The 54731-nt window shown below is 68.1% G+C and carries 58 protein-coding genes (2 of these 58 cut by a window edge); 34 read left to right on the top strand and 24 right to left on the bottom strand.

The genetic code is table 11. The features are described 5' to 3' along the window. On the bottom strand, window positions 1–220 hold the 5' portion of the coding sequence (locus LK533_RS13380) for a CopD family protein (RefSeq protein ID WP_229363558.1). It extends 236 nt beyond the left edge of the window; the window shows 220 of its 456 coding nt (coding positions 1–220); the start codon lies at window positions 218–220; the stop codon falls past the left edge of the window. After that, window positions 217–1257 (bottom strand): uroporphyrinogen decarboxylase, encoded by a 1041-nt coding sequence (gene hemE, locus LK533_RS13375; protein ID WP_229363663.1) that lies wholly within the window; start codon window positions 1255–1257, stop codon window positions 217–219. The genes LK533_RS13380 and hemE overlap by 4 nt, the downstream gene beginning before the upstream one ends. Window positions 1258–1562: 305 nt before the next feature. Here hemE and LK533_RS13370 point away from each other — a divergent pair, with 305 nt between their 5' ends. The 11 genes from LK533_RS13370 to LK533_RS13320 all read left to right on the top strand — a co-directional run bounded on the left by LK533_RS13370 (window position 1563) and on the right by LK533_RS13320 (window position 8406). After that, window positions 1563–2378, top strand: coding sequence for a pyruvate, water dikinase regulatory protein (locus tag LK533_RS13370; RefSeq protein ID WP_229363557.1), 816 nt, complete (start codon window positions 1563–1565; stop codon window positions 2376–2378). Between the two features lie 50 nt (window positions 2379–2428). Then, window positions 2429–2983, top strand: a complete 555-nt coding sequence (locus LK533_RS13365; protein WP_229363662.1) for a Maf family protein — start codon at window positions 2429–2431, stop codon at window positions 2981–2983. Then, a complete protein-coding gene (locus LK533_RS13360; RefSeq protein ID WP_229363556.1) occupies window positions 2980–3792 on the top strand; it encodes a shikimate dehydrogenase family protein in 813 nt (270 codons plus the stop codon). The genes LK533_RS13365 and LK533_RS13360 overlap by 4 nt, the downstream gene beginning before the upstream one ends. After that, complete coding sequence (gene coaE, locus LK533_RS13355; protein WP_229363554.1) at window positions 3789–4382, top strand: dephospho-CoA kinase; 594 nt, start codon at window positions 3789–3791, stop codon at window positions 4380–4382. Before LK533_RS13360 ends, coaE begins: the two co-directional genes overlap by 4 nt. A gap of 7 nt (window positions 4383–4389) precedes the next feature. Beyond that, on the top strand, window positions 4390–5076 hold the full coding sequence (gene dnaQ, locus LK533_RS13350; RefSeq protein ID WP_229363553.1) for a DNA polymerase III subunit epsilon: 687 nt from the start codon (window positions 4390–4392) through the stop codon (window positions 5074–5076). A gap of 48 nt (window positions 5077–5124) precedes the next feature. Continuing rightward, window positions 5125–5721 carry a ribosome hibernation-promoting factor, HPF/YfiA family gene (gene hpf, locus LK533_RS13345; protein ID WP_229363552.1) on the top strand — a complete coding sequence of 199 codons (597 nt, stop codon included), beginning with the start codon at window positions 5125–5127 and terminating at the stop codon, window positions 5719–5721. A 25-nt stretch (window positions 5722–5746) separates the two neighbouring features. After that, window positions 5747–6211: a PTS sugar transporter subunit IIA gene (locus LK533_RS13340; protein ID WP_229363551.1), complete on the top strand. Its 465-nt coding sequence runs from the start codon at window positions 5747–5749 to the stop codon at window positions 6209–6211. Next, window positions 6201–6659 (top strand): PaaI family thioesterase, encoded by a 459-nt coding sequence (locus LK533_RS13335; protein WP_229363549.1) that lies wholly within the window; start codon window positions 6201–6203, stop codon window positions 6657–6659. The genes LK533_RS13340 and LK533_RS13335 overlap by 11 nt, the downstream gene beginning before the upstream one ends. After that, the gene (locus LK533_RS13330) at window positions 6656–6994 is read left to right on the top strand and encodes a DUF1491 family protein (protein WP_229363548.1); all 339 of its coding nucleotides are present in this window, start codon (window positions 6656–6658) and stop codon (window positions 6992–6994) included. The genes LK533_RS13335 and LK533_RS13330 overlap by 4 nt, the downstream gene beginning before the upstream one ends. Window positions 6995–7148: 154 nt before the next feature. Next, window positions 7149–7844 carry a cell wall hydrolase gene (locus tag LK533_RS13325; RefSeq protein ID WP_229363546.1) on the top strand — a complete coding sequence of 232 codons (696 nt, stop codon included), beginning with the start codon at window positions 7149–7151 and terminating at the stop codon, window positions 7842–7844. A 55-nt stretch (window positions 7845–7899) separates the two neighbouring features. After that, on the top strand, window positions 7900–8406 hold the full coding sequence (locus LK533_RS13320; protein WP_229363545.1) for an MmcB family DNA repair protein: 507 nt from the start codon (window positions 7900–7902) through the stop codon (window positions 8404–8406). A gap of 18 nt (window positions 8407–8424) precedes the next feature. Here the strand turns inward: LK533_RS13320 and LK533_RS13315 are convergent, their stop codons facing one another. Continuing rightward, entirely contained in the window at window positions 8425–9024 is a 600-nt protein-coding gene (locus tag LK533_RS13315) for an ankyrin repeat domain-containing protein (protein ID WP_229363543.1), read from the bottom strand. 55 nt (window positions 9025–9079) lie between these two features. Here LK533_RS13315 and LK533_RS13310 point away from each other — a divergent pair, with 55 nt between their 5' ends. The 3 genes from LK533_RS13310 (at window position 9080) to LK533_RS13300 (ending at window position 10820) form a co-directional block, all read left to right on the top strand. Next, window positions 9080–9700 (top strand): SCO family protein, encoded by a 621-nt coding sequence (locus tag LK533_RS13310; protein ID WP_229363541.1) that lies wholly within the window; start codon window positions 9080–9082, stop codon window positions 9698–9700. Further along, a complete protein-coding gene (locus LK533_RS13305) occupies window positions 9697–10131 on the top strand; it encodes a YcgN family cysteine cluster protein (RefSeq protein ID WP_229363540.1) in 435 nt (144 codons plus the stop codon). The genes LK533_RS13310 and LK533_RS13305 overlap by 4 nt, the downstream gene beginning before the upstream one ends. Window positions 10132–10196: 65 nt before the next feature. Next, window positions 10197–10820 (top strand): YgjP-like metallopeptidase domain-containing protein, encoded by a 624-nt coding sequence (locus LK533_RS13300; RefSeq protein ID WP_229363539.1) that lies wholly within the window; start codon window positions 10197–10199, stop codon window positions 10818–10820. On the opposite strand, the gene LK533_RS13295 is transcribed toward LK533_RS13300, so the two are convergent. The 4 genes from LK533_RS13295 to LK533_RS13280 form a co-directional block, all read right to left on the bottom strand. Next, a complete protein-coding gene (locus LK533_RS13295; protein WP_229363538.1) occupies window positions 10790–12934 on the bottom strand; it encodes a transglycosylase domain-containing protein in 2145 nt (714 codons plus the stop codon). The genes LK533_RS13300 and LK533_RS13295 overlap by 31 nt on opposite strands. Window positions 12935–12997: 63 nt before the next feature. After that, the gene (msrB, locus tag LK533_RS13290; RefSeq protein ID WP_229363537.1) at window positions 12998–13405 is read right to left on the bottom strand and encodes a peptide-methionine (R)-S-oxide reductase MsrB; all 408 of its coding nucleotides are present in this window, start codon (window positions 13403–13405) and stop codon (window positions 12998–13000) included. 120 nt (window positions 13406–13525) lie between these two features. Beyond that, window positions 13526–14071, bottom strand: a complete 546-nt coding sequence (locus tag LK533_RS13285) for a class I SAM-dependent methyltransferase (RefSeq protein ID WP_420705864.1) — start codon at window positions 14069–14071, stop codon at window positions 13526–13528. A 241-nt stretch (window positions 14072–14312) separates the two neighbouring features. Next, a complete protein-coding gene (locus LK533_RS13280; protein WP_229363535.1) occupies window positions 14313–16595 on the bottom strand; it encodes a CDC48 family AAA ATPase in 2283 nt (760 codons plus the stop codon). A 284-nt stretch (window positions 16596–16879) separates the two neighbouring features. Between LK533_RS13280 and LK533_RS13275 the strand changes: the two genes are divergently transcribed. Then, complete coding sequence (locus LK533_RS13275; RefSeq protein ID WP_229363534.1) at window positions 16880–17767, top strand: LysR substrate-binding domain-containing protein; 888 nt, start codon at window positions 16880–16882, stop codon at window positions 17765–17767. A 206-nt stretch (window positions 17768–17973) separates the two neighbouring features. Here LK533_RS13275 and LK533_RS13270 read toward each other — a convergent pair whose 3' ends face one another. Next, entirely contained in the window at window positions 17974–18432 is a 459-nt protein-coding gene (locus LK533_RS13270) for a peptidylprolyl isomerase (RefSeq protein WP_229363532.1), read from the bottom strand. A 118-nt stretch (window positions 18433–18550) separates the two neighbouring features. Between LK533_RS13270 and mgtE the strand changes: the two genes are divergently transcribed. Together mgtE and LK533_RS13260 are read left to right on the top strand one after the other, a co-directional pair. Next, on the top strand, window positions 18551–19951 hold the full coding sequence (mgtE, locus tag LK533_RS13265) for a magnesium transporter (RefSeq protein ID WP_229363531.1): 1401 nt from the start codon (window positions 18551–18553) through the stop codon (window positions 19949–19951). Between the two features lie 36 nt (window positions 19952–19987). After that, window positions 19988–20386: a DUF1489 family protein gene (locus LK533_RS13260; protein ID WP_229363530.1), complete on the top strand. Its 399-nt coding sequence runs from the start codon at window positions 19988–19990 to the stop codon at window positions 20384–20386. 3 nt (window positions 20387–20389) lie between these two features. On the opposite strand, the gene msrA is transcribed toward LK533_RS13260, so the two are convergent. The 4 genes from msrA to pabB all read right to left on the bottom strand — a co-directional run bounded on the left by msrA (window position 20390) and on the right by pabB (window position 24466). After that, complete coding sequence (gene msrA, locus LK533_RS13255) at window positions 20390–21037, bottom strand: peptide-methionine (S)-S-oxide reductase MsrA (protein ID WP_229363529.1); 648 nt, start codon at window positions 21035–21037, stop codon at window positions 20390–20392. 64 nt (window positions 21038–21101) lie between these two features. Then, entirely contained in the window at window positions 21102–21248 is a 147-nt protein-coding gene (locus LK533_RS13250; protein WP_229363528.1) for a hypothetical protein, read from the bottom strand. Between the two features lie 221 nt (window positions 21249–21469). After that, a complete protein-coding gene (locus LK533_RS13245) occupies window positions 21470–22669 on the bottom strand; it encodes a pyridoxal phosphate-dependent aminotransferase (RefSeq protein ID WP_229363527.1) in 1200 nt (399 codons plus the stop codon). A gap of 33 nt (window positions 22670–22702) precedes the next feature. Next, window positions 22703–24466, bottom strand: a complete 1764-nt coding sequence (gene pabB, locus LK533_RS13240; protein ID WP_229363526.1) for an aminodeoxychorismate synthase component I — start codon at window positions 24464–24466, stop codon at window positions 22703–22705. 64 nt (window positions 24467–24530) lie between these two features. On the opposite strand from pabB, the gene LK533_RS13235 reads away from it, so the two are divergent. The 6 genes from LK533_RS13235 (at window position 24531) to LK533_RS13210 (ending at window position 28336) form a co-directional block, all read left to right on the top strand. Further along, on the top strand, window positions 24531–25193 hold the full coding sequence (locus LK533_RS13235) for an MBL fold metallo-hydrolase (RefSeq protein WP_229363525.1): 663 nt from the start codon (window positions 24531–24533) through the stop codon (window positions 25191–25193). Window positions 25194–25387: 194 nt separating this feature from the next. Then, entirely contained in the window at window positions 25388–25567 is a 180-nt protein-coding gene (gene rpmF / locus LK533_RS13230) for a 50S ribosomal protein L32 (protein WP_229363523.1), read from the top strand. Between the two features lie 29 nt (window positions 25568–25596). Then, window positions 25597–26628 carry a phosphate acyltransferase PlsX gene (plsX, locus tag LK533_RS13225; protein ID WP_229363522.1) on the top strand — a complete coding sequence of 344 codons (1032 nt, stop codon included), beginning with the start codon at window positions 25597–25599 and terminating at the stop codon, window positions 26626–26628. Next, entirely contained in the window at window positions 26625–27596 is a 972-nt protein-coding gene (locus LK533_RS13220; RefSeq protein WP_229363521.1) for a beta-ketoacyl-ACP synthase III, read from the top strand. Before plsX ends, LK533_RS13220 begins: the two co-directional genes overlap by 4 nt. A gap of 99 nt (window positions 27597–27695) precedes the next feature. Continuing rightward, window positions 27696–27995 carry an integration host factor subunit alpha gene (locus LK533_RS13215; RefSeq protein ID WP_229363520.1) on the top strand — a complete coding sequence of 100 codons (300 nt, stop codon included), beginning with the start codon at window positions 27696–27698 and terminating at the stop codon, window positions 27993–27995. Between the two features lie 11 nt (window positions 27996–28006). Then, window positions 28007–28336 (top strand): MerR family transcriptional regulator, encoded by a 330-nt coding sequence (locus tag LK533_RS13210; protein ID WP_229363519.1) that lies wholly within the window; start codon window positions 28007–28009, stop codon window positions 28334–28336. Window positions 28337–28351: 15 nt separating this feature from the next. Here LK533_RS13210 and LK533_RS13205 read toward each other — a convergent pair whose 3' ends face one another. From LK533_RS13205 to LK533_RS13195, 3 genes are read right to left on the bottom strand one after another with little or no spacing between them, the layout of a single operon-like run. Continuing rightward, the gene (locus LK533_RS13205; protein WP_229363518.1) at window positions 28352–28882 is read right to left on the bottom strand and encodes a SixA phosphatase family protein; all 531 of its coding nucleotides are present in this window, start codon (window positions 28880–28882) and stop codon (window positions 28352–28354) included. Window positions 28883–28904: 22 nt separating this feature from the next. Next, window positions 28905–31601 (bottom strand): ATP-dependent DNA helicase, encoded by a 2697-nt coding sequence (locus LK533_RS13200; protein ID WP_229363516.1) that lies wholly within the window; start codon window positions 31599–31601, stop codon window positions 28905–28907. Between the two features lie 46 nt (window positions 31602–31647). After that, complete coding sequence (locus LK533_RS13195) at window positions 31648–32541, bottom strand: bestrophin family protein (RefSeq protein WP_229363515.1); 894 nt, start codon at window positions 32539–32541, stop codon at window positions 31648–31650. A 127-nt stretch (window positions 32542–32668) separates the two neighbouring features. On the opposite strand from LK533_RS13195, the gene LK533_RS13190 reads away from it, so the two are divergent. After that, window positions 32669–34240: a lysine--tRNA ligase gene (locus LK533_RS13190; protein WP_229363513.1), complete on the top strand. Its 1572-nt coding sequence runs from the start codon at window positions 32669–32671 to the stop codon at window positions 34238–34240. A gap of 27 nt (window positions 34241–34267) precedes the next feature. After that, window positions 34268–35509, top strand: coding sequence for a Na+/H+ antiporter NhaA (gene nhaA, locus LK533_RS13185; protein WP_229363512.1), 1242 nt, complete (start codon window positions 34268–34270; stop codon window positions 35507–35509). A gap of 105 nt (window positions 35510–35614) precedes the next feature. Here the strand turns inward: nhaA and LK533_RS13180 are convergent, their stop codons facing one another. The 5 genes from LK533_RS13180 to LK533_RS13160 form a co-directional block, all read right to left on the bottom strand. After that, on the bottom strand, window positions 35615–35890 hold the full coding sequence (locus tag LK533_RS13180; RefSeq protein ID WP_229363511.1) for an acylphosphatase: 276 nt from the start codon (window positions 35888–35890) through the stop codon (window positions 35615–35617). Window positions 35891–36126: 236 nt separating this feature from the next. Next, on the bottom strand, window positions 36127–37062 hold the full coding sequence (locus LK533_RS13175) for an electron transfer flavoprotein subunit alpha/FixB family protein (protein WP_229363510.1): 936 nt from the start codon (window positions 37060–37062) through the stop codon (window positions 36127–36129). Continuing rightward, complete coding sequence (locus tag LK533_RS13170) at window positions 37059–37808, bottom strand: electron transfer flavoprotein subunit beta/FixA family protein (protein WP_229363509.1); 750 nt, start codon at window positions 37806–37808, stop codon at window positions 37059–37061. The genes LK533_RS13175 and LK533_RS13170 overlap by 4 nt, the downstream gene beginning before the upstream one ends. A gap of 331 nt (window positions 37809–38139) precedes the next feature. Then, window positions 38140–39342 carry an ADP-forming succinate--CoA ligase subunit beta gene (sucC, locus tag LK533_RS13165; protein WP_229363507.1) on the bottom strand — a complete coding sequence of 401 codons (1203 nt, stop codon included), beginning with the start codon at window positions 39340–39342 and terminating at the stop codon, window positions 38140–38142. A 123-nt stretch (window positions 39343–39465) separates the two neighbouring features. Then, the gene (locus LK533_RS13160; protein ID WP_229363505.1) at window positions 39466–39774 is read right to left on the bottom strand and encodes a hypothetical protein; all 309 of its coding nucleotides are present in this window, start codon (window positions 39772–39774) and stop codon (window positions 39466–39468) included. A 25-nt stretch (window positions 39775–39799) separates the two neighbouring features. Here LK533_RS13160 and LK533_RS13155 point away from each other — a divergent pair, with 25 nt between their 5' ends. Both LK533_RS13155 and LK533_RS13150 read left to right on the top strand, forming a co-directional pair. Continuing rightward, window positions 39800–40333 carry a sterol desaturase family protein gene (locus LK533_RS13155; protein WP_229363661.1) on the top strand — a complete coding sequence of 178 codons (534 nt, stop codon included), beginning with the start codon at window positions 39800–39802 and terminating at the stop codon, window positions 40331–40333. Beyond that, on the top strand, window positions 40330–40728 hold the full coding sequence (locus LK533_RS13150; RefSeq protein WP_229363503.1) for a hypothetical protein: 399 nt from the start codon (window positions 40330–40332) through the stop codon (window positions 40726–40728). The genes LK533_RS13155 and LK533_RS13150 overlap by 4 nt, the downstream gene beginning before the upstream one ends. Before the next feature lie 125 nt (window positions 40729–40853). Here LK533_RS13150 and LK533_RS13145 read toward each other — a convergent pair whose 3' ends face one another. Beyond that, window positions 40854–41789, bottom strand: a complete 936-nt coding sequence (locus LK533_RS13145; RefSeq protein WP_229363501.1) for a ribose-phosphate pyrophosphokinase — start codon at window positions 41787–41789, stop codon at window positions 40854–40856. A 70-nt stretch (window positions 41790–41859) separates the two neighbouring features. Here LK533_RS13145 and LK533_RS13140 point away from each other — a divergent pair, with 70 nt between their 5' ends. Then, complete coding sequence (locus LK533_RS13140; protein WP_229363499.1) at window positions 41860–42390, top strand: YcxB family protein; 531 nt, start codon at window positions 41860–41862, stop codon at window positions 42388–42390. A gap of 73 nt (window positions 42391–42463) precedes the next feature. Next, window positions 42464–44818: a hypothetical protein gene (locus LK533_RS13135; RefSeq protein WP_229363497.1), complete on the top strand. Its 2355-nt coding sequence runs from the start codon at window positions 42464–42466 to the stop codon at window positions 44816–44818. Between the two features lie 145 nt (window positions 44819–44963). Here LK533_RS13135 and LK533_RS13130 read toward each other — a convergent pair whose 3' ends face one another. Next, the gene (locus LK533_RS13130; RefSeq protein ID WP_229363496.1) at window positions 44964–45479 is read right to left on the bottom strand and encodes an energy transducer TonB; all 516 of its coding nucleotides are present in this window, start codon (window positions 45477–45479) and stop codon (window positions 44964–44966) included. 204 nt (window positions 45480–45683) lie between these two features. On the opposite strand from LK533_RS13130, the gene LK533_RS13125 reads away from it, so the two are divergent. The 4 genes from LK533_RS13125 to LK533_RS13110 all read left to right on the top strand — a co-directional run bounded on the left by LK533_RS13125 (window position 45684) and on the right by LK533_RS13110 (window position 49621). Further along, complete coding sequence (locus tag LK533_RS13125; protein WP_229363495.1) at window positions 45684–47600, top strand: winged helix-turn-helix domain-containing protein; 1917 nt, start codon at window positions 45684–45686, stop codon at window positions 47598–47600. A gap of 114 nt (window positions 47601–47714) precedes the next feature. Beyond that, entirely contained in the window at window positions 47715–48347 is a 633-nt protein-coding gene (locus LK533_RS13120) for a hypothetical protein (RefSeq protein WP_229363494.1), read from the top strand. Between the two features lie 208 nt (window positions 48348–48555). Further along, window positions 48556–48864 carry a hypothetical protein gene (locus tag LK533_RS13115; RefSeq protein WP_229363492.1) on the top strand — a complete coding sequence of 103 codons (309 nt, stop codon included), beginning with the start codon at window positions 48556–48558 and terminating at the stop codon, window positions 48862–48864. Window positions 48865–48934: 70 nt separating this feature from the next. Then, a complete protein-coding gene (locus LK533_RS13110; RefSeq protein ID WP_229363491.1) occupies window positions 48935–49621 on the top strand; it encodes a hypothetical protein in 687 nt (228 codons plus the stop codon). Window positions 49622–49721: 100 nt separating this feature from the next. On the opposite strand, the gene LK533_RS13105 is transcribed toward LK533_RS13110, so the two are convergent. Beyond that, window positions 49722–52472 carry an EAL domain-containing protein gene (locus LK533_RS13105; RefSeq protein WP_229363490.1) on the bottom strand — a complete coding sequence of 917 codons (2751 nt, stop codon included), beginning with the start codon at window positions 52470–52472 and terminating at the stop codon, window positions 49722–49724. A gap of 125 nt (window positions 52473–52597) precedes the next feature. On the opposite strand from LK533_RS13105, the gene gltX reads away from it, so the two are divergent. Further along, entirely contained in the window at window positions 52598–53932 is a 1335-nt protein-coding gene (gene gltX / locus LK533_RS13100) for a glutamate--tRNA ligase (RefSeq protein ID WP_229363489.1), read from the top strand. 243 nt (window positions 53933–54175) lie between these two features. Here the strand turns inward: gltX and LK533_RS13095 are convergent, their stop codons facing one another. Continuing rightward, window positions 54176–54731, bottom strand: partial view of an ammonium transporter gene (locus LK533_RS13095; protein ID WP_229363488.1) — the final stretch only. 800 nt of this gene lie beyond the right edge of the window; the window shows 556 of its 1356 coding nt (coding positions 801–1356); the start codon falls outside the window, past its right edge — the gene reads right to left on this strand; the stop codon is at window positions 54176–54178.

The raw sequence follows: 54731 nt of genomic DNA, 5'->3' as shown, positions 1-54731 counted from the left end.
CGCCGAGCACCCACACCGCGATCATCGACGGCGTCAGGATCATCGCGCGCAGCTTCGCCTCGCGTGCGATCCAGCGCGGCCGCTCGGCGGGATCGTCCAGCCCTTCCTGATGATGGACCAGGTAGCGCGGCAGAATGAACAGCCCCGCCATCCAGAACACCATGAAGATGACATGCGCCGCCTTGACCCAAAGATAGGCGGACCCGAGGAAATTGGTCATGCTTGGCTCCTGCGGACGCGTGCCACCAGCTGTTCGACATGCGCGATCGGCGTGTCCTGCTGGATGCCATGGCCCAGGTTGAAGATGTGCGGCCGATCGGCGAACGCCGCAAGGATCCGGTCTACGGCGCGGTCCAGCGTCTCGCCGCCCGCGATCAGCGCCAGCGGATCGAGATTGCCCTGCACCGGCAGGTCACGCGGCAGGACCTTGTTGGCCCAGACCGGATCGACCGTTTCGTCCAGGCCGATCGCATCGACGCCCGTCGCGGCGGCATAGGCGACCAGCTTGCCGCCGGCGCCCTTGGGGAACCCGATGATCGGCGTGTCGGGGTGGCGCGCCCTGACCGCGTCGACGATCTGCCGGGTCGGCGCGATCACCCAGCGCTCGAACTGCTCGGGGGAGAGACTTCCCGCCCAGCTGTCGAACAGCTGCACCGCATCGACGCCCGCCTCGATCTGCGCCGACAGATAGTCGATCGTGAGCGTGACGATGCGGTCGAGGATCGCTTCCATCAGCGCCGGATCGGCATAGGCTAGCCGTCGCGCCTCCGCCTGCTCGCGGCTGCCCTGGCCTGCGATCATATAGGTGGCGACGGTCCAGGGAGCTCCTGCAAAGCCCAGGAAGGTCACCGCGGGGTCCAGCGCCGCCTTTACGTGCCGAACGGTGCCATAGACCGGTTCCAGCCGATTGGGAGCCGCAACCAGCGTTTCCAGCGTGTCGCGGTTGATCCTGGGCGCAAGCCGCGGCCCCTCGCCGGTTTCGAACCACAGGTCCTGTCCCAACGCATTGGGCACCACCAGGATGTCGGAAAACAGGATCGACCCGTCGAACCCGAAGCGGCGCAGCGGCTGGAGGGTCACTTCCGCGGCGGCTTCGCTGTCGTTCACCAGGTCGAGGAATCCGCCCTTTTCGGCACGCAGCGCGCGATACTCGGGCAGGTACCGCCCGGCCTGACGCATGAGCCAGAGCGGCGGGGTAGCCTGGCGGGTGCCGCGCAGGGTTTCGAGCAGCGGCTTGGGCGTCGGAGTCTGAGTCAGCGTCGTGCCTCTACAGAAAAGAAGATTCAAAGAATGAAGGAGGTGGTGGTTGTTGGCGTGGGGAAGCCGGGGTTTATGCTTCCGTCCCCAAATTGCCAACAGCTTGACGGGGACAGAGTCAGCGCGACCGTGCAGATTCGGATTCGGTTATCCACACTATCCACAGCCTGGGGGCGGAATCGCACGCTGTCGATGCAGCTGTGGACGGATCCGGGGAAATGTGGACGGATCGGCTGGCTTGGCCGGGGGTTCGGGTTGCGCTAGCGGTTGTCCCCATGTTGTCCACAGATTTGTCCCGCTGAGCCATGCGGCTGCACCTGCACCTCCTGTCGGACTCCACGGGAGAGACGCTGGAGAACATCGCCAAGGCGGCGCTGGCGCAGTTCGACGGGGTCGAGACGCTCCGCCACTTCTGGCCCATGGTGCGCAGCCAGACGCACCTCGAGCGGATCCTCCAGGAAATCGCCCATAATCCGGGCATCGTGCTGTTCACGCTGGTGAATGCGGAAGTCCGCAAGACGCTGGAGGCGCGCTGCCGGGCGATGGGGCTGCCGGCGGTGGCCCCGCTCGACGGGGTGAGCCACGCGCTCTCCAGCCTGCTCGGCCAGGAGGCGAAAGCGCGGCCGGGACGGCAGCACATGCTCGATGCCGCCTATTTCGCGCGGGTGGATGCGATTCAGTTCACCATTGCTCACGACGACGGGGTGCTGTGGGAAGAATGGGAAGAGGCGGACATCCTGCTCGCCGGGGTGTCGCGATCGTCCAAGACGCCCACGTCGATCTATCTCGCCAACCGCGGCTACAAGACTGCGAACATCCCGATCGTGGTGGAATCGCCGCCGCCGACCGCGCTCTATTCGCTGAAGCGGCCGATGATCGTCGGGCTCACCACCAGCGCCGACCGGCTGATCCAGATTCGCCGCAACCGGCTGCTGTCGCTCAACCAGGCGCCGGACACCGACTATGTCGAGCAGGACTCGGTCGCGCGCGAGATCGCGTTTGCGCGGCGGATGTTCGCGGACAATGGCTGGCCCGTGATCGACGTCACCCGCCGCTCGATCGAGGAAACGGCGGCGGCGATCATCACCCTCTATCAGGAACGAAAGGGCGACCGATCGTGAGCAACAGTCTGCGCCTGGTGCTCGCCTCGCAAAGCGCGTCGCGGCGAGCGATGCTCGCGGCGGCCGGGATCGCGCATGACGCGGTTGCCAACGGCCTCGACGAGGAAGCGGCCAAGGCGGCGCTTCTGGCCGAGGGGCTGGCGCCTCGCGACTTCGCCGATGCGCTCGCCGAGCTGAAGGCGGTCCGCGCGAACACGCGAGTATCGGGCGGGCTGGTGCTGGGCGCCGATTCCGTCGTCGTCGCACCCGACGGCAGCCTGCTCGACAAGCCGGCCGATCGCGTCGATGCCGCTGCGCAGCTGCGGCGCCTGTCCGGCGCGCGCCACGATCTCTACAGCGCGGCGGTGATCGTCGAGGGCGGCCGGCCGGTGTGGCGCCACATCGGCCATGCCCGCCTGCACGTCCGGCCGCTGTCCGACGCCTTTATCGAATCCTATCTGGCGGCCGAATGGCCGGCGATTTCCGGCTGCGTCGGTTGCTATCGGGTGGAGGCAATGGGTGCGCAGCTGTTCCACCGCGTCGAGGGGGATCACTGGACCATTCTCGGCCTGCCGCTGCTGCCGCTTGCCGGCTATCTGCGCGATCGAGGAGTGTTGTTGTCGTGACTCAGCCTTATGCCGAAGTGATCGGCGATCCGATCGCCCATTCCAAGTCGCCACGCATCCACCGCTTCTGGCTCGACGCGCTGGCGATGGAAGGCGACTATCGCGCGACCCATGTCACGGCCGAGGGGCTGGAGGCCTATTTCGCCGAGCGGCGCGCCGATCCCGCCTGGCGCGGGTGCAACATCACCCTGCCCCACAAGACGGCGGCGCTCGACCATGTCGAGGATCGCGGCGGCGTGCGCCAGTCGATTGGCGCGATCAACACCGTGTTCCGCGATGGTGACGGCAGCTTGGTCGGCACCAACACCGACGCCGGCGGATTTTACGCGCCGATCGCGGGGCTGGAGCTGGAAGGCGCGCCGATCTGCGTCGTCGGTGCGGGTGGTGCAGCCCGCGCGATCCTGTTCGCGCTGTCGAAGCTGGGCGTCGGCCGGGTGACGCTGCTCAATCGTAACCCGCTGAAGGGGGCGGCGCTGCTCGCCGCCTTTGGCCTGAAGGGCGACGCACTCCCCCTCTCCGCGCCCGTACCGGCCGCCAGGCTGCTGGTGAATGCGAGCTCGCTCGGCATGACCGGCCAGCCGCCGCTCGACCTCGACCTGGCGCCGCTGCCCGAGGACGCGGTGGTTTACGACGTCGTCTATGCGCCGCTCGAAACCCCGCTGCTCACCGCCGCGCACGCGCGCGGGCTGGAGACGGTCGACGGGCTGGAGATGCTGATCGGCCAGGCGGCGCTCGCGTTCGAGATCCTGTTCGACGCCCAGCCCCCGCGCGACCGGGACGAGGAACTGCGCGCGCTGCTGCTGGCATGATCCGGCTCGGCCTCACCGGGTCGATCGGCATGGGCAAGTCGACCGTGGCGACGATGTTCGCAGATGCGGGCGTGCCGGTTTTCGACGCCGATGCTGCCGTGCACCGGTTGCAGGGACCGGCCGGGCGGCTGGTCGGGGCAATCGAGGCGGCGTTTCCCGACACGACCGGCGTGGCCGGGGTCGATCGCACTGCCCTGGGCGAAGCCGTGCTGGGCGATCCGGCGGCGCTCGCCCGGCTGGAGGCGATCGTCCACCCGGCGGTGGCGGAGGAACGCGCCGCTTTTGTCCGCGATCATGGCTCCGCGTCGCTGCTGCTGTTCGATGTTCCCCTGCTCTATGAGACGGGGGGCGAGCGCTATGTCGACAAGGTGGCGGTGGTGAGCGCCGAGGCGGAGGTTCAGCGGCAGCGGGTGCTCGCCCGCCCCGGCATGACGCAGGCACGGCTCGACGTCATCCTGGCACGCCAGCTGCCCGACGCGGAGAAGCGTGCGCGCGCCGACTTCGTGATCCCGACCGATGTTCCGCTCGCCGAAACGCGGGCTGCGGTTCAGCGCGTCATCGCTTGCCTCACCGTCGGCGAGCGCGGATAGCGACGCCATGCGCGAAATCGTCTTTGATACCGAAACCACGGGCCTCAGCTTCTCCGGCGGCGACCGCATCGTCGAGATCGGCTGCGTGGAGCTGTTCAACCGGGTCGAGACCGGGCGGGTGTTCCACGCCTATTTCAATCCCGGCCGGCCGATGCCTGCAGAAGCGCAGGCGGTGCACGGGCTGTCCGACGCGTTTCTCGCCGACAAGCCCGCCTTTCATGCCGGGATCGAGGAACTGCTCGAGTTCCTCGGCGACTGCCCGCTGATTGCGCACAACGCGTCCTTCGACTTCGGCTTTCTTAACGGCGAGCTTGGGCTGTGCAAGCGCCCGGTGATCGCGATGGAGCGCATGGTCGACACGCTGCTGATCGCGCGCAGCCGCCACCCCGGCGCCAAGCACACGCTGGACGCCTTGTGCGTGCGCTTCGGCATCGATCGCAGCCGGCGTGTGCTGCACGGCGCGCTGCTCGACGCGCAGCTGCTGTCGCAGGTCTATGTCGAGCTGATGGGCGGTCGCCAGATCGGCCTGGGCCTCGCCTCGGTGGTGCCGCAGATGGAAGAAGCCATCGTGATCGCGGCACCGAAGGTGCGCCCGCCGCGGGTTTTCGCAGCCAGCGATGCGGAACTGGCGGCCCATGCAGCGTTTCTAGAGACAGTCAAACAGCCGCTGTGGCACGCCGGGGCGGCTGATTGACGGGCCTGGGCACTGTGCCTAGGCCGGTTCAATAGAGTGGAGAGAAGTATGGACATCCGGGTTTCAGGGCATCAGGTCGACACGGGCGACGCGCTGAAGCAGCAGGTCCAGGAGCGCCTCCAGGGCATCGCCGACAAATATTTTGCGCGTGCGATCTCGGCGTCCGCCACCTTTGGCAAGGGCCCGCACGACAATGGCTTCACCTGCGACATCGTCGCCCATGTCACCCAGGGCCTGGTGCTCAAGGGGCATAACTCGGGTCAGGACGCGCAGGGCGCGTTCGTCGGTGCTGCCGACAAGATCGAAAAGCAGCTGCGCCGCTACACCCGCCGCCTGAAGGATCGCAACGCCGTCGAGGCGGCCGCCCTGGCGCAGGTGGGCGCGTATGACGATTTCGACAACGCCGGCTACACCGTGTTCGGCGGCAACGAGGCGCTGGAAGAGATCGAGGCCGATGCACCGCTGATCATCGCGGAGACTCGAGTCGACGTGCCCGACGCCAGCGTGTCCGACGCGGTGATGATGCTCGACCTGCGCAACACCAATGCCCTGCTGTTCAAGAACAGCGGCACCGGCGCGTTCAACATGGTCTATCGCCGCCATGATGGCACGATCGGCTGGGTCGAACCCAACCGCGCCGCCTGAAGGTCGCGGGGATCCCAATCGCCTGATGATCGACTTCAGCGATCTGTTGACGCCGGATCGCGTGCTGGCCGATGTGCCGGCCGCGAACCGGAAGCTGTTGTTCCAGCAGCTGGGCACGGTCGCCGCGACCGTGCCCGGCGTGGACGCGCGTGCGGCGTGCGACCTGCTGCTGCAGCGCGAGCGGCTGGGATCCACCGGCTTCGGCAACGGCATCGCCACCCCCCATGCCCGCATCGACGGGCTCATGGAGGTGATCGGCGTCTTTGTCCGCATGCCCCGGCCGATCGACTTCGCAGCGATCGACGACCTGCCCGTTGATCTTGTCTTTGCGCTGTTCTCGCCGACCGAGGGCTCCGAACATTTGAAGGCCTTGGCCCGTGTTTCCCGGGCCCTGCGGGACGCGGACTTCCGCGCCAAGCTTCGCGGTGCGGGCTCCTCCGACGCGCTATATGCGCTGTTGACGGGGGTGGAGGCACGGGATGCTGCATGATCCTGCCGTGGTGGAGACTCACTTCCGCGGGCTCGAATCACTCTATGCGGCAGCGCCGATCAACCAGCTGTTCAAGTCGCGGCTGGAGATTCCGACAAGCGGGCTGGCGCGCATCCATTTCGACATCGAGGAAGCCCACTATCACGCTGCGGGCGCGGCGCATGGCACGAGCTATTTCAAGATGCTCGACGATGCCGCCTTCTACGCGGCGAACAGCCTGGTGACGGACCGCTTCCTGCTTACCACCGCGTTCAACCTGTTGCTTACCCGCCCCTTGCGGGCCGGTCCGGTGGTGGCCGAGGGGCGCTGGGTCAGTGGCCAGCGCCGGGTCTTTGTGGCCGATGCACGGCTGATCGGCCCGGACGGCGAAGAGGTGGCACGCGGGACCGGCACCTTCATGCGCTCGCGCATCCCGCTCGCCGACCTGCCCGGCTACCAGGACGCATGAGCGACCGCCTGCCGACGGGTCTGGCGGTTAACGCGCTGGTGCGACTCGTCGACCAGGCGGGGGGCAGCGCCATGGTGCTGGCGCGCGGCGATCGCGACTCCGGAAGCGTGCTGCTGGTGGCCGAACATCGCGGCGGCCCGCCACAGCTGTTCGAGCGCGGCTACGCCCCTGACGGCAGGCAAGCCGTCGTGCAGGTCGGCCCGAGCCAGGGCGATCCGCAGATGATTCTCGACTATTGGCAGCGCCGCCGGCGCAGCGATCCGGACCTGTGGGTGGTGGAGGTGAATGTCGCAGATGCACAACGCCTCGCCGCGGAGACGATCTACGCTGATTGACTCCAACTCCCGCCCCGTTGATGGGAGTTCCACTGTTTTGTGGCGTTGTGCCGCGCCGGGGTGCGATACCGGACGGTGACGCAGTCGGGGGGAAAGCCCGGGACGATCGGCTTGCCGAGCGGCCCGCGCACCAACCGCATAACTATGATGTTCAATGTCGTCCAAGAAGCGGACCGCCTGCACTGCGGCCCTCTACCTCTGTGTCGCGCTGCTGGGCGCGATCACCACTCCGGGTTTCGCGTTCGAAGCTGAACGCGCATCCGTCGAGTCCATCAACGTGGAGAGCGCGGCAAAGGTTCCCGCAGCCCCCGTTTCCCAGTTCGCTGCCGCCAATGCCGCCGCAGCCACCACCTCGACCCTGACCAAGCCCGCCGTCACCTTTGCTGCGGCGGCTCCGATCGTCCAGGCGGTCGGCACCGCGAGCGTGACCGCCACCTTCGGGTCGCTGGCCGCCGCCGTCGCCGCCCAGCCGTCGAGCGTGGGTGAAGACGAGCAGATCGACTGCCTCGCCACCGGCATCTATTATGAGGCAAAGGGCGAGCCGCTCTCGGGCCAGCTCGCCGTTGCCGAGGTCATTCTGAACCGCACCCAGTCGGGGCGCTTCCCCACCACTGCTTGCGGCGTCATCAAGCAGCCGGGCCAGTTCTCCTTCGTACGTGGCGGCGAACTGCCGCAGCCCAACGAAGGCAGCACCGCCTGGCGCACTGCGGTCGCGGTGGCGCATGTCGCCAAGCGCGCGCTTTGGGACAGCCCCGCCGATGGCGCGCTGTTCTTCCACGCCCGCCGTCTCTCGCCGCGCTGGGGCAAGGCCCGCGTCGCGTCGGTCGGCAACCACATCTTCTATCGCTGATTCCGCGTCGGCGCGGGGCTTCCCCGCGTTCGTGGATTGTTCTAACATGCGCGGCATGAGTTCCGTGCTTGTTCCAGACAGGTCGTCCGCGCTGCCGGTGCCCGACACTGGGCCGCTGGTCGCCGCGGATGTGGCCCGCGGTGTCACTCGCCTGCTGCTCCGCCACGATTGCACCGCCATGGCCGAAGTGCCGCTCGACGGCGGCCGCCGCGCCGACCTGATGGCGCTCGACGCCCGCGGCCGCATCGTCATCGTCGAGATCAAGGTGTCGCGCAGCGACCTGCTGGGCGATGGCAAGTGGACCGACTATCTCGGCCATTGCGACCGCTACTTCTGGGCGGTGCCGGCAGGCTTCGACACGTCGGTGCTGGAGGGTGAGGGCTTTCTGCCGGAGCGCTGCGGGATTCTGGTTGCCGATCGCTACGACGCGGCGGTGCTGCGGGAGGCGGCAACCGTCCCGCTTGCCGCCGCTACCCGCAAGCGTTGCACATTGGCTTTTGCCCGACGTGCCGCGCGCCGCCTGATCGGCGTCACCGATCCCGACGCGGTGCAGGGCTGGTAGCCGCTCCAGGCGTGGCGATTAGAGCCGCGGGCCGGCGATGACCGGCTTCTTGGCCTTGGGAGCCTCATCCATCAGCTTGAGCAACGCCGGGGTGCGCGTGTCGCGGCGCGCATAGTCGCGTGCGGACAGGCCGGCGAGAATGTCGGCCTGATCCGGGTTGGCGCCGCCGTCCAGCAAGGTGCGGACCAGGTCGGTCCGCCGCAGCTGCACCGCGCGGATCAACGGCGTCTCGCCCCGCGCATTGCCCAGGTTCAGGTTCGCCTTGTAGCGGATCAGCGAATCCAGCCCCTCGGTGAAGCCCTTCTCCACCGCCAGCATCGCCGGCGTGTTCCCGTTGGCGTCCTGGATGTTCGGATCGGCACCCTTGGCGAGCAGAAAGCGCAGATAGACCGCGTCGTTGCGGCTGGTGACGATATGCAGCGCGCCGTCGCCCGAAGAGCGATCCTTGCTGTTGATCAGCAGCTGCCCAGGCTGGTTGAGGAAGTCCGTGACCTTGTCGCCGTCGCCTTTGCGCACCGCCTCCAGGAACTCGTAGCTTTGGGTACGCTGCTGGGCAGTGGCGACGGTGGGGGAGATCACGAGAGTGATGGCGACAAAGGTGCTGAGGGCGCGAGACATGGGTCGAAAGTTACTCATCCGCTGGGGCTGCTTGCAAGCGCAAGGCTATCAGATCATGGCTGATTGCACCATGGATCGCTTTGCTCGCCTTGCCCCCCTGCCCGCCTTCGCGCTGGCGCTGCTGCTTGCCGCCTGCGGAGGCGGAACCGGCGGCACTGCCCAGCAGCCGCCGCTGGCCGGCGCACGGATCGGCGGTGCCTTTGCCCTCACCGATGGCAAGGGGCAGACGGTTCGCGACAGCGATTTCACCGGCCGCTATCGGATCGTCTATTTCGGCTACACTTTCTGCCCGGACGTGTGCCCGGTCGACCTGCAGAAGATCGCTGCCGGGCTGAAGGCGTTCGAAGGCGCACACCCGGCGCTGGGCGCCAGGGTGGTGCCGATCTTCATCACCGTCGATCCGGAGCGGGACACGCCGGAAGTCGTCGGCCGTTATGTCGCAGCGTTCCACCCGCGCATGGTCGGTCTTACCGGCAGTCCCGAAGCGATCGCCGAAGTCGCCCGCACCTATGCGGTCCCGTTCGCCAAGCGCCAGGATCCGGGGTCGACCGAATATCTGATGGATCACGGGACGCAGGCCTATTTAATGGACCCGGACGGCAAGCCGATCGCGTTGTTGCCGACCGATGGCGATCCGCAGGCGATCGCCCGCGAACTCGAACGGTGGGTGCGATGAGCGACCGATTCTGGGAAGACACGCCACTCGCCAAGCTCGATAGAGCGCAGTGGGAGGCGCTGTGCGACGGGTGCGGCAAATGCTGCATCCACAAGCTGGAGGACGAGGATACGGGCGAGCTGATCGCGACCAACGTCGCGTGTCGCCTGCTCGACCGCCGCTCCGGCCAGTGCAGCGACTATCGCCATCGTCACGCCTTTGTCTCCGAATGCGTACGGCTGACCGCCCGATCGGTCCCGCACATCGAATGGCTTCCATCGACCTGCGCCTATCGCCTGCGGGCCAATGACGAGCCGCTGCCGGATTGGCATTATCTCGTCTGCGGAGACCGGGAAGCGGTGCATGCCGCGGGACAGTCCACCCGCGGGTGGACGATTTCCGAGGATGATGCCGGCGATCTCGAGCACCACATGGTCGACCGCCCGCTGTGAGCGAGCCGGCGGGCGCGCCGATCGAAGTCGTCCGGCATGCCAGAGCCCGGCGTGCCCGCCTGTCCGTGGACCCCGCGACCGGCCGGGTGCGCCTCACCCTTCCCACGCGCGCCGCGTTGCGCCCTGCCCTCGCCTGGGCGGAAAGCAAGCGTGCGTGGATCGACGCGCAACAGGCGCGCCTGCCGCAGGCGCGTCCCTTTGCGCCGGGCGAGACCATTCCGGTTGGCGATGCCACCTTGCAGATCGTCTGGGATGCGGCGGCTGGTCGCAGCCCGTTACGCGAAGGCGATGCGCTTCGCTGCGGTGGGCCGCTGGAGCGGGTGCCCGCGCGGGTGGAACGCTGGTTGCGAGGCGAATCGCTGGCGGTGCTGTCGGCGGAAACGCAACGCACCGCCGCGCGCGCGGCCGTCACCGTCAGCCAGGTGGCGATCGGTGATCCGCGCGGCCGTTGGGGCAGTTGCACCGCCACGGGTGCGATCCGCTACAGCTGGCGGCTGATCCTGGCGCCCAGCTTCGTGCTCCGCGCGACGGTTGCGCATGAAGTCGCGCACCGCCTGCACATGGATCACAGCCCCGCCTTTCACGCGGCCGTAGCCCGGCTGCTGGAGGCGGATCCGGCACCCGCGCGCGCCTGGCTGCGCGCGCACGGTGCAGCGCTTCACTGGTACGGACGCGCTTCCGGATCATAGGCTGGCCGCTCTACCGGGCGGCGCGGCTCGCCCTGCATCGCGCGCCGCGGATCATAGGGCGTGCTCCGCCGCTGGAGCTCGGGCGACGGCGCGGTACGGCCGATGGCCTGGTCGAGCCAATCCTGGTCGAGAGTCTCGCGCGGCGCCTGCTCCGCCTGCGGAGCATCCGGCTGCGGGTACTGGCCCTGCTCGGGCTGCTGCTGGCCCTCGACGGGATAGCCGTGTTCGTCGACGAACACGCCATTGTCCGGTTCGCCATAATAGGATTCGGCGTCCGGTTCCTCCTGCCAGTCGGGCAGAGTCACCTGAGTTTCGAAGTTCTCGACCGGGCGATCCGCCACCGCCTTCTGCATGAAGCTTGCAAAGGCACGCGCCGGCGCAGTGCCGCCCTGAAGCCCGCCCACAGCCCGGGCATTGTCCCGGCCCATCCAGACGCCGGTCGTAAGCCCGCTGGAGAAGCCGAGGAACCAGCCGTCCTTGTTGGAAGAGGTAGTTCCAGTCTTGCCCGCAACCGGACGCCCGATCTGCGCGGCCCGGCCGGTGCCGGTCGCGACCGCGGTCTGGAGCAGGTCGGTCATTTGCGCCGCCACATAGGGCGCGACCAGCACGCGCGAGGTATCGACCTGGTGCTGGTAGATCACCGCACCTGCGGCGGTCACGCGCGTGATGCCATAGGGCGTCACGGCCACGCCCTTCTGCGAGACCGAGGCGAACGCACGGGTCATGTCGATCAGTCGCACGTCGGAGGTGCCGAGCACCATGGCCGGGCGCGTATCGACCGGCGTCGTGATGCCGAACCGGCGTGCCATGTCGGCGACCGTGCCATAACCCACCTCCTGACCAAGCTTGGCCGCGACGGTGTTGATCGAATAGGCAAAGGCCGAACGCAGGCTCATCGCCCCGCTGAACCGGCCAGAGCTGTTGCGCGGGCTCCAGCCGTTGATCGTCACCGGCTCGTCGACCACCTGGTCCTCGGGCTTATGCCCTGCCTCCAGCGCCGCGAGATAGACGAACAGCTTGAACGCGGATCCCGGCTGGCGCGTCGCCTGAGTGGCGCGGTTGTAGATCGAGGACACATAGTCCTTGCCGCCGACCATCGCGCGCACCGCACCGTCGCGGTCCAGGGATACAAGCGCCCCCTGCACCCCAGCGGGCGCATTGGCGCGGATCGCCTGGTCCGCCGCGCGCTGCATCGGCAGGTCCAGCGTAGTCCACACGTCCAGCGGCGCGTCGGTCTCGTCGATCAGCGTCTCCAGCTGCGGCAACGCCCAGTCGGTGAAGTAGCGCACGCTGTTCTGCTTGGGCTCGGGTTCCAGCTTCACCGCGTGCGGATCGGCGGATGCGGCTTCGCTCGCGCTGATCGCGCCGGTTTCCTGCATCAGCTCCAGCACCACGCCCGCGCGTCCCACCGCCGCTTCGGCATCGGCGGTCGGCGAGTAGCGCGACGGGGCCTTCACGAGCCCGGCCACGACCGCCGCTTCGGACAGGTCGAGCGTGGTGGCGGGATGGCCGAAGAAGCGGCGCGAAGCCGCGTCGATGCCATAGGCGCCGCCGCCGAAATAGACCTTGTTCAGGTAGAGCTCGAGGATCTGGTCCTTGGTGAACTTGCGTTCCAGCGCGAGCGCCAGCACGATTTCCCTGAGCTTGCGGCTGACGGTGTAGCTGTTCGACAGGAAGATCGTGCGTGCCACCTGCTGGGTGATGGTGGAGGCACCCTGCAAGCGCCGGCCATTGCCGTGATTGTCGACGGCGAACTTGAGGATGCGGGCAACCGCGACCGGATCGACGCCCAGGTGTGAGCGGAAGCGCCGGTCCTCGACCGCGACCATCGCATCCCGCATCACCGGTGGGATCTCGTCATAGGAGATCCACTCGCCATAGCTTGGGCCCAGCGAGACCAGGATCGTGCCGTCGGCGGCACGCACCCGGATCATCTGGCCGTTGGGCGAGGACTTCATCTCGGCGAAGCTCGGCAGATTTGCCCGTGCGTTCATCACCGCGACGGTCAGGCCGAGCATCGCAAGAAGCAGCAGGGCTAGCCCCGACCCGAGGGTCCAGAGGAGGATTCGGCGCCACCGGGGCGCGGGCGGGCGTTTACGGGTACGGGTGGCCATGGAAGCGCTGCCGGAGTACGCGCTGTGGGCGCCGCCCACAAGCGCCCAACCCCGTTATTGCGATCAGCCGTCCGTCCGTCCGCGTGGACGGAAATCCAGCGCGACCGAGTTCATGCAATAGCGCAGGCCCGTGGGCGGCGGGCCATCGGGGAAGACATGGCCCAGATGCCCGTCACAGCGCGCGCAGCGAGTCTCGACCCGGCGCATGCCATGGCTGGTATCGGCATGGTTGGTGACGCGATCCTCGGCAATCGGCTGCGTGAAGCTCGGCCAGCCCGATCCGGAATCATATTTGTCGATGCTGTCGAACAACTCGTTCGCGCAGCCCGCGCAACGATAGAGGCCATCGGCCTTGTTGTCGTTGTAGTGGCCGGCATAGGCCCGCTCGGTCCCAGCCTCCCGCAGCACGTGATAGGCCTCTGGCGACAGCCGCTTGCGCCACTCGGATTCGGAAAGGTTGAGATAATCCATGGGGCTAGATGTGTTGCGCCCCGGCCGCCGCGTCAACTAGCGGAATCGAACACGCGCCGTGTGGAGGTCCACACGGCGCGTTGGAAGCGAATGTTCAGCGTGTGGCGACGAGCCGGTGGCTCAGTCCTTCCAGGCCCAGTAGAGCTGTGCCGGCGGCACGTTCCACCATTCCATGTCGTGGTCGATGCGTTCGAAATTGGGCGCCAGGAAGTCGCGCACCTTCGGGCTGAACTGATAGACCAGGAACGCGCCGCCCGGGCGCAGCACCTCTGCGGTGGCATCGGCGATCTTCTCGCCCACACCTGCCGGCAGGGTGGAGAAGGGCAGGCCCGACAGCACGTAATCGGCGTTGGCATGGCCGTGATCGGCGACGATCTGGACCACGTCGGCGGCCGACGCGTGCACCGCCGAAAAGCGGGAGTCGAGAATCGTGCCGTTCAGATAGTCGATGAACTCGGGGTTGGTGTCGATCGCGATCAGCTGCGCGTCCGGCGCCATCCGCTCCAGGATCGGGCGGCAGAAGGTACCCACGCCGGGACCATATTCGACGAACACCTTGGTGTTGGCCCAGTCGACGGGCGCCAGCATCTTGCGGATCAGCTTGCCCGAAGAGGGGATCACGGACCCCACCATCACAGGATGCTTGACGAACCCGCGCAGGAACATGCCCGCCGGGGAAGGAACGCGCTTGCTGCTCCGTCGGCTGGCGGTGGTGGAACTGGTGTTCATGGAAATCCTTGGGCGGGGCGGCCGGGGCCGCGTCGAAGGTGTCGTCGCAAAACCGAAACGAAGATGCAAGCCGAACGGTTTCGTCCTGACGCAATGCGGGTTCACCCCGCGGCAAACGGCGCCCCTGCCAAAATCTCCGGCGCGCCGCCACCCCTTAGGATGACGACGCGCCCGTTCCTCAGTCTTTCTTGGCCCGCGGCTGCACCATGCCGGGCGCGATGAAGCCGATCGGCTGGATCGCGACGGCGTCCTGCTTCAGCCGCGCCGACATCTGGCGATACTCCTGCTCCATGTCGGCAGTGACGGACGCGCGCGATTCAGCGAGTGCCTGGCGGAAATGACTCATCCGCACGGCCGTGTTGGCGAGCGACTCGCGCAGGGCCATCAGGCCGGCGCGACGCACCACATCCTCCAGATCGGCGCCGGTGAAGCGCTCCGTCTCGGCCGCCACCGCATCCAGGTCTACGTCGTCGGCCAGCGGCATCTTCTCGGTCTGGATCGACAGGATACGCCGACGTCCGGCCTGATCCGGTACGCCGACATAGATCAGCTCGTCGAAGCGGCCCGGCCGCAGCAGCGCCGGGTCGACCAGGTTCGGCCGGTTGGTGGCACCGATCACCACCACCGACTGCAGCTCCTCCAGCCCGTCCATCTCGGCCAGGATGGTGTTCACCACGCGCTCGGTCACCTGCGGCTCGCCCATGCCGCCGCCACGCGCCGGAACCAGGCTGTCGAGCTCGTCGATGAAGATCACGCAGGGCGCGACCTGGCGGGCGCGGGCGAACAGCCGTGCTATCTGCTGCTCGCTTTCGCCATACCATTTCGACAGCAGGTCGCTCGACTTGGTGGCGATGAAGTTCGCCTCCGCCTCGCGCGCGACCGCCTTGGCGAGCAGCGTCTTGCCGGTGCCCGGCGGCCCATAGAGCAGGAACCCCTTGGCCGGACGGATGCCCAGCCGGCGGAAGGCGTCGGGTGACTTGAGCGGCAGCTCGACACCCTCCTTCAGCCGCATCTGCGCTTCGTCCAGCCCGCCGACATCGTCCCAGCGGACGGTCGGCGCCTGCACCATCACCTCGCGCATGGCCGACGGCTGGACGCGCTTCAACGCCTCCAGGAAATCCTCACGCCCGACCGACAGCGTATCCAGCACCTCGGCCGGGATCGTCTGTTCGGACAGGTTGAGCCGCGGCATGATTCGCCGCACCGCCTCGATCGCGGCCTCGCGGGTCAGTGCCGCCAGATCGGCGCCGACGAAGCCATAGGTGGTGCGCGCCAGCTCGCGCAGGTCGACGCCCTCGCCCAGCGGCATGCCGCGGGTGTGGATGCCCAGGATCTCGCGGCGCCCGCGCTCGTCCGGCACGCCGACCACGATCTCGCGATCGAAGCGGCCGGGCCGCCGCAGCGCCTCGTCAATCGCCTCCGGCCGGTTGGTGGCGGCGATCACCACGACGTTCGCGCGCGCCTCCAGCCCGTCCATCAGCGTCAGCAACTGAGCGACCAGCCGCTTCTCGGCCTCACCCGACACCTGTCCGCGCTTGGGCGCGATCGAATCGATCTCGTCGATGAAGACGATCGAGGGCGCGTTCTGGCTCGCTTCCTCGAACACCTCCCGCAGCCGCTTTTCGGATTCGCCATAGGCGGAGCCCATGATCTCGGGCCCGTTGATCAGGAAGAAGTCCGCGTCGCTTTCGTTTGCGACCGCACGCGCCAGCCGCGTCTTGCCGGTGCCGGGCGGGCCATGGAGCAGCACGCCCTTGGGCGGATCGACGCCCAGCCGCTGGAAGAGTTCGGGATAGCGCAAGGGGAGCTCGACCATCTCGCGCAGCTGGTCGATCGTGCCGGCCATGCCGCCGATGTCGTCATAGGTGACGTCGGCACGGCGCGCCTCGCGCGGCTCCTCATATTCGGGCCGCAACTCGATCTCGGTGTTCTCGTCGATGTGCACCACGCCCTTGGGCGTCGAGGAAACCACCGCCAGGCGGATCTCCTGCAGCGCATAGGCAGGCGCGTTGACGAAGCGCTGGATGGCGGGATCGGTCACCCGCTGGTGGCCCGCCGTGGCCACCACGTCGCCCTGGCAGAAGGGCCGGCCGAGGAACGTCCGCTTGAGGGCGTTGCTCGAGCCCTGGAGCCGCAGGTTCTGCTGGGCGGGTGCGAAGACGACGCGAGTCGCGGCCTTGGACTCGACGCGATTGACCTCGACGAAGTCACCGGCACCGACGCCGGCGTTGGCGCGCTGCAAGCCGTCCAGGCGGACCAGGTCCAGCCCCTCATCCTCGCTGTAGGGGCCGACCACGCGGGCGGGGGTGGTGCGCTTGCCGACGATCTCGACCACATCGCCCTCGGTGACGCCAAGCGATGCCATAAGCGTGCGGGGCAGATGGGCGATGCCGCGGCCGCTGTCCTCCGGCCGGGAATTCGCCACCTGTATCCGGCGCGCCTGCGATTGGTCGTCGGCCATCGGCATCCTTTCACCTTCTCGAAACGAGTGCGGGAGATAGGATCGGGGGTCGGCCGGGCAAGGCGCAAAAAAAAGGCCGGTCACAAGGACCGGCCGTGAAAGGTTTAGGAGAGGATGCCTGAAAGGCCTGGTCCGTATGCGGCGACGGCCATTTTTGTGCAAATGCGAAAGGAATTAGCGCGGTTGCAATTTGTGCAACCAAAGACCTAGTTTATCACGTGCGTGCGGGTGCTACCGCTATCTCGGCGCGTTCCATGGTGCGGTGCAACAACAGGTTGGAGCTGATGCGGCGTCTTCCTCCTCTTACGGCGATCGAAGCCTTTGTGCATGTCGCCCGACTCGGATCGATCAAGGCAGCGGCCGAGGAGCTGGCGCTGTCGAGCCCGGCGCTCAGCCGGCGCGTGCAGGCGCTGGAGCGGTTCATCGGCAAGCCGTTGTTCGAGCGGCGGCACCAGGCGCTGCGCCTCAACCATGACGGCGAGCGGCTGCTGGGGATGATCTCGCACGCGCTGGATACGCTTTCGGATGCGGTGGAGCGCATGTCGGCGGGATCGGACCTGCTGCGTCTGCGGCTGGGCGTGTTGCCCCTGTTTGCGACCCAGAAGCTGATGCCGCGGCTCGGTGACCTCAAGCGCCGCCATCCGGAACTGCACCTGGACGTGGACACCGCCGGGCACAGCCTGGCGCGGCTTGGGGACGGCATCGACGTCGGCATCGTGCTTGGCCACACCATCGACCCGGCGCTTTATTCCCGGCGGCTCGACCGCAACCGCGTCTATGCGATCGCCGCGCGCGCGCTGGTGGAGGAGATGCCGCTGACCGATCCCAAGCAGCTGGCGAAGCTCACCGCGCTGATTCACCGCGACATGCCGGATACCTTTACCGATTGGCGGCAGGCGGCGGGGCTGCCTTATCTGGAGCCGGCTGCGACCGACTTCTTCGATTCCGGCGCCCTGATGCTGGAGGCCGCCGCACAGCGGCTGGGCGTCGCCTTCATGCTGGAATCGCATTTCGAGGAGGCGAGGGACACGCGGCTCGTGCGGCTGTTCGATATGTCGGTAGAGAGCACCTACAGCCACTGGTTCGTCTGCCGGCCCCGCATGATGCAGCAGGAGCCCGCACGGCTGTTTCACGACTGGCTGGTCGAGGCGCTGGGCGCACAGGATATCTGACCAACGCCGACCCGGAGCACGCCGTTTGTGCTGAGTAGGGGCTGAGCGAAGTCGAAGACCCGTATCGAAGCAGCCGTGGCGGTCCTTCGATACGCCATTTCGACTTCGCTCAATGGCTACTCAGGACAAACGGGGGCAACGTCATGGTGACCGAGCCAGCCCCCAAAAACAAAGCCGGCCACCATGGGGTGACCGGCTCGCTATCATCAGGCCTCGCTGCGGGCCTTCAGGATCTTGCCCGGCTCGCGCGGCGGCTCGCCCTTGGGGAGCGCGTCGACGGCGTCCATGCCGTCGATCACTTCGCCCCACACGGTGTACTGGCCGTCCAGGAAGCGGGCGTCGTCGAAGCAGATGAAGAACTGGCTGTTGGCCGAGTTCGGATCCATCGTGCGCGCCATCGAGCAGGTGCCGCGGACGTGCGGCTCACGGCTGAATTCGGCCGGCAGGTTCGGCTCCTTGGAGCCGCTGGTGCCGGTGCCGGTCGGATCACCGCCCTGCGCCATGAAGCCCGCGATCACGCGGTGGAACACGACGTTGTCGTAAAAGCCGCTGTCAGCGAGCTTGGTGATCCGCTCGACATGCTTGGGGGCCAGGTCCGGACGCAGCCGGATACGCACCTCGCCCGTGTCGAGCGTCATCACGAGCGTGCTGGGAAGTTCGGACATAAACGCTCCGGATTTCAGGAGAAAAAGGAGCCAAGTCCGTAGAGCGGCGGCCTGGAGGTTGCAACCGCGGCCACCGCCGCTAGAGCGGGCGGGCAACGCCAACAAGGGGAGCCGAGCCATGAGCGAGACGGAGCTTCCCGCCCACGACATCGCCGACAGCGAACTGGACGCCGACGACCGGCTGAAGCCGGAGTTCGTGCGTGCGGTGCTCGATGCGGTCGAGGCCGATGATGTCGAAACGGTGCGCGCTCTGGTCGAGCCGCTGCACCCCGCCGACCTGGCCGACCTGTTCGAGCTGGTGCCGGGCGAGGCGCGCGCGCCGCTCGCCTCTGCCGTAGCCGATCGCCTGGACGGCGATGTTCTGGCGGAAATGAACGACTGGGTTCGCGACGCGCTGATTGACGCGCTCGAACCGCACCAGGTCGCCAATCTCGCCGCCGAGCTCGACACCGACGACGCCGTCGCGATCATCGAGGACCTGGACGAGACCGACCAGCGCGCCGTGCTGCGCGCGCTCGACCCGGACGATCGCGCTGCGATCGAGGAAGCGCTGAGCTACCCCGAGGAGTCCGCCGGCCGCCTGATGCAGCGCGAGCTGATTGCGGTGCCGGAGCATTGGACGGTCGGCGACGTGCTCGACTTCCTGCGCAGCAGCGAGTCGCTTGCGACCGACTTCTGGGAAATCTTCGTGGTCGATCCGGCGCATCGCCCGGTCGGCACCTGCCAGCTGTCCTGGATCCTGCGCTCGCCGCGTTCGGTGTCCGTCAGCGACGTGATGAAGCGTGAGCAGACGCTGATTCCGGTCGACATGGACCAGGAGGAAGTGGCGCTGCGCTTCCAGAAATATGCCCTGATCTCGGCCGCGGTCACCGACGGCAGCGGGCGGCTGGTGGGCGTGATCACCGTCGACGACATCGTCCACATCATCCAGGAAGAAGCCGGCGAGGACGCACTGCTGCTTTCCGGCGCGGGTGAGGGCGACATCAACCAGCCGGTGCTGGAAAGCTATCGCACCCGGGTTCGCTGGCTGGTGACCAATTTGTTCACCGCGCTGGTCGCCTCCACCATCATCGCGCTGTTCGAGGATACGATCGCGCGCATGGTGGCCCTTGCCACGCTGATGCCGATCGTGGCGGGGGTCGGCGGCAATGCCGGTACCCAGACCATGGCGGTAACGGTGCGCGCGCTGGCCACCAACCAGCTCACTCAGTCGAACACCTTCCGATCGGTCCTGCGCGAGATCCAGGTGGCGCTGATGAACGGCGCCACCATCGCCCTGCTGATCGGGGTCGGGGTAAGCCTGGTGTTCGGCAATCCGATGCTGGGCGGGGTAATCGGCGCGGCGATGATGACCAACATCCTGATCGCGGGTCTGGCCGGCGTGCTGGTGCCGCTGACGCTCGAGCGGTTCGGCGCCGACCCGGCGGTCGCCTCGTCGGTGTTCGTGACGATGACGACGGACTCGATGGGGTTCCTGGCGTTTCTGGGCTTGGCGACCGCGGCGGGCCTTACCGGCTGACTTGAGCCGGGACGGCCCAATCCCCAGATCAGCCCTGTGCCGCTCCATCTTACCAAGGTCGCCTTTGCGATCGAAAGCGTCGACCACCTCGCCGAACGGCTGCGCCTGCGCGCGGCCGAGGGTGGGGCGCTGACCACCCGCTATCTTCCCAAGCGCGCCGCCGAAATCGACGGCGGATCGCTGTTCTGGATCCTGAAGCACCAGCTGGTCGCGCGCTCGCCGATCCTGGGCTTTGGCGAGGCGGAGGGTGGCCGGGTGGCGATCCACCTCGCCGCCGAGCTGGTGCTGGTGCAGGCCCGGCCCAAGCGCGCGCACCAGGGCTGGCGCTATCTGGAGGCGGCCGATGCGCCGCCGGACCTGGGCGAAGGACTGGGCGACATCAACGCGCTGCCGCCCCGGCTCATCGGCGAGCTGTCCGCGCTCGCGCTGATCTGAGGTTCAGCGCGCCAGCGTCGGAAAGGCGGCGCGAAATGCCACCACCTTGGGCGCATCCCAGCGCACGATGTACGGATAGCGCGGGTTCCGCCGCGCAAAGTCCTGGTGATAGCCCTCGGCTGGATAGAATTGGCCGCGTTCCAGGGTGGTGACGATCGGTCCGTCGAAGCGCCTTGCCGCGTCCAGCTGCCGGATATACGCGGCGGCTGCGGTTCGTTGCGCGGGCGTCTGCGGAAAGATGGCCGAGCGATAGCTGGGCCCGCGGTCCGGCCCCTGGCGGTTGCGCTGGGTGGGATCGTGCGCGACCGAGAAATATACCCGCAGCAGCGTGCCATAGCTGACGACGCGCGGGTCATAGGTGATTCGGACGGCTTCGGCATGGCCGGTGCGCTCGGTCGCAACCGCGTCATAGCGGGCGGTCGCCTGCGTCCCGCCGGCATAGCCGTTGGTGACGTCCGTCACGCCCTTCACCCGTTCGAACACCGCCTCCAGGCCCCAGAAGCAGCCCCCGGCGAAGACGGCGGTGGCGCGGCTGCCGGCGGCGGGCACGTCCTGCTGGATGGCGGGGATCGCGACCGCATGCTCGGCCTCGGCAGGTGCCGCAAGGCTGCACGCGGTCAGCGGGAAGAGCAGGGCGAGGCTGTAGCGCATGCCCTTGATATGGGCGCGTTTTGGCGCCGCAACAGGGGGTGGCGAAGCGATGCTCCGCCGAAGGTCAGCTGGCGGCGCGCTCGACCGGCGCGTCCCAGACCGACGCCTGTGCCGGCTGAGTCACCTGCACGCCCACCAGGGCCACCGCGCCAAGCGCGAAACCGCCCAGGAAGAGGCGGAGGAAACCGGGGCGCGAATGGGTGTTGGTCATGGTCGTCGTTCCGTTGCTGCGCGGCAACGCCCCCGCCGAATGCAGGGACGACGCGACGCAATGTCGTTTCGATGGGACGGGAATAGGCCGGCGGGTCTGAACCACGGCTGGCCTGGCCGTTCATCGCCCGTTGCCAAGCCGCGGCCGTCTTAGCAAGACACGAAACTGAAACATTGCGGTGCAGCACCCCGCCGCGACGAGTGCGCGGCGGGGGGAAGGGGTCAGCGCAGCGCGGCGCAGGCCGTCTGGATGCGGGTGCAGGCTTCGCGCAGCACGTCTTCCGAGGTCGCGTAGCTGATGCGCATCGCGGGCGAGAGGCCAAAGGCAGCACCGTGCACGACCGCGACCTTGGCGTCCGACAGCAGATAGCCGGCGAAATCCTCGTCGGTGGCAATGACCTGGCCGTTGGGCGCGCTCTTGCCGATCAGCCCGGAAATCTCGGGATAGACATAGAAGGCGCCTTCGGGCGTCGGGCAGGTCACGCCTTCGATCTCGTTGAGCATGCCGACCACCAGGTCGCGGCGCTTCTGGAAGGCGGCCGCGCGCTCCTTCAGGAAGCTCTGGTCGCCGTTCAGCGCCGCCACCGCTGCTGCCTGGGCGATGGAGCAGGGGTTGGAGGTGGACTGCGACTGGAGCTTGGACATCGCCTTGATCAGCCACGCCGCACCGCCCGCAAAGCCGATCCGCCAGCCGGTCATCGCATAGGCCTTGGAACAGCCGTTCACGGTCAGCACGCGATCAAAGAGCGACGGGCAGACCTCGGCGATCGTCGCAAAGCGGAAATCGTCGTACAGGATGTGCTCGTACATATCGTCGGCGAACACCCAGACCTGCGGATGGCGTTCGAGCACCTGGCCCAGCGCGCGCAGTTCCTCGACCGTATAGGCGGCTCCCGTCGGGTTGGACGGGGAGTTCAGGATCACCCACTTCGTGCGCTGGGTGATCGCCGCCTCCAGCTGTTCGGGGCGCAGCTTGTAGCCCTGGTCGGCACCGGCCTGCACCACCACCGGCGTGCCGCCGGCGAACTGGACGACGTCGGGATAGCTCACCCAATAGGGCGCCGGCACGATCACTTCGTCGCCCGGGTTCACGGTCGCCACCATCGCGTTGAACAGCGTATGCTTGCCGCCGACGTTCACGCTGATCTGGTTGGGCGCATAGCTGAGGTTGTTGTCGCGCTGGAACTTGGCGACGATCGCCGCCTTCAGCTCGGCCGTGCCGTCGACGTTGGTGTATTTGGTTTTGCCCGCGCGGATGGCCTCGATCGCCGCGTCCTTGACGAAGTCGGGCGTGTCGAAGTCGGGCTCGCCGGCACCCAGGCCAATCACGTCGACGCCCTGCTGCTTGAGCTCCAGCACCTTGGAGGTGATGGCGAGCGTGGGCGAGGGGCTGATACGGTCGAGCGCGGCAGAGGTCTTCATCGGAATTCCCGCTGGAGAAAAGGCGCTGGCGCCTTAGCGGGGGGAGGGAGCCTCCGCAACCAAGCGCGCACGAATAAGGCCGCGAAGGGCGTTGCCGACGTAAAATCCTTGCGCGAGATCGGCCGGATGAAGGGGTGTTTCGACCGCCCGGCCTTCCTCCAGCAGCTGTGCCCGAAGCACCCCGGGAAGCAGTCCGCTCGAAAGCGGCGGCGTGTGGAGCAGGCCGCCTCGCCCGACGAACAGCGAGGTGAAGCTGCCCTCGGTCAGCTGACCATCGGCGGCCAGGAACGCGACCTCGAAGCACCCGGCCTCGCGCCGCGCGGCATCGTAGAAGCTGCGATCACTGGTCTTGTGGCGCAGGCGGAAGTCCGCAGGGTGGACGGGCAGCGGCACCACGGCGACCGACACCGGCTCTTCAGGCGGGGGCGGGAGTGGCCCGGCCTCGACCGCGATCGCGCCGCTTGCCGACAGCAGCAGCCGCACCCGCGACGGCCGCTCCAGGCGAAAGGTCGCCGCCTGCAACTCGTTGCGCGCTGCGTGGCGATCGAAGGCAAAGCCCAGGCTGCGCGCGCTCGCCTTCAGGCGTTCGAGATGGCGTTCCAGCAGCGGGATGCCCTGGCGCGGATCGAAGGCCATGGTTTCGATCAGGTCGAAGCGCGGCTGGCCCAGGCAGAGGAAGCGGCCCTTGTCGTGGCACTCGCGCCACTCGGCAGCCGCCGTCGAATCCGCGACCACGCCCGAACCCAGCCCCAGCGAGGCCGTCTGCGCGGCGGGCTTCAGGTGCAGCGTACGGATGGCGACATTGAACGACGCGTCGCCGTCCGCGTCGATGCGCCCGATCGCGCCGGTGTAGATGCCGCGCGGCGACCCCTCGACCGCCTCGATCACCTCCATCGCCCGCCGCTTTGGTGCGCCGGTAACGGACCCGCAGGGAAACAGCGCGGCCAGCGCCTGGCCGGGCGTGCAGTCCGGCGCCAGCGTGCCCTGCACGCCCGATACCATCTGGTGGACGGTCGGATAGCGCTCGACCACGAACCGCTCCGGAACGGCAACGCTGCCTGGCACCGCCACGCGCGCGATGTCGTTGCGCAACAGGTCGAGGATCATCAGGTTTTCGGCGCGCTGCTTGGGGTCGGCAGCGAGCGCCGCCGCTGCGGCGGCATCGCGCACCGGATCGGGGTCGCGACGCGCGGTGCCCTTCATCGGGCGGGCGGAGAGGGTCGTCCCGTCGAGGCGAAAGAACAGCTCGGGTGAAAAGGACAGCAGCCAGTCGGCACCGGTCCACACCAGTGCGCCATGCCCCGCCGCCGCCCGCGGCCGGATCGCCGCATATAGCGCGCGCGGGTCGCCCAGCATCGGCACCGTCGCGCGAAACGTGAGGTTGGCCTGGTAGATGTCGCCCGCCTCGATCCATTCCCGCACCCGCTCGAACGCGCGGGCATAGTCGGCAAAGCCGAGTTCGGGCTGCGGTGCGCCCACCCACGCCCCTGCGGGATCGGGCAGCAAGGCGTCCGCCTCGACCCCCTCAAAGCCGTCAAAGATGCCGAACCAGCCCAGCGGCAACGGTGCCTCGCGCGGAGCGCTAAGCCCCTCGGCGCCGCGCCCTGCTTCGTAGCTCAGAAAGCCGGCGACTGCCCGACCTTCTTCCCGCGCGCGATCGAGCGCCTCCAATAGCGTCGCGACCTCCCCAGGCGTGTCCGCCTGCACGGTTGCAACCGGTGCGCGGTACAGCCGGGCCGTGCCGCCGGGGCGGGCGTCGTCCAGCAGGACGAAGGGGGTGGCGTCGTGCAAGCGCATCGTCCGGCCGCTTGCAGCGGCGCGGCGCTTGCCGCAACCCCGCATGCGCGCCTATCCCGTTGCCATGACGCCTTCCCCGATCCGTGCGGCGATCGTGCCGGTCACGCCGCTCCAGCAGAATTGCACCCTGTTGTGGTGCACGAAGACGATGCGCGGCGCCTTTGTCGATCCGGGCGGCGACCTCGACCGGTTGCGTGCCGCGGCCGAGCAGAACGGAGTCACGATCGAGAAGATCCTGCTCACCCACGGGCACATCGACCATTGCGGCGAGGCCAAGCCGCTCGCCGACCAGCTGGGCGTGCCGATCGAGGGTCCGCACGAGGCCGACCGCTTCTGGATCGCGCGGCTGGACGAGGACGGCAAGCGCTGGGGCCTGCGCGGCGTGCCGTTCGAGCCCGACCGCTGGCTGGTCGAAGGCGACCAGGTTACCGTCGGCGAAGTCGCGTTCGACGTCTACGAGACGCCCGGCCACACCCCGGGCCACGTCGTCTTCCACCATCCGGCTACCCAGTTCGCGCTGGTCGGCGACGTGCTGTTTTCGGGCTCGGTCGGTCGCACCGACTTTCCGCTGTCGAACCATCAGGCGCTGATCGATTCGATCGTCACCAAACTGTGGCCGATGGGCGATGCGACGCACTTCGTGCCCGGCCATGGCCAGCCCGGCACCTTTGGCCAGGAGCGCCGTACCAACCCGTTCGTGGCCGATTCGGTGCTTGCCCAAGGCTGAGTCCGCGCAGCCGGCGGCAGCAATGCCCGCCAGAAGCTTGCAACCACGGCCAAAAACGCTATAGGCGCGGCTCGCTTCGTGACATGGCCCAAGCTGCCGGTCCGGCGAGCGGCCGGGTTCCGGCACTGCTTGCCCGGGCCACTCTTGGCTGTTTCACGGCCAATGATCCTTAGATTTCCGGTAAAGGTGCCGACATGGCAGTTCCCAAGAGAAAGACCTCGCCCTCCCGCCGGGGCATGCGGCGCGCGCACGACTCGCTCTCGGTCGAGTCGTTCCAGGAGTGCCCGAACTGCGGCGAGCTGAAGCGTCCGCACAACCTGTGCACGGGCTGCGGCCACTATAACGGCCGCGAGATCGTCTCGGTCGAAGGCTGAGCCTGACCGTACACGGAGGCGCTGGCGTGGTGGCCGAGGACTCGTGGATCGCCGTCGATGCGATGGGCGGTGACGAGGGCCTTGCGGTGATGCTTGCCGGCGTCGCCCAGGCGCGTCGCCGCAATCCTGACTTGCGATTCCTGCTGGTGGGCGACGAGACGGCGATTCGCGCCGGTCTCCAGTCGCACCCCAATCTTACCGCGGGTTCGGAAGTCGTCCATGCGCCGGAACTGGTCGGGTCTTCGGACAAGCCGAGCCAGGCGATCCGTCGCGCCCGCACCACGTCGATGGGAATCGCCATCGATCTGGTGAAAAAGGGGCGCGCGGCCGCTGCGGTGTCGTCGGGCAATACCGGCGCGCTGATGGCGATGTCGAAGCTGGCGCTGCGCACCATGCCGGGCATCGACCGTCCGGCGCTTGCCGCGCTGTTGCCGAGCCTGGGCGAAAACGACCTGGTGATGCTCGACCTCGGCGCCAATGCCGAGTGCGACGCGAGCAACCTCGTCCAGTTCGCGGTGATGGGCGCTGCCTATGCCCGCGCGGTGCTCGACCTGGAGAGCCCGCGCGTCGCGCTGCTCAACATCGGCACCGAGGACATGAAGGGCATCGACAGCGTGCGCGATGCCGCCGCTGCGATTCGTGCCTCCACCCACCTCCCGCTGACCTTCACCGGCTATATCGAGGGCGATCGGCTCTCGCGCGGGGAGGTGGACGTGGTGGTGTGCGACGGCTTTTCGGGCAACATCGCGCTCAAGACGGCGGAGGGCACGGCTCGCTTCGTGGCGGACCTGCTCAAGCGCGCGTTCCGCAGCTCGGTACGGTCCAAGGTCGGCTTCCTGATCTCGAAGCCGGCGACCGAGCTGCTGCGGCACCATCTCGACCCCAACAATCACAATGGCGCGATCTTCCTGGGCCTGAACGGCCTGGTGGTGAAGAGCCATGGCGGCGCCAATGCGGCCGGCGTATCCAACGCGATCGGCGTTGCCGCCAAGCTGATCCGCAACAACCTAACCCGTCGGATCGCCGAGGATCTCGCCGCGATCGAAGCGAAGGCTGCATGACTCGTCGCTCCGTGATCGCCGGCACCGGCTCCGCACTTCCCAAGCGTCGCGTCTCCAACGCTGAGCTGGCCGAGCGTGTCGACACGACCGACGAATGGATCGTCGAGCGCACGGGCATCCGTTTCCGCCACATCGCCGAGGAAGGCGAGACGACGTCGACGCTCGCTACAGACGCCGCACGTGAGGCGCTCGCTGCGGCTGGCATCGACGCCGAATCGATCGACCTGATCGTGCTGGCCACCGCAACGCCGGACCAGACCTTTCCGGCGACCGCGACCACCGTCCAGGCCGCTCTCGGGGTCCGCGACTGCGTGGCGTTCGACGTGGCGGCGGTGTGCTCGGGCTTCCTCTATGCGGTGCAGGTCGCCGACAGCATGATCCGGGCCGGCGCGCACACCCGCGCGCTGGTGATCGGTGCCGAGACCTTCAGCCGCATCCTCGATTGGGAAGACCGCGCAACCTGTGTGCTGTTCGGCGACGGCGCGGGCGCCGTAGTGCTCGAGGCGCGCGATTCGGACGCGGCGGACGCGCAGGGCATCCTCGCGACCAAGCTCCACGCCGACGGCCGCCACAACGGCCTGCTCTATGTCGACGGCGGACCCTCCACCACCGGCACGGTCGGCAAGCTGCGCATGAAGGGCCGCGAGGTGTTTCGCCATGCGGTCGTCAATCTCGCACAGGTGATGGAGGAGTCGCTGGGCATCGCCGGCTTGACCTCCGCGGATGTGGATTGGGTCGTGCCGCACCAGGCCAACGCCCGTATCCTCGAGGCGACCGCGCGCAAGCTGGGCCTCGCGCCCGAAAAGGTCGTCGTCACCGTAGACCAGCATGCCAATACATCGGCCGCGTCGGTGCCGCTTGCGCTCGACGCGGCGGTTCGCGACGGCCGCATCCAGCGCGGCGACCTGATCGTGCTGGAGGCGATGGGCGGCGGATTCACCTGGGGCGCGGCGGTGGTCCGCTTCTGATCGGCTCGGCGGCCGAGGCAAGCGGCCGCACGCGGACGGTTTGACCGGCGGTAACCTTGTGGTACGCGCCGTTGCGCATCCAGTGGGGAAGGGTTGGCCATGACGGCGGGCGGGACGTTGACACGCGCAGACCTCGCAGAGGCGCTGCACTCCGAAATCGGCCTGTCGCGCGCGGACTCCGCCAAGCTGGTGGAGGATATTCTCGCCCATATGTGCGACGCGCTTCACAAGGGCGAGAACGTCAAGATCTCCGGCTTCGGCAGCTTCGTGCTGCGCGACAAGGGGGAGCGCGTCGGCCGCAATCCCAAGACCGGGGTGGAGGTGCCGATCGCCCCGCGCCGGGTGCTCACTTTCCGCGCCAGCCAGATGATGCGCGACCGCATCGTCGCAGCCAGCTGAGCAGCGGCGCCGTGCCCGAGAAATCGGCAACGGCCTTTCGCACGATCGGCGAGGTCGCGGCCGAGCTTGGCCTGCCCCAGCACCGCCTTCGCTATTGGGAAAGCCGCTTTCCCGACCTGCGCCCGGTCACGCGCGCGGGACAGCGCCGCTATTACCGGCCCGAGGATGTGGCACTCGTCCGGCGCATCCACCAGCTTCTGAGCCAGCAGGGCTACACCGTACGCGGCGTACAGAACCTGCTGGCGACCGAGCGCGGAAAGCCTGTGGTTGCGGCGGCCGAGAACCCGTTGCTTCGTATCCGTGCGATGCTGGCCGACGCCCTGGCCGCCGACGGGCGCTGAGGTCGGCCGCGCAGGTCAGCCGAAGTCCGGACCCAGGCTCGGATCCACATCGCGGGGACGGATGAAGCGGGTGAGCGTCGCGGTGCGCTGCCGTGCCGCGCTCCAGCGCGCACCCACTTCCAGCACCGCGACCGTCGCGGTCGGGAACTTGGCCGCGATCTCCTCCCGCAGCGGACCTGCTTCGGCGAGCAGCAGCGCGACCTCTTCCAGTCCGGGATTGTGGCCGACCAGCAGCACGCGTTCCGCGTCGTCCGGCAGCGCACAGATCACGTCCAGCAGCGTCGCTTCCGACGCGAGATAGAGCCGGCGGTCCCATTGGGGTGCCAGTGTCACGCCCAGCCCCGCCGCGAAATGATCGAGTGTCTCGCGCACCCGCACCGCTGGGGAGGCGACCACCAGGTCGAAGGCGAGGTGTAGATCGCGAAGGTGCCGGCCCATGGTTTCGGCCGCACGCGCGCCCTTGGCATTGAGCGGCCGATCGAAGTCCCGCGCGACGGGATCGTCCCAGCCGGACTTGGCGTGGCGAAGCAGCGTCAGGGTTTTCATGGCATTTCCGTCGGGCGAGGCGTCAGGCGGTCGCCGCCTCATGCCCCAAGGGGCGGGCGAGGGAAAGTCGCGATGCGCGTTCCACCGCCTCATCCAGCGTCGTGCGCAGCACCGGCGTTCCCTCCGGAAAGGCGGTAAGCAGCCGCGAGGGCATGGCCGCCGACAGCAGCACGAACATGCCGCGGTCGTCTGCCCGCCGGATCAGCCGGCCGAACGCCTGGGCAAGCCGTGCGCGCACCAGCCGGTCGTCATAGGCGCTGCCGCCGCCCGCAAGCCGGCGTGCGGCATGGAGGACCGTCGGCTTGGGCCAGGGCACCCCCTCCATCGCGACCAGCCGCAGCGAATCGCCCGGCACATCGACCCCGTCGCGCAGCGCATCGGTGCCGAACAGCGAGGCGCGCGGATCGTCGCGAAAGATGTCGACCAGCGTGCCCGTGTCGATCGGATCGACATGCTGGGCGAGCAGCGGCAGCCCGTCGCGCGCCAGCCGGTCGGCGACGCGCGCATGCACCGCCCGCAACCGCCGGATCGCGGTGAACAGCCCCAGCGTGCCGCCGCCCGCCGCCGCGATCAGCCGGGCATAGGCATTGGCGAGCGCGGCAAGATCCCCGCGCTTCACGTCGGTGACGATCACCAACTCGGCCTGGCCCGCATAATCGAATGGGCTTGGCGCCTCGAACCGTGCAGGCGCGCGTTCCAGATGCGGAGCGCCGGCACGCGCCTCCGCCACCGACCAGTCGCCCCCGGCCTTGAGCGTGGCGGAAGTGACGAGCGCGCCATGCGCGGGTTTCAGCACCGTTTCCGCGAACGGCCGGCTCGGGTCGAGCCAATGGCGGTGCAGGCCGATGTCATATTCGCGGCCTTCGGCGCGATCGACGGCGAGCCAGTCGACGTAATCCGGGTCGCTGGGCCCTCCGATGCGCGCGATCAGCGCCAGCCACGCGCCCACCGTCTCCACGCGCCAGCCGAGCGAGGCGATCGCGCCCTCGATCCGGGCGCGCGCCGGGGCATCCATCCAGTCGGGTGCCTCGGCGAGCACCGCCTCCAGCCGCTTGCCGAGCGTGACGAGCGGGCGGAGCAGGGCTTCCAACGCCGCGCTGGCAGGCCCTGCCGCCTCCACCAGGGTCGGGTCGGGTTCGGCAAGCTCGGTTTCCAGGCCATAGCCGGCTTCCCCCGCATCGGGCGCCCGCGCGTAGACGAGCCCGCGGACGGCCGCGAGCAGCGTCTCGAGCGGCCCGAACGGCGCTCCCTCGTGGATACGCCCCAGCCAGCCGTCGGCAGGCAGCGCCTGGGCCGCGTTGACCGCAGCCGCGATGGCCTCCGCGCCACCCTCGTCATAGCTCGCCACGTCGGACAGCCGCGCGGCGAGCCCGCGGCGCCGGCCGCGCGCCTTGGCTTCCGGGCCGAGCACCCAGCGCCTGAGCTCGATCGATTCGGCACCCGTCAGCGCGGCTGAGAACATGGCGTCGGCTGCGTCGAACAGGTGATGCCCCTCGTCGAACACATAGCGGGTCGGGCGCGTGGTCGATTCGCGCCCCCTTGCTGCGTTGACCATCACCAGCGCGTGGTTCGCGATCACCAGGTCGGCGTCAGCCGAGGCGCGTGCCGCGCGCTCGATGAAGCACTTCCGATAGTGCGGGCAGCCCGCATAGATGCACTCGCCGCGCCGGTCGGTGAGCGCGGTCGAGCCGTTGCGCCGGAACAAGGTCGGAAGCCAGCCAGGCAGGTCGCCCCCGACCATGTCGCCATCGGCAGTATAGGCCGCCCAGCGCGCGACCAGCTGCGCCAGGATCGCCGCGCGCCCGGCGAACCCGCCTTGCAGCGCGTCCTCCAGGTTGAGCAGGCAGACGTAGTTCTCACGCCCCTTGCGCGTCACGATCCGCTGCTTGCGCTCTTCCGCGTCCGGGAACAGCCGCTCGCCCTCGCGCGCCAGCTGGCGTTGCAGTGCCTTGGTGTAGGTCGAAACCCATACCGCACCACCCGCGCGTTCCGACCACAGAGAGGCCGGGGCGAGGTAGCCAAGCGTCTTGCCGATGCCCGTACCCGCCTCCGCCAGCACCAGATTGGGCGAGTCGCGCACGACGCGGGGCGCAAAGGCATCGGCTGCGGCCGCGGCATAGTTGCGTTGGCCATGCCGCTGCTCGGCGCCGGCGCCAGTCAGCGCCTCCAGCCGGGCGACCACGTCGGCACCCTCCACGGTGATGGTGCGCGGGGCGGGGCGGGGCGCGCGTTCCTCCCATTCCGGCAGCTTCGCAAACAGCCAGCGCTCGGCGCGTTCCGGCCTCGCCAGGCGCTGGGTGAGGGCAGGCGCCCAGGTCCAGCGCAGCCGGAACAGCGATTGGGCGGCATGCCACGCGCCCTCGCGCTCGGGCCAGTCTCCGTCGGTGAGCGCAAGCAGCGCCGCGGCGGCATCGCGCAGGAAAGGGGCGACATCCGCATCGCTCTCCGGCGCATCCAGCCCGGTCACGGCGGCAAGCCCCTTGGGGGTCGGCACCATGAAGCGGGCAGGGCGCAGGAACGCGAACAGCTCCAGCAGGTCGAGCCCCGACAGCTCGGCATAGCCCAGCCGCTGTGCCACCAGCGGCGCATTGAGCATCAGCGTCGGCGTATCGGCGGCAAGCCGGATCGCCTCACCCCGGCTGATCCCGCGCACTTCCCCGTCAGGTGTGGCGACCCAGATGCCGCCGTGGCTTGCATGGAGCGCGGGGTAGGGGAGCATGGCTCCCTCTATAGCCGCCTCTCGTGTGAACGGAAGCGGAACGGGATCACCAAAGCACGCCGCGTTCCGGCTGCAGCGGCGCTGGCGCTTCGTCGCCGATCGCCTGCAGCAGATCGATTTCAATCGTGCGGCACATGGCCGTCATCGGAACGTCGTGGATCGTGTCGGCAAAGGGATCGACCAGATCGTCGCCGATCCGCAGCACCGACAGGAACATGAGGCCGGCCAGGCTCGACCCGATCGGCGTCGCCCACCCCAGCGTCTCGACCAGCCCGATCGGCAGCAGGATGCAGAACAGCCGCGCGAACATGGTGGGCAGGAAGCGATACTGGTTGGGAAGCGGCGTGTTCTTGATCCGCTCCATGCCGCCTTGCGAATTGGCGATGTCGACCAGGATGCGTTCCAGCTGGGTCTGCTGGATGGTGTCGATCCAGCCCTCGCGCATCGCCCGCGCGATGCGGCGGCCGGTCCCGTCGAGCAGCCCGTTGGCGACATTGCTGCGGCTGAGCGGGTCCTCGGCCTCCGCCGGCGACAGGAATCGCAGCACCTCAGGCGCCGGATCCTGGCGCCGCAGCTGGCAGCGCAGGCCATGCACATAGGCCAGGTGGCGCAGCACGATGCTGCGCTTGAGTTCGCGCGCCGGACCGATGTCGTCGATCGGCAGGAACGCCATCGCGCCCCGCGCCAGGCTGCGCGAGGCATTGATCATCGATCCCCAAAGGATGCGCCCTTCCCACCAGCGCTGATAGGCGGAGTTGACGCGAAAGCCGAGGAACAGCGCCAGCGCACTACCGAACAGGGTGAGCGGCAGCGCAGGCGCCTTGAACGGTGAGACGAAGTAGAAGACCGTGACGGCCACGTCCCACAGGAACAGTGAAAAGAGCGGCCACCAAATGTCCCGCAAGTGGTTACTGAGGCGGGGTCTTGCGCTTACGATCACCGGGAACGACACCTTTTTGCGAGCTTGGGCGTCAGGGAGACGCACGGACCGGCGGCTTTGTTGCAGTGCGGCAGCGTGTGCGCAATCCGGCTTGGCGAAGCCGTCGCTCAGGCGTTAGACGGCTGGGATGATCGATCCCGCACTTCGTACCGCCGCTCTCGCGTCCAAGGCCTGGCCCTATGAGGAGGCGCGCAAGCTCCTCAAGCGCTACCCCGAGGGCAAGCCCGGCGGCGCGCCGGTGATCTTCGAAACGGGCTATGGTCCGTCGGGCTTGCCGCACATCGGCACCTTCAACGAAGTGCTGCGCACCACCATGGTGCGCCAGGCCTTTGCCGAGCTGTCGGACACGCCCACCCGGCTGATCGCGTTCAGCGACGACATGGACGGCCTGCGCAAGGTGCCGGACAATGTGCCCAACCGCGACATGCTCGCCGAGCATCTCGGCAAGCCGCTGACCCAGGTGCCCGACCCGTTCGGCACCCACGAGAGCTTCGCGCACCACAACAACGCGCTGCTGCGCGAATTCCTCGATCGCTTCGGCTTCGACTATGAGTTCGCGTCCTCGACGGACTATTACACTTCGGGCCGCTTCGACGAGGCGCTGCGGGGCGTGCTGCGCCACTATCAGGGCATCCTGGACGTGATGCTGCCGACGCTGCGCAAGGAGCGTCAGGCGACCTATTCGCCGGTGCTGCCGGTCAGCCCCAAGTCTGGTGTCGTCCTCCAGGTCCCGGTCGAGGTGGTGGATGCCGAGGCCGGGCTGATCGCGTTCGAGGATGAGGGCGAGCGGATCGTCCAGTCGGCGCTGGGCGGCCTGTCCAAGCTGCAGTGGAAGGTCGACTGGGCGATGCGCTGGGTCGCACTGGGCGTGGACTATGAGATGGCGGGCAAGGACCTGATCGACTCGGTCGTCCAGTCCTCCAAGATCGCGCGCGTGCTCGGCGGGCGTCCGCCCGAAGGCTTCAACTACGAGATGTTCCTGGACGAGAAGGGGGAGAAGATCTCCAAGTCCAAGGGCAATGGCCTGAGCCTGGAACAATGGCTGACCTATGGCCCGGAGGAGAGCCTGGCCTTTTACGCCTATCGCGAGCCCAAGAAGGCCAAGCAGCTGCACCTGGGGGTGATCCCGCGGGCGATCGACGAATATTGGCAGTTCCGGGGCAACTACCCCAGCCAGCCGATCGAGCAGCAGCTCGGCAATCCGGTGCACCACATCCACGGCGGCCCGCCGCCGGAAGAAACGCTGCCGGTCACCTTCGGCCTCTTGCTGAACCTCGTCGGCGTGATGGGCGAAGCGACCAAGGAGCAGGTCTGGGGCTATCTGGCGAACTATGTCGCCGACGCCTCGCCCGCGGCCTATCCGGCGCTGGACCGGCTGATCGACCATGCGCTCGCCTTTACCCGCGACGTGGCCGAAAAGCCGGAGCGGCGCGCGCCGGAAGGCGTCGAGGTGGCGGCGCTCCAGCGGCTGGACAGTGAACTGGCCGCGATGCCGGCCGACGCCAGCGCCGAGACGATTCAGAACGCGGTCTATGAGATCGGCAAGACCGGCGGGTTCGAAGCCCTGCGCGACTGGTTCAAGGCGCTGTACGAGACGCTGCTCGGCACCAGCCAGGGGCCGCGCATGGGCAGCTTCATCGCGCTCTATGGCATCGACAACAGCCGCAAGCTGATCGCCGAGGCGCTCGCCCGCGCCTGACGGGGCGCGCGACCGACAGGAGCACTGATGCCGTCCACGCCCCGTTCCCCCCGTTCCGCACTGCGCGAGTTCCTGAAGAGCGAGGCGGGCGGCGGCGTGCTGCTGATCGCGGCGGCGGCGCTGGCGATGCTGGTGGCGAACCTGCCCGGATTGTCGGAGCGCTATTTCCACCTGCTGCACTGGGCCACGGGCCCGGTGCTCAGTCCCAAATATGGCCCGATGACGGTCCACCTGTGGATCAACGATGGGCTGATGGCGGTCTTCTTCCTGCTGGTCGGGCTGGAGATCAAGCGCGAGTTCGTGGACGGGCGACTCGCCAGCTGGAAGAATCGCCGGCTTCCCGTGGTCGCCGCCGCCGCTGGCATGGTTGCGCCGGCGCTGGTCTATCTGGCGGTGACGGGCGGGCGGGCCGAACTGCAGGCGGGCTGGGCGGTGCCGGCGGCGACCGACATCGCTTTTGCGATCGGCGTGCTGGCGCTGCTCGGATCGCGCGCCCCGGCGTCGCTCAAGCTGTTCCTGACCACGGTCGCGATCGTCGACGACATGGGCGCGGTCGCGATCATTGCGGTCGCCTATACCGACGGGATCACCACCCTCGCGCTGGCAGGCGCCGCGCTGGTATTGGCGGTCATGTGGGTGCTCGGTCAGTGCCGGGTGACGTCGCTTGTCCCGTACCTCCTGCTCGGCGTGGCGTTGTGGTACCTGGTGTTCCTGTCCGGCGTGCATGCGACCATCGCCGGCGTCCTCACCGCGCTGATGATCCCGATCAAGCCGACCCCTGCCGCCCCCGACGCGGACGATTCGCCGCTCCACCGCCTGGAGCATGCCCTGCACCCCTGGGTGGCCTATGCGATCGTGCCGCTGTTCGGCTTTGCCAATGCGGGCGTTTCGCTGGCCGGCAGCTCGGCCGGCGTGCTGCTCGACCCGCTGCCGCTTGGCATCGCGCTCGGCCTGCTCATCGGCAAGCAGCTGGGCATCTTCGGCAGCGTCTGGATCGCCGACCGCACCGGCTTTGCCAAGCGGCCGGGCGGGGCGAGCTGGGTGCAGATCTGGGGCCTGTCGCTGCTGGCGGGCATCGGCTTCACCATGAGCCTGTTCATCGGCGGCCTGGCCTTTCCGGACGACCCGCTGCTGGTCGACGAGGTAAAGATCGGCGTGCTCGCCGGATCGGTGCTGTCGGCGCTTGCCGGCTATGCGGTGCTGCGGCTGGCGCCCGGCAAGACACCCGCGCGGGCCGAGCGCGCGATGGATAAACCACGCAACGCCTAGTCCGAGACGCAGTACCCACCTCGCAGGGGCTGAAACCTCAACCGGCGAGAGTGCGACCGCCACGGCGCCCGCCAAGCAGCTTGCGCCCGTGCAGGGCAGCCCGGATCAGACGGTCGCGCGCCTGACGAAGTCGTCATGGACCTGGGCGGGTGTCTCGGTAACCGTGACATCGGCAACGCGTGCGCCCGACGGGCCGTGGCGCACGCGGGTGAGAAGTGCCTCGACCTGCTCGGCCGGGCCGGCGACCACCGCCTCGACGCTGCCATCCGCGCGATTGCGTACCCAGCCGGTGATGCCGAGCGACTGCGCCTGGTCGATCATCCACGCGCGGTAGGCGACGCCCTGCACCCGGCCGGTGATCGAGAGGTGGCGGTGGATCATGGGGGCGCTCCCGTTGCCCGACCCTTGTAGGGCAAGCGCACGTTGCGCTGAAGGGGTGTCGTTGCCCCATGCACCCGTCCCGGCGGACGCTGGGGCCAGTTGGGGTGTGGCGGATGGAGTGCGCTACTGCGACGGTACCGCAGCTGGGCCTCGGCCCTCGCCGGGGTACGGCAGTGTGGGGTGGGACAGGCGTCCCGCGCAAAAGAAAGGGGCGGGATTGCTCCCGCCCCTGTGGCTTACAGCTTTTCGGTCAACTCGGGGACGATCTGGAAGAGGTCGCCGACCAGGCCGACGTCGGCGACCTGGAAGATGGGGGCGTCCTCGTCCTTGTTGATGGCGATGATGATCTTGCTGTCCTTCATGCCCGCAAGGTGCTGGATGGCGCCGGAGATGCCGACCGCGACGTACACGTCCGGGGCGACGATCTTGCCGGTCTGGCCGACCTGATAGTCGTTGGGGGCGAAGCCTGCGTCGACGGCCGCGCGGCTGGCGCCGACCGCGGCGCCGAGCTTGTCGGCGAGCGGCTCGATGAGGGCGTGGAACTGCTCTTCCGAGCCGAGCGCACGGCCGCCGGAGACGATCACCGCGGCGCTGGTGAGCTCGGGACGGGCGGACTCCTGGGTCTCGGCACCGACGAAGCGCGACTTGCCCTGGTCGCCCGGCGCGGTGACCGGTTCGACCGAGGCGTTGCCGCCTTCGGTTGCTGCCTTGTCGAAGCCGGTGGCGCGGACGGTAATGACCTTCTTGGCATCGCTCGACTGCACGGTCGCGACCGCGTTGCCGGCATAGATCGGGCGAGTGAAGGTGTCGGCGCCCTCGACCGAGACGATGTCGCTCACCTGCATGACGTCGAGCAGCGCTGCGACGCGCGGGGCCACGTTCTTGCCGATCGAGGTGGCGTTGGCGAGGAAGGCGTCGTGGTCGGCCATCAGCGGCACCACCAGGGCTGCGACATTCTCGGCCAGCATGTTGGCGTACGTCGGATCGTTCGCCAGCAGCACCTTCGTGACGCCCGCAACCTTCGCGACCGCGTCGGCGGCCTGCACGGCGGCGTCGCCGTGTCCTGCGACCAGCGCGACCACGTCACCGAGCTTGGCGGCTGCGGTGAGGGTGGCCAGCGTCGCGTCCTTCACGCGGCCATCGAGCTGTTCGACCAGTACCAGCACGCTCATGCGATCACTCCCAGGCTCTTGATCTTGTCGACCAGCGCATTGACGTCATCCACCTTGATGCCGGCGGCGCGCTTGGCGGGTTCCTCCACCTTCAAGATGGTGATGCGGGGGGTGAGGTCGACGCCGTAATCGGCCGGCGTCTTCTGCGCCAAGGGCTTGGACTTCGCCTTCATGATGTTGGGCAGCGAGGCATAGCGCGGCTCGTTCAGGCGCAGGTCGGTGGTGACGATGGCGGGCAGCGGCAGCGCCACCGTCTCCAGGCCGCCGTCGACTTCGCGCGTCACGTTAGCGGTGTCGCCCTCGACCTCGACCTTGGACGCGAACGTGCCCTGGCCCCAGCCGAGCAGCGCGGCCAGCATCTGGCCGGTCTGGTTGTTGTCGTCGTCGATCGCCTGCTTGCCCAGGATCACGAGCTGCGGCTGCTCTTCCTCGACCACCTTGGCGAGGAGCTTGGCGACGCCCAGCGGCTCGGGACGCACGTCCGCGGTGATGAGTATGGCGCGGTCGGCACCCATCGCGAGTGCGGTGCGCAGCGTGTCCTGCGCCTTGGGCTCGCCGATCGAGACGACGACCACCTCGGTCGCGACACCCTTTTCCTTCAGCCGGATGGCTTCCTCGACGGCGATCTCGTCGAACGGGTTCATGCTCATCTTGACGTTGGCGAGGTCGACACCCGACCCGTCCGCCTTCACCCGCGGCTTCACATTATAGTCAAGCACCCGCTTGACCGGCACCAACAGCTTCATGTGTTTCTCTCCGTGAACGGAAATGCCGGGGACCCTATAGCAAGGGGCCCGCCGCGGCCATGGTTCGAGGCGGTGCCCCGGTCCTTGGCCGGGGCGGGCCCCGAGAGGTTTGGTTCAGTTCGAGTAGAACCGAGGAAACCCGTACCCCGGCGAAGGCCGGGGTCCAGTAGCGGTGGTCGAGGAGGCGTGGAGCCCCTTTTGCAGCCGCTTTCCCAACTGGGCCCCGGCCTTCGCCGGGGTACTAGGTCTGTCCCCGGGGCGGCCGGCTGTTTCCGCTTAGCTCAGCCTAAACTTCGGCGCCCCCGCCGCGTGGGCGGGGGCGCCTAGTGGATCAGGCTGCGACCTTCTTCACCTCTGCCACGATCTTCTTGGCGGCGTCGCCCAGGTCGTTGGCGGGGACGATGGCGAGGCCGGAGTTGGCGAGGATTTCCTTGCCCTTCTCGACGTTGGTGCCTTCCAGGCGGACGACGAGCGGAACCTGCAGGTTCACTTCCTTGGCCGCGGCAACGATGCCGTCTGCGATGATGTCGCAGCGCATGATGCCGCCGAAGATGTTGACCAGGATGCCCTTCACCGACGGATCGGACAGGATGATCTTGAACGCGGCCGTCACCTTCTCCTTGTTGGCGCCGCCGCCCACATCGAGGAAGTTGGCCGGGAACATGCCGTTGAGCTTGATGATGTCCATCGTGGCCATCGCCAGGCCGGCGCCGTTCACCATGCAGCCGATGTCACCGTCGAGCTTGATGTAGGCGAGGTCGTACTTCGACGCCTCGAGCTCCATCGGATCCTCTTCGGTCTCGTCGCGCAGCTCGGCGATGTCCTTGTGGCGGAACATCGCGTTCGAATCGAAGCCGACCTTGGCGTCGAGTACGAGGATGTTGCCCTGCTCGGTGAGTGCCAGCGGGTTGATCTCGATCTGCGAGGCGTCGGTCGTCTCGAACGCCTTGTAGAGGGCGGCTGCGACCTTGGCGGCCTGCTTGGCCTGGTCGCCGCTCAGCTCGAGCGCGGCTGCGACCGAACGGCCGTGGTGCGGCATGAAGCCGGTCGCCGGATCGACGTCAAAAGTGTGGATCTTCTCGGGGGTCGAGTGGGCGACCTCCTCGATGTCCATGCCGCCCTCGGTCGAGACGACAAAGGCAATGCGGCCGGTCGCGCGGTCGACCAGCAGCGCCAGGTAGAATTCCTTGGCGATGTCGGCACCGTCGGTGATGTACAGGCGGTTGACCTGCTTGCCGGCGTCGCCGGTCTGGATCGTCACCAGCGTGTTGCCGAGCATGTCGGTGGCGTGGGCGCGGACTTCGTCCAGGTTGAAGGCGAGGCGTACGCCGCCCTTTGCCTCAGGCGCCAGTTCCTTGAACTTGCCCTTGCCGCGGCCACCCGCGTGGATCTGCGACTTGACGACATAGAGTGGCCCGGGGAGGCGGCCTGCAGCCTCGACAGCCTCGTCCACGGTGAAGGCGGCATAGCCGGCGGCGATCGGCGCGCCGAACTTCGCGAGGAGTTCCTTGGCCTGATATTCGTGAATGTTCATGGAAAAGTTCCTGCCTCGCTTGGTTCGAGAAACGGAAAATACCGCCAGCCTTTCGCACAGCGCAGGCCGGAAATCCACCCCTGAACGCTGTTGATGCTAATGCGAAACGATCTCAATATAGTCTCAGCCCGTGAGCCCGGTCGCACAAAGCGCAGCCGAACTGCCGACCACGCCAACGATCTCCGGATCACCTAGGGTGCGAACCTCGCGCAGGAAGTCCGGCAGCGACCGAGCGTCGCGGCCATGCGGCAGATTGCCCAGCCGGCGCAGCTGGGCGAAGCTGAGGCGATCGACCATGCGCTCGGCCATGCAGGCGGAAAGCCCTGGCGGGAGCCCGGCCCGCTCAAGGCCGGTGCGCACCCGCGCCTCGGGGATGGCGCAGCCGGTGAGCACGGCGGCTGCCGGCAGCATCCATCCAAGTCTCGCACTCATCATGGTGCATCGCTATATCGCGGCCATGCACTGGGCAATCGGCATCGCGCTGTTCATCGGCACCGTGGCTGGCATGGAGCTGTTCGCCTATGCCGCGCACCGCTGGCTGATGCACGGGCCGGGCTGGTTCCTGCATGCGAGCCACCACCGCCCGCGCACCGGCGCGTTCGAGTGGAACGACCTTTATGCCGCGATCTTTGCGGTACCGTCGTTCGTGCTGATCCTGGGCGGGGTGCAGCTGGGCTGGTGGCCGGGCTGGGCGTGGATCGGCGCGGGGATCGCGGCCTATGGCGCGATCTACTTCGGCTTTCACGACGTGATCGTGCACAAGCGGGTGCCGCACCGCTATCTGCCGCGTTCGGCCTATATGAAGCGGATCATGCAGGCGCATCGGCTCCACCATGCGGTGGGCACCAAGGAGGGCACGGTGAGCTTCGGCTTCCTGTGGGCACCCAAGCCCGAGGCGCTGAAGGCGGAGCTGCGGCGGCGCGGCAATGCGGGGGCGCGCCAGCCGGGCGATCCGCGCGACGCGTCGCTGACCGAGGATACGCCCGCATGAGCATGGCCGACCGGCTCGGCCGCTTTGCGATGCTGGTGCTGAGCGGGCTTTCGACGCTGGCGCTGATCGGGGCGCTCGCCACCCTGTCGCGCGGCCCGACCCTGCCGCCGGGTTCAGTTGTGAGCCGTCCGATCCCGCCGGATGGCCTGCCCCCGGTCGATCCGCGGCAGGACAGCTTTGCCGGCGTGGAGCCGACGCCAATGGGCAAGGTGACGCCCGATGTCGCCCAGGCGATCGCACAGCGCGAGTCGGCGGCGGCCGACAGCCGCATCGCGGACTCGCTGGAGACGCTGGCCTATGCCGTGCTGGCGTTGGCGGGCTTTGCCGCGGCGGGGCTGCTGGTGCTGCTGCGCATCACCACGCTGATGGCGCGGATCGCCGAGCGGGAGGGGTGATGCGCGGCGAAGCTGGTGCTCCTGCGGAGGCAGGAGCCTAGAATCGCGAACGCCGGCCCGTGTAACCCTGGGCTCCTGCCTGCGCAGGAGCCCGCGGAGGAGGAGTGCTTCCCCTCCCCCCTCTCTTAATCGAACAGGCTGGAGACCGAGGCTTCCTCGGCGATGCGGCGGATCGCTTCGGCGAGCAGCGGCGCGATCGTCAGGTGGCGGATCTTGTCGGCGTCGGCGATGATTTCGTGGTTTCCGATCGAGTCGGTGATGACGAGTTCGGTCAGTTCCGAATTCTGGACGCGCGCGACCGCACCGCCCGACAGCACGCCATGGGTGCAATAGGCGACGACGCCCTCTGCCCCCGCCGCCTTCAGCGCCGCGGCGGCGTTGCACAAGGTGCCGGCCGAATCGACGATGTCGTCCACCAGCACGCAGAAGCGGCCGCGCACGTCGCCGATGATGTTCATCACCTCCGACTCGCCCGCGCGCTCACGCCGCTTGTCGACGATCGCGAGGGGGGCGTTGCCGAGCCGCTTGGCGAGCGCCCGCGCGCGCACCACGCCGCCGACATCGGGCGAGACGACCATCAGGTTGTGCTCGCCATAGCGGGTCGCGACGTCCGCCGACATGACCGGCGCACCGAACAGATTGTCCGTGGGGATGTCGAAGAAGCCCTGGATCTGGCCGGCGTGGAGATCGACCGACAGCACGCGGTCAGCGCCCGCGACCGTGATCAGGTTGGCGACCAGCTTGGCCGAAATCGGCGTGCGCGGACCCGGCTTCCGGTCTTGGCGGGCATAGCCGAAATAGGGCAGCACGGCGGTGATCCGTTTGGCCGACGCGCGCTTCAGCGCGTCGATCATGATCAGCAGTTCCATCAGGTTGTCGTTGGCCGGATAGGCGGTCGACTGGAGCACGAACACGTCCTCGCCGCGGACGTTCTCCAGCACCTCGACGAAGATCTCCTCGTCGGCGAAGCGACGGACGCTCGCGCGGGTGAGGGGGATCTCCAGATAGCCTGCGATCGCCTGCGCGAGAGGAAGATTGGAGTTGCCCGCGAGGAGTTTCATGACCGACTTTCGTTGCCCACCGATGCGGCGCTCCTTAGGCACGGTGACGGTTTGATGAAAGAGGAATGCGATGGCTGGGATTGCGGCATTCACACTTTCGGCGGACGATTACGTCTCAATGCAACGCACTGTCTTCGTCCGCCAGCTGCGTTCCCGACGTTTTGCCATTCGGCTCTCGCTGCTACAGGCAGCGGTGCTTACCGCAAGCCTCCTTTTCTTCGTGATGGCCGGCGAGCCGCTGCAGGAAGCGGCTTGGCTGGGCGTGTTGACGCTGCTCGCGGGAACGATAGGTCTGAGCATCGTGATCGGGGGCCATTTCCTCCTGTTGCCCCGCCGCGCACGCCGGTTGTTCACGCAACAACGCATGCTGCACCACCCTGTTGAGGTAACGTGGGACTCAGCCGGCATTTGCTGGCGTACGCCTCACGGCGTGACTACCTATCCCTGGAACCAGTATATCGCATGGCAGCGCACGCCGCGCCTGTTTCTGCTCTATGCGAGCGATCTCGTGCTCTATGCAGTGCCGACCCAAGCGCTGGACATGCAAGCAGAGGAAGACCTTGCGCAGGCTGCGGCGGCGGGCGGGTTGCCGCAGCGGTAGCGTGGGTGTGCCCTAAAATCGACACTGCGCGTCCGCAGGGCCTGCGCGGCAGAGCATCGGAGTGGCGGTACGCATGACTTTCCAGCGGATCGGGACGTTTCTGGCGGCGGTGGCGATGGCGCTGCCTGCGGCGGTGTGCGCGGAGAACCAGCAGTTCGACCTGTCGGGTCCGGCATTGCGCATGTCCGTCACGCGCGGTCCCGTCACGCTTCCGATCGCCAAGGTGCCGAGCATCGCCGCGGGCGACCGCGTCCGGATCGCCGCCGAGCTGCCCGAGAGCCAGGGCGTGCGCTACCTGCTGGTCGCCGCCTTCCTGCGCGGCGCCACCAACCCGCCGCCCAAGCGCTGGTTCTTCAAGGCGGAGAGCTGGGAGCGCAAGAAGGGCAGCCTGGACCTGGAGGTGCCCAAGGGCGCCGAGCAGCTGGTGCTGTTCGTGGTGCCGGAAACCGGCGGCGGCTTCGACGCGGTGGTGGACACGGTGCAGCGCCAGCCCGGAGCCTTCGTGCGCGCCTCGATCGAGCTTTCTCAGGCCTCGCGCGATCGGGCGCGGCTGGAGCTGTTCCTCGACGGGATCCAGGATGCCGAGCGCCATCGGCCGGGGGAGCTTACGCAGCGCACCGAGCAGCTGACCCGCAACCTGTCGATCAAGGTGCGCGAGGAATGCCTGCAGCAGCCGGTCGAGCAGCGCGCCGCCTGCATGGGGCAGAGCGAGAATACGCTGCTGCTGACCGATGGCACCCGCACCTCGCTGACCGAGACGCTGGTCGGGGCGCCAACCGACCTGGCGCTCCAGATCGCCGCGACGCCCGAGGGCGGATACGGCTATTACAGCCCGTACATCGGCGTGGTGCGCGACGTGGCGCGGCTGTTCGGCGCGTTCCAGACGACGCGCTTCACCTATATCCCGGCGCTGGCGCAGCTCGAGGGCGAGCGCGCGGGGCTGCTGCTCAACACCGCGCCCTCCTTTGCCAGCCCCAAGTCGGTGATGGTCGTCGGCCTGCCGCCGGTGCGTGCCGTCGATCCGCCGCTTCTGCGCAGCGGGGCCGACCAGTTGCTGTGCGCGCCGCCGGGCGAGCTGGTGCTGCCGGTGACCGGCGCCCCGCTGGTGTACGCGACCGACTATGCCCATGCGATGGCGCTGCGGATCAAGGGGCCGAACGGCGCCACCGTCGACCTGCCGGCGCGCGCCGACGTGCTGCGCGGCGGCTATGTCGTCGCGACCAACCTGCTGGCGGGGCAGCAAGGGCCCGTCGAGGCACAGCTGCACGGCAATTGGGGCTTTGCGCCGATGGACGGGCCGAGCTTTCGCCTGCAGCCGCCGCGCGGCGGCTGGCGCATCGCGGGTGACGGCGCGGGCGTCGTGGTCGGCCGCGACAATGCGCTGACGCTGGAGGGCGGGTCCGCCGCCTGCGTTTCCCGCGTGACCCTGCGCGATGCGGCGGGCGCGGTGCAGGAGGTCGCGTGGAAGGCTGCGGGCGACGGCAGCATCGCCGCCACCCTGCCGCTGGCCAAGGCGAAGCCCGGCAAGCTGACGCTGCTGGTCGAGCAGCAGGGCATGCCCCAGCCGGAGAGCATCGCGATCGCCGCGCTGGCCGAGGCGAGCCGGATCGACCGCCTGCGCTTCCACGCCGGCGATGCCGAGGCGACGCTCTATGGCGCGCGGCTGGAGAAGGTGACGCGCCTCACCATCGGCGATGCCGTGTTCGAGCCCGCGGACCTGGGCCGCGAGGGCAAGGCCGACCGGTTGGTGCTGCGCGCGGCCGCCCCGGTGGCGGCGCCGGCCGCGGGCCAGCCGTTCCAGGCAAAGGCCGTGCTCGCGGACGGGCGCACCCTGTCGATCGACGGCACGGTGGAGGCGCAGCGGCCGATGGCGGCGGTGGTGAGTCGCACCGTCGCGCGCGGCGGCGGCGAGGGGCTGGCGATCCGCATCGATGGCGACACGGTGATCCCCAACGACGCGCGGCTGACCTTTGCGCTGAAGGGGCAGGGCTCGACCCGCTTTTCCGGCAGCGAGCGGGTGGAGGTCGCGACCGAGGACGGCCGCGCGACCACGCTGCTGCCCGTGAAGCTCCAGGACGCAACGATCGCGATCGCGAGCATCGCCCCCGCCGAGGCGCTGGGCGGCTCCGCCTATGGCCCGCTGCGCTTCCGGGTGGTGCAGGGCGATGCGGCCGGCCCCTGGGCGCCGCTCGGCACCCTTGTCCGGCTGCCGCGAATTGCCGCCATCGCCTGCGCCGACGGTCAGGAGCGCTGCACGCTGACCGGCAGCGACCTGTTCCTGCTGGACGCCGTGGCGAGCGACCGCGGCTTCGCCCAGCCGGTGCGCGTGCCGGAAGGGTTTACGGGTACGAGTTTGGAAATCCCCAAGGGGCCGCTGTACCTGCGGCTTCGGGACGATCGCGAAGCGGTGGCAAGCGTCGGGAAGTAAGGACTGCGGCCGACGGCACCGGCGCTCGCGCTCCGGTCCAGCTCAGGGATCCCCGCGACGGCCGCCGACACCGCAAGGGCATCGGCGGTAGATCACATCCTGGCCGCAGCCGTGCCGCGGGCTGGGACGCCGTCTGGCGCGGCGATCACCCCACCGGCATCAGGCTCACGCCCAGCGCGATCGGCGTGCCGCCATCGCCGAACCAGGCGTTGCGGCGCGCGGCATCCTCAGGGATCCCGACGAGCTGCCGATCGTGACTCGCCTGGCTGGTCGCAAACAGCAGCACGGCCTGGTAGCGTTGATCGTGCTTCAGCCCCTGGGGGAGCGGGTGCAGGGTCGGGATCATCCGAACCGCACGCAGCGCGGCAGCGTCGAGCTCGGAAAATCCAGACGAATCGGCGATGGCGACGGACTTGGGTTTGCCCGTTTCGCTGCACAAGAAGCTCACCCGAACTACTCCTTCGCGGGGCAGCGCGCCGAGCATATAGTGCGGATATACCATATGGCGCTCGAGCAGCTTGGTGGTGCGCTGCGACCAGGTGGAGAGCGTCACGGGCTCGGCGACGATGACAATGCCTTGTTCCTGCTGCCGAGCGAGACCGGGTGCGGGCGTGACGACGGTAGCGGCAAGAGCCGCCGTACAAACGACGAACTTCAGCATGGCTGCATACTCCGGATGCACGGCTTTGCGCCGGTGCTCTGATTCCTACGTCCAGACGCGCTTGCGATCCCGGCAAGCTGCGGGAAACATGCTGAGCCAGCATGTTTCCAAAATTGTCGCCGCGGTTCGCGCCCACGCGTCCGGCGTGCTTTGTCGAGCGACAGGGTGTAGGTTTCCCGTGACCGAGGTACCCTGGGGCACGTGATGGCCAACACGGTAGAGCCTGTCCGCGTCCGGTTCGGCGAATTCCTGTTGGATCTGGCGGACGAGCGTCTGATCGGACCTGGCGGGCCAATCCGGATCGGCAACAAGGCATTCAGAGTCCTTCGGGCCTTGGCCGCCATGCGCGGGCGCCTGCTGACCAAGGAAGAGTTGTTCGAAACCGTCTGGGACGGCGCGCGCGTGTCCGAGTCGGCGCTTACCTCGGTGATCAAGGAACTCCGCCGCGCGCTGGGTGACGATTCCAAGGCGCCGCGCTTCATCGGGGCGGTGTATGGCCGGGGCTATCGCTTCCTGGCGCCGGTCAAAGACGAACCGGCGGGCGAGGAGCCGCCGCCGAGCGAGCGCCAACCCGCGGTGCAGGGCGACACGGAGGCTATTGAATGGGTCTTTTGGCGCAATTCCAGCTGGCGCTTCGCAGGGCTGGGAGCCGTGGCGGCGGCGGTGATCGCAAGTATCTGGTTCCTGCAGCGCCCGGACGCCAGCGGGACACGGGTCAGGATTGAGCCCTTGCGGGTGATCGGAAACAATCCGGTAGCGCGGCTACTAAGCCAGAACCTGGCCAGCGAGCTGTCCCGCCTCGGCGTGGCGAACAACTCGACGATCGTAATCAGCGATGCGCGCGATCCTGCGACTGCGCCTGCGGACTATATTTTTGCCGGGGAGGTCCAGAACGACGGTCGCGCGTGGCACGTCGCCGTCCGCCTGATCGACGGCGCCCGGCAGATCCTGTGGTCGCGGGATTTCTCCGCCCCCGCCCAGGAGCTGGCGAGTCTTCGACAGCAGATGGCCGTTCGCACCGGGGAAGTGCTGGTGTGTGCCTTTGGCGCCCGATCGCGGAGACCCGCGGGCACCGACTTGGCAACGCTTCGGCCGTTTTTGGCCGCGTGCGAGACGTACAACAGCGATTGGTCCGCTGCGCGGCCGGTGCTTGCCCGGCTCGTCGAGGGGGCGCCCCGTTTCGCTCAGGCGCGCGGCATGTATGCCAACGTTCTGGCTCGGCTGGCTCCTTCGGGGGCAGGCCCCGAGCAGCGCGACCGCCTGAAGCGCGAAGCGGTTGCCCAGGCGCGTCAGGCGCTCAGGGACGACCCTCATATCGGCAGCGCCTATGGTGCGCTCGCGGCCGTGATCCCGTTCACCGCCGCGCAACTCCCCGACAAGGACGCGATCCTGCGGCGCGGGATTGCCGCGGATCCGGTCTCGGCCGAGTTGCGAGCGCCCCGCTGCATGGTCCTGCGAAGCCTTGGCTTCGGAGCCGACGGCCAGTCCGAATGCGAGCGTGCCCTGGCGCTCGATACGCTTTCGCCGGGGACGGTCGCAACGCTGGCCGAAACCTACGCGTTCAACGGCCGTGTTCCGGACGCGCTCAACCTGCTGGACGACGCGCGCCGGTCCTGGCCGGGCGAGCCGGCCACCAGCTATGTGCGCTTCGAGACGATCGCGCGCTGGGGCGATGCGCGCCAGGCGCTGGCGGTGCTGGACAGTTCGGGAGGTGATTCCGGTTACCGGCCGCCCTTTTCGATACTGTGGCGGGCGTTCCTGAACGCGCGGATCGATCCGGGCCAAACACAAGGAGCGGTGCAAACGATCCTGGCACACGCGTCCGGCGCGCCGCTTGAGGCGCAGGTCACCGCTATCCGCCAGCTGGTCCAGCTCCGGCGGCTCGACGAGGCCTATCGCATCGCTGCGGCTCTACCTGCGGATGCCGGGTTCAGCCGGGCGTGGTTCGAAGGGTTTATGGAGCCGTTCCGTGCGGATGCCCGTTTTCCCCGCTTCTTGCGGCAGCAGGGGTTGACGCAGGCCAGGGTGCGGCTTCGCGGGCGTCCTGACTTCTGCGCCGAACCTGGGCTAAGTCGGCCCTGTCCGGTCACGCCCGGCGGCTGGATGCACTATGGCCGCTGACTCCGGCGGGAAGCGATTGGCGGCGTTCTTCGTTCAGTGTCTCTTCAAGGCCGGCGGGCAACGGCTATTGCAGTCGGTACACCGCCGGCTTGACCGCGTTGGAGAAGGATGCGCATGGCAACGTCACACCCCTTCGGACCCCTCAGCGCCACGCTACGGCCGGAGTCTGCCCTCACGGTGGCGGTGCTTGGCGCCGCCGCGCTATTCGCGAGCACGCAGGCGGTCGCCCGCGACTACACCACGCGCGATGTCGGCGGTTGGACGGTGGCGGCGAGCCGGGATGGCGAGGGCTGCTTCGTGACGCGGGAGTTCGACCGCACCGGGCACACGACGCTGTTGCTGGGGCTGGAGGTCGATGGCACCAACCATTTGACGGTGCTCAACGCCAATTGGTCGATCGAGCCCAAGGAGCGGCTGGAACTCACCTTCCGCTTGGCCAAGGGCAGCTTTCCGAAGCATTTTGCGGTCGGGCTTGCCTCGGCGGGCAAGCAGGGGTTCGTGACGAACTTCGGTGCGAAATTCCCGAATCTGTTTGCGGCATCGCCCAGCCTGGACATCTTTCGCGGTGACGTGCCCGTGGAGCGACTCAACCTGACGGGAAGCGGCGCAGCGGTTGCCGAACTGCGCCGGTGCGTCGAGGCGCAGCGGGAGAAGCCGGCGGGGAAGGCTGCCGCGGAAGAGCGATCGTCCGGCTCAATCCCGCTCGATCCCTTCGCCGGCGGCTCGGGGCGCAAGCTCAGGTGGTAAGGTAATCCCCGGAGCGCATCTGCCAGATGAACATATGTTCAGGTAGATGAACAGTCGTTCAGGTAGATGAACAACTGTTCAGGAAAGTGTTGGAGATGTGCAACAGCGTCGCTTCATCGAAGAAGATGCACATCCGAACACATACGGATTGTTGAACGCCCAGCGCTCAGCTTTGTTGTTGCTACGGATCAACGACGAAAGAAATGCGATGTCCTCTGTTGCCTCAAAGTTCGTGCCCGCGATGCTCATCCTGGTGGGTGGCGTCGGGCTCAGTGGGTGCGCGACCAAATCCTATGTGCGCGAGCAGATTGCGCCCGTGAGCCAGCGGGTCGATACGCTTGAGGCGCGGCTCCAGGAGACCGACGGCACCGCCAAGGCGGCGCTGGCCGAGGCGCAGGCGGCATCGGGCCAGCTGCAGGCCAGCGGCCAGCGTCTCGACCAGCTCAACGGCCGTGTCGACGGCGTCGAGCAGCGGTTGCAGGCGCAGGAGTCGCGCCCCAAGCGCCCCCGCAACTGATCGCCTGCACCTGTGTATCATCATCCGGTCGTCCCCTTGGGGACGGCCGGATTTCGAGTATCTTCAATCCATGACCTTTGTTCTTCGGGCGCTGGCGGGGATCGCGCTGGTCGCTCCGGCTGCGGCAAGTGCGCGCCCACCCGAGCCCCCTCGCGTGGAAGCGCCGGCCGAGGCCGAAACCGGCACCATCATTTCCGAGGCAGCGACCCGTGTCGCCGATTGGATCGCCGCGTCGGGCGACAATCACGCGCTTCCTTACGCGATCGTCGACAAGCAGAATGCGACGCTGCTGCTGTTCGACGCCAAGGGCAAGCCGCTGGACCAGGTCCCGGTGCTGATCGGCATCGCGGCCGGAGACGAGGCGACCGCCGGTGTCGGCAGCAAGAAGCTGGCCGAGATTGGCCCGGCTGAAAAGACGACGCCCGCCGGACGCTTTCTCGCCAAGTTCGGGATCCCGTTCCGGAAGGAGCGGATCCTGTGGGTGGACTATGCCACTTCGGTGGCGATGCACACGATCCCGGCGGACGCGGCCAAGAAGGATCGGCGGCGCGAGCGGATGCTGTCGGCGACGCCCGACGACAACCGTATCACCTTTGGCTGCATCAACGTGCCCAAGGCCTTTTACGGCAAGTTCCTGCGCCCGCAGTTCAGCAGAAAGGGTGGCTATGTCTATGTGCTGCCCGATACCAAGCCGCTGGAAGAGGTGTTCCCGCGCCTGCGGGTTCATGCGCTGACCCAGGGCGCCTCGGCTTCCTAGACCGTCGAGGCAGGTGAATCACTTGCCGGCTCGGAAACTGCGACGAACAAGGAAGTCTGGAGCGGATCCGGCAGCAAGCGGACCCGCCGCAGTTCCGGTGCTACTCGGGGACCGGCTCCGGCAGGGGCATTGGCCGGCCCCATAGAAATCCCTGCGCCTCGTCACAGCCCTCGTCGCGCAACAGGCGAAGCTGGGCGTCGGTCTCCAACCCTTCCGCCAGCACCGGTACGTCCAGGCTGTGGCCGAGCGCGAGCACGGCGCGGATGATGGCGCGCGCCTGGTGGTTGGTATCCGAGTTCAGCAGAAAGGACCGGTCGATCTTGATCTTGTCGAACGGGAAGGAGTTGAGGGTGTCGAGCGAGGAATAGCCGGTGCCGAAATCGTCGATCGCGATCGACACGCCCAGCTCCTTGATCTGCCGCAGGACGTGCAGCGCGCGCGCCTTGTCCGCGATGAAGGCGGTTTCCGTCACCTCCAGTTCGAGGCGATGGGCGGGCAGGCCGCTTTCCAGCAGCGCGGAGGTGACGACCTGCACCAGATCGACGTGCATGAGCTGCACCGGCGACAGGTTGACCGCCACCCGCAGCGGCTGGGGCCAGCGCGCCGCCTCGGCACAGGCCCGACGCAGCACCCATTCGCCCAGCCGGATGATCTCGCCGCTTTCCTCGGCGATCGGGATGAAATGGGCGGGGGAGATCCAGCCGTCCCGCGGATGCTGCCAGCGCAGCAGCGCCTCGAACCCCACCGCCTCCTCGGTCGGTACCGTTTTCTGGATCTGGTAGACGAGGCTCAGTTCGTCGCGGGCGATCGCTTCGCGCAGATCGTTGGCGATGGTGCGGCGGACGCGTGCCGCCTCGTCCATCCCGGGTTCGTAATAGCAGATGTGGCGGCCGACCGTCGTCTTGGCGCGGTACATGGCAAGATCGGCATTGTTGACGACCTGTTCGCGAGTGCGGCCATCCGCCGGGAACAGTGCGATGCCGAGGCTGGCACCCAGATGGACGGTCAGGTCGTCGATCACGGCCGGGATGGTGAGGCAGGTCTCCAGCCGGCTGACGAAATCGGTCACATCGGCCTGATCGGCAAAGGGCTTGAACGCGGCGAACTCGTCGCCGCCGAACCGGGCGACCACTTCGCTGTCTTCCAGCATGTCGGTGAGGCGTTCGGCCAGCAGGCGCAGCACCGCGTCGCCCGCAGCATGGCCGTGGAGATCGTTCACTTCCTTGAACCGGTCCAGGTCGATGCCGATCACCGCGACATGGGTATCGGTGCGGCCGGCGGCGGCCAGCGCCACGTCGAGCCGCTCGGTGTAGTTCGCGCGGTTCGGCAGACCGGTCAGCGCGTCGTGCAGCGCCATGTGTTCGATCCGCTGCTGCGCCTGGCGGCGTTCGGTGATGTCGTCAAAGGTGGTGACCCAGCCGCCCTCTGCGGTCGGACGATGCGTGACCGACAGCGTGATCTCGGGGGAGAAGGGAACGATCACCGTCCCTCCGTCCCCACCCGTGATGATCGCGCGGTGGCGGTCGACGGCTTCCCGCACGATCTCTGGCGTGCAGGCGTCGCCGAGGTGCTTTCCAAGGGCAATGCGGAATACGTCCGAGAACAGGGTGCCGGGCGGACATTCGGCATGGGTGACGCCAAAGATCGTGCCGACACGGTCGTTGGACAGGATCAGCCGCTCGTCGGGACCGAACAGGCACAGGCCCTGGTGCATGTTCGAAAGTGCCGCATCGAGGTTGCTCTGGTGCTCCTTGAACAGCGTCATGTCGCGCGTGATCTTGGCGAAGCCATGAAACGCGCCCGTCTCGTCATAGACGGACTCGATCGTCACATGCGCCCAGAAGCGGCTGCCGTCCTTGCGATAGCGCCAGCCCTCGGCCTTGAACTTGCCTTCGCGCCGGGCGGTCTCGATCCCGCGCTCGGGCACGCCGGCAGCGCGATCCTCGGGCGAGTAGAAGGTCGCGAGCTCCAGCCCCATCGCCTCGTCACGGGTATAACCCTTGAGCCGCTGGGCGCCCGCGTTCCACGAGGCGACATGGCCGTCGCTGCTCAACATGTAGATGGCGCAGTCGGTGATCCCCTCCACAAGGATCTTGAACTCGCGCTCACTGGCGTCGACTGCAGCGCGCAGCCGTGTGTGCGACAGCACCGCCATGATCGACAGGGCCAGGAGGCCCAAGGCGACAATCGCGACGGCCAAGCCCATTTGCGGCGACGACAGCAGCAGGTCTTCGGGCAGCTCGCCCGGGTGGGGAAGCAGCGTCAGGCCGGCCATGCCGGTGAAATGCAGCACCAGAACGCCGAGCACGATCAGGGCCGCTGCCGCCATGCCGCTTGCACGGCCACGACCATCGATCGCCAGCGAAAGGGCGACCGGCGCCGGCAGGATCGCCAGGAGGACGGAAGCCGCCACCATCCCCGCAGACCAGCGGAAATCGGCGCCCATCTGGAGCGCATGCATGCCGAGATAGTGCATCGCCGCCACGCCGGCGCCGGTGATCATGCCCCCCAGGATGCGTGCCCAGAGGCTGCGGACGTGGAGCGCGATCGCGAAGCCCAGCGTCGTAGCGCCGATGGCAACCGCCAGCGACAGGATCGAGGGCACGATGGCGTAGCCGATGACCACCCCCGGGTCGTACCCCATCATGGCCGTGAAGTGCGTCGCCCAGACGGCAAAGCCGCTCACCGCTCCGGAAGCTACCAGCCAGCGGGTGCGAGCCCCATCCCCCGCGTCGCGTGCCTGGCGGAGGAACAGAACGGTGGCAGCGGCGGCGACGACGCAGATCAGCGCCGCGAGCGCTACCAGCCGGACATCATGGTCGTGCCAAATGCATTGGTAGACGTCGAACAAGCCGGATCCCCTTTGATAGGGTCCCGTAAGGGAAAGTACGTAAATATTCTCGCAATAGCAGCGTGAGGGGTTCGACGCAGGCGGGGGAATTCCACCGGCCCGGCAAAGGCTCTAGAGGGCAGGGCATGACCGTCACCACCCGCTTCGCGCCGAGCCCTACCGGGCGGCTCCACCTCGGCAATCTGCGCGCGGCGCTGATCAACTGGCTCCATGCCAAAGCGAATGGCGGGCGGCTGCTGCTGCGCATCGACGATACCGATGCGGCGCGATCCGAGGAGCGGTTCGTCGACGCAATCCGCGCCGACCTCGCCTGGCTAGGGATCGACGTGGCCGGCGAAGAACGCCAGTCGGCGCGGTTCGGCCGCTATGAAGCGTGCTTTGCCGATCTGGTCGCAGGTGGACGGATTTATGCCGCCTATGAGACTCCTGAGGAGCTGGACCTGCGGCGCAAGGTGCTGCTGGGGCGCGGGCTGCCGCCGGTGTACGACCGCGCGGCGCTGGCGCTGACCGAGGCGGACCGGGCCCGACTGGAGGCAGAGGGGCGGCGGCCGCACTGGCGCTTCCGGCTCGACCATGACGCGCCGATCGGCTGGCACGACCTGGTGCGCGGCGAGCAGCGGTTCGAGGCGGCACGGCTGAGCGATCCGGTGGTGCGGCGTGCGGACGGTAGCTGGCTGTACCTGCTGCCGTCGGTGATCGACGACATCGACATGGGCGTGACGACGGTGATCCGCGGCGAGGACCATGTCTCCAACACCGCGACGCAGATCCAGATGTTCGAGAGCCTGGGTGCAGCGCTGCCGGAGTTCGCGCACGTCGCGCTGCTGACGGGTGCCGAGGGCAAGCTGTCGAAGCGGCTGGGCGCCACCGGCGTCGACGAGTTCCGCGCGATGGGGATCGAGCCCGAGGCGGTGGTGGCGATGCTCGCGCGGCTAGGCACCAGCGATCCCGTCGAGCCGCTGGTCGACCGCGCGACGCTGATCGCGGGTTTCGACTTCGCGCGCTTCGGACGCGCCCCGGCGCGCTTCGACGAGGGGGAGTTGCAGGCGCTGAACGCGCGCATCGTCCACCAGCTCGATTGGGAGCGGGTGCGGGCGGACCTGCCCGTGGGACTGGATCGGAACGGCTGGGAAGCGATCCGGGCAAATCTGTCGACCGTGGCCGAGGCGGCCGACTGGTGGCAGGTGGTGACTGGGCCGGTCGCGGCCCCTGCGCTGCCGGACGAGGATCGCGCCTTTGTCGCGCAAGCGGCCGAGGTCGCGGAGGCGATCGACTGGCCCGACCGGGCATGGGCGGCGCTGACGGGTGCGCTCAAGCAGGCGAGCGGGCGCAAGGGCAAGGCGCTGTTCCTACCGCTGCGGCTGGCGCTCACGGGGCGCGAGCATGGGCCGGACATGGCGACGCTTTTGCCGCTGATCGGCCGCGAGCAGGCGGTCGCGCGGCTACGCGACGCGGGGTGAGCCGACGTTGGCTTCCGTGCTCGGGCAGGAGCGCGGGCCACTCTCAGGCCTCCCCTCACCCGCGACCGTCGGGTTTGCAGGCGTAGACACCGAGGACCCAGCCAAACCGCATCTGGATGCCGACGCGTCGCAGCAGGTGGACTGCGCCCGCGTGGCCAAAAAAAGTGGCCGGTACGTTTCCGTACCGGCCCAGGTCGTCCGCAGGAGGAACGTCGTGGGCGGGGGGCATGCCCCCCGCCGATCTCAATAATTGTAGGCGCGCTCGCCATGCTCGCCGAGGTCGAGGCCCTCGATCTCGACTTCCGCGCTGACGCGGCCGCCGGTGACTGCCTTGGCGATGAAGAAGGCGATGGTGGTGCCGATCGCCGCCCAGATGATGGTGACGACCACCGCGAGCAGCTGGATGGCCAGCTTGCCGCCCATGTCATAGTCGGCTGCACCCGGGCCCCCGAGCGAGGGCGCATAGACGATCGCGGTGCCGATCGCGCCGACCATGCCGCCAACGCCGTGGATGCCGAACGCATCGAGCGAGTCGTCATAGCCGAGCTTGGGCTTCAGGACCGTCACGGCGAAGAAGCAGATGATCGAGGCGACGGCGCCGAGCACGATCGCGCCGAACGGGCCGGAGTTGCCGGCCGCCGGCGTCACCGCGACCAGGCCGGCGATGATGCCCGAGCAGAAGCCCAGTGCCGAACCCTTGTGGCCCGAGAAGCGCTCCGCCAGCATCCAGAACAGCGCACCCGAGGCGGTCGCGACAAAGGTGTTGATCATCGCCAGCGCAGCCGAGCCATTGGCCTCC

Source organism: Sphingomonas sp. PL-96 (assembly GCF_020707215.1).
Taxonomy (GTDB): domain Bacteria; phylum Pseudomonadota; class Alphaproteobacteria; order Sphingomonadales; family Sphingomonadaceae; genus Sphingomonas.
Note: the sequence above shows the minus strand (reverse complement) of the source record. Positions and strands in the feature narration are given on the sequence as shown.

Excerpts from the sequence above, each read along its gene's own strand:
- LK533_RS13370 (WP_229363557.1), top strand. The coding sequence starts at position 1,563 with ATGCGGCTGCACCTGCACCTCCTGTCGGACTCCACGGGAGAGACGCTG.
- LK533_RS13365 (WP_229363662.1), top strand. The coding sequence starts at position 2,429 with ATGCTCGCGGCGGCCGGGATCGCGCATGACGCGGTTGCCAACGGCCTC.
- coaE (WP_229363554.1), top strand. The coding sequence starts at position 3,789 with ATGATCCGGCTCGGCCTCACCGGGTCGATCGGCATGGGCAAGTCGACC.
- dnaQ (WP_229363553.1), top strand. The coding sequence starts at position 4,390 with ATGCGCGAAATCGTCTTTGATACCGAAACCACGGGCCTCAGCTTCTCC.
- hpf (WP_229363552.1), top strand. The coding sequence starts at position 5,125 with ATGGACATCCGGGTTTCAGGGCATCAGGTCGACACGGGCGACGCGCTG.
- LK533_RS13340 (WP_229363551.1), top strand. The coding sequence starts at position 5,747 with ATGATCGACTTCAGCGATCTGTTGACGCCGGATCGCGTGCTGGCCGAT.
- LK533_RS13335 (WP_229363549.1), top strand. The coding sequence starts at position 6,201 with ATGCTGCATGATCCTGCCGTGGTGGAGACTCACTTCCGCGGGCTCGAA.
- LK533_RS13330 (WP_229363548.1), top strand. The coding sequence starts at position 6,656 with ATGAGCGACCGCCTGCCGACGGGTCTGGCGGTTAACGCGCTGGTGCGA.
- LK533_RS13325 (WP_229363546.1), top strand. The coding sequence starts at position 7,149 with ATGTCGTCCAAGAAGCGGACCGCCTGCACTGCGGCCCTCTACCTCTGT.
- LK533_RS13320 (WP_229363545.1), top strand. The coding sequence starts at position 7,900 with ATGAGTTCCGTGCTTGTTCCAGACAGGTCGTCCGCGCTGCCGGTGCCC.
- LK533_RS13315 (WP_229363543.1), bottom strand. The coding sequence starts at position 9,024 with ATGTCTCGCGCCCTCAGCACCTTTGTCGCCATCACTCTCGTGATCTCC.
- LK533_RS13310 (WP_229363541.1), top strand. The coding sequence starts at position 9,080 with ATGGCTGATTGCACCATGGATCGCTTTGCTCGCCTTGCCCCCCTGCCC.
- LK533_RS13305 (WP_229363540.1), top strand. The coding sequence starts at position 9,697 with ATGAGCGACCGATTCTGGGAAGACACGCCACTCGCCAAGCTCGATAGA.
- LK533_RS13295 (WP_229363538.1), bottom strand. The coding sequence starts at position 12,934 with ATGGCCACCCGTACCCGTAAACGCCCGCCCGCGCCCCGGTGGCGCCGA.
- msrB (WP_229363537.1), bottom strand. The coding sequence starts at position 13,405 with ATGGATTATCTCAACCTTTCCGAATCCGAGTGGCGCAAGCGGCTGTCG.
- LK533_RS13285 (WP_420705864.1), bottom strand. The coding sequence starts at position 14,071 with ATGTTCCTGCGCGGGTTCGTCAAGCATCCTGTGATGGTGGGGTCCGTG.
- LK533_RS13280 (WP_229363535.1), bottom strand. The coding sequence starts at position 16,595 with ATGGCCGACGACCAATCGCAGGCGCGCCGGATACAGGTGGCGAATTCC.
- LK533_RS13275 (WP_229363534.1), top strand. The coding sequence starts at position 16,880 with ATGCGGCGTCTTCCTCCTCTTACGGCGATCGAAGCCTTTGTGCATGTC.
- LK533_RS13270 (WP_229363532.1), bottom strand. The coding sequence starts at position 18,432 with ATGTCCGAACTTCCCAGCACGCTCGTGATGACGCTCGACACGGGCGAG.
- mgtE (WP_229363531.1), top strand. The coding sequence starts at position 18,551 with ATGAGCGAGACGGAGCTTCCCGCCCACGACATCGCCGACAGCGAACTG.
- msrA (WP_229363529.1), bottom strand. The coding sequence starts at position 21,037 with ATGCGCTACAGCCTCGCCCTGCTCTTCCCGCTGACCGCGTGCAGCCTT.
- LK533_RS13250 (WP_229363528.1), bottom strand. The coding sequence starts at position 21,248 with ATGACCAACACCCATTCGCGCCCCGGTTTCCTCCGCCTCTTCCTGGGC.
- LK533_RS13245 (WP_229363527.1), bottom strand. The coding sequence starts at position 22,669 with ATGAAGACCTCTGCCGCGCTCGACCGTATCAGCCCCTCGCCCACGCTC.
- pabB (WP_229363526.1), bottom strand. The coding sequence starts at position 24,466 with ATGCGCTTGCACGACGCCACCCCCTTCGTCCTGCTGGACGACGCCCGC.
- LK533_RS13235 (WP_229363525.1), top strand. The coding sequence starts at position 24,531 with ATGACGCCTTCCCCGATCCGTGCGGCGATCGTGCCGGTCACGCCGCTC.
- rpmF (WP_229363523.1), top strand. The coding sequence starts at position 25,388 with ATGGCAGTTCCCAAGAGAAAGACCTCGCCCTCCCGCCGGGGCATGCGG.
- LK533_RS13220 (WP_229363521.1), top strand. The coding sequence starts at position 26,625 with ATGACTCGTCGCTCCGTGATCGCCGGCACCGGCTCCGCACTTCCCAAG.
- LK533_RS13215 (WP_229363520.1), top strand. The coding sequence starts at position 27,696 with ATGACGGCGGGCGGGACGTTGACACGCGCAGACCTCGCAGAGGCGCTG.
- LK533_RS13205 (WP_229363518.1), bottom strand. The coding sequence starts at position 28,882 with ATGAAAACCCTGACGCTGCTTCGCCACGCCAAGTCCGGCTGGGACGAT.
- LK533_RS13200 (WP_229363516.1), bottom strand. The coding sequence starts at position 31,601 with ATGCTCCCCTACCCCGCGCTCCATGCAAGCCACGGCGGCATCTGGGTC.
- LK533_RS13190 (WP_229363513.1), top strand. The coding sequence starts at position 32,669 with ATGATCGATCCCGCACTTCGTACCGCCGCTCTCGCGTCCAAGGCCTGG.
- nhaA (WP_229363512.1), top strand. The coding sequence starts at position 34,268 with ATGCCGTCCACGCCCCGTTCCCCCCGTTCCGCACTGCGCGAGTTCCTG.
- LK533_RS13180 (WP_229363511.1), bottom strand. The coding sequence starts at position 35,890 with ATGATCCACCGCCACCTCTCGATCACCGGCCGGGTGCAGGGCGTCGCC.
- LK533_RS13175 (WP_229363510.1), bottom strand. The coding sequence starts at position 37,062 with ATGAGCGTGCTGGTACTGGTCGAACAGCTCGATGGCCGCGTGAAGGAC.
- LK533_RS13170 (WP_229363509.1), bottom strand. The coding sequence starts at position 37,808 with ATGAAGCTGTTGGTGCCGGTCAAGCGGGTGCTTGACTATAATGTGAAG.
- sucC (WP_229363507.1), bottom strand. The coding sequence starts at position 39,342 with ATGAACATTCACGAATATCAGGCCAAGGAACTCCTCGCGAAGTTCGGC.
- LK533_RS13160 (WP_229363505.1), bottom strand. The coding sequence starts at position 39,774 with ATGAGTGCGAGACTTGGATGGATGCTGCCGGCAGCCGCCGTGCTCACC.
- LK533_RS13155 (WP_229363661.1), top strand. The coding sequence starts at position 39,800 with ATGCACTGGGCAATCGGCATCGCGCTGTTCATCGGCACCGTGGCTGGC.
- LK533_RS13150 (WP_229363503.1), top strand. The coding sequence starts at position 40,330 with ATGAGCATGGCCGACCGGCTCGGCCGCTTTGCGATGCTGGTGCTGAGC.
- LK533_RS13145 (WP_229363501.1), bottom strand. The coding sequence starts at position 41,789 with ATGAAACTCCTCGCGGGCAACTCCAATCTTCCTCTCGCGCAGGCGATC.
- LK533_RS13140 (WP_229363499.1), top strand. The coding sequence starts at position 41,860 with ATGGCTGGGATTGCGGCATTCACACTTTCGGCGGACGATTACGTCTCA.
- LK533_RS13135 (WP_229363497.1), top strand. The coding sequence starts at position 42,464 with ATGACTTTCCAGCGGATCGGGACGTTTCTGGCGGCGGTGGCGATGGCG.
- LK533_RS13130 (WP_229363496.1), bottom strand. The coding sequence starts at position 45,479 with ATGCTGAAGTTCGTCGTTTGTACGGCGGCTCTTGCCGCTACCGTCGTC.
- LK533_RS13125 (WP_229363495.1), top strand. The coding sequence starts at position 45,684 with ATGGCCAACACGGTAGAGCCTGTCCGCGTCCGGTTCGGCGAATTCCTG.
- LK533_RS13120 (WP_229363494.1), top strand. The coding sequence starts at position 47,715 with ATGGCAACGTCACACCCCTTCGGACCCCTCAGCGCCACGCTACGGCCG.
- LK533_RS13115 (WP_229363492.1), top strand. The coding sequence starts at position 48,556 with ATGTCCTCTGTTGCCTCAAAGTTCGTGCCCGCGATGCTCATCCTGGTG.
- LK533_RS13110 (WP_229363491.1), top strand. The coding sequence starts at position 48,935 with ATGACCTTTGTTCTTCGGGCGCTGGCGGGGATCGCGCTGGTCGCTCCG.
- gltX (WP_229363489.1), top strand. The coding sequence starts at position 52,598 with ATGACCGTCACCACCCGCTTCGCGCCGAGCCCTACCGGGCGGCTCCAC.